The organism is Blautia sp. MSK20_18 (assembly GCF_020553125.1).
Classification (GTDB): domain Bacteria; phylum Bacillota; class Clostridia; order Lachnospirales; family Lachnospiraceae; genus Blautia_A; species Blautia_A fusiformis.
On the sequence record NZ_JAJCGR010000023.1, the window covers coordinates 1 to 57,671 of the forward strand.

The window sequence follows — 57,671 nt, forward strand, 5'->3', positions numbered from 1 at the left end:
CGGTATGCACGGTGGTGTGAGAGGACGGCGGTTAGTCACCGCCTCCTACTCGATCATGAGATTTGTTGTTTTTAATTATTATTTTAATAGATTTGCTATTATGGGATTAAAATTGCAAAAATTTGTTACATCAATTGGGTTTAAAAACTGGTTTATAATTCGCGTTCTGTTACAAAAATCTACCGTAGATCCTTTTTATGGGAGGTTACAGGATCATAGGCTTTTGTGGATAATGTCAAGAACCTGTGCAAGCTCGTTGACATTGATCTGTCCCGGTGCGGAAGCTTTGGTAGCTGCACCGAAGGTAAGGGCGGAACCGAAGGTTTCGCCAGCGAGACGGCTGACAACACCTGTACCTGCCATGGACATGGTAATGATCGGGCGGTCGGCGAACTGCTCGGACATTTCCAGCGTGGCACTTAAGAGTGTAAGCACGTCCTGTTTGTTTCTTGGCATAACAGCCATTTTCGGGATATCTGCGCCATAGTCCTGCATCATGCGAAGACGGCGCACGATCTCATCTTTCTCAGGAGTTGCGTCAAAATCATGGTTGGAAGCGATGACCTTTACGCCATAGCTGTGTGCTTCCTGGATCATGCTTTTTACGATCTCCTCACCTGTGAAGGCTTCTACATCAATGAGATCTACATAGCCGCTTTTTGCGACAGCCATGTTGAGTGCTTTGTAAGCTTCGTTGGAGATCGCTTTTTCTCCGCCTTCTTTTGCAGTACGGAAGGTGAAGAGAATCGGAGTGTCCTTTAAAACGGTCTGGAGATCTTTTGCCACATCCAGAACCTTGTCTGTGTCAAAAACGTCCTCAAACCAGTCAACACGCCATTCCACAACGTCTACGGGGATCCTTGCGAAGGTCCCTGCCTCAAGGAGGATATCATCCTTTGTCTGTCCCACGATCGGGACACAGATCTTCGGTCTTCCCTCTCCGAGTGTGATATTTCTTACCTGAACTGTTTTCATAATGGTCCTTTCTGATACGACAGGAACAGATAGCAGTTTAGTCGTCGTATCTGATGTTAAGAATCTCTTTCATATGTTCGATCGGCATCGGTTCGCCGGTCCACAGTTCAAATGCAGCGGAGCCCTGGAAAAGCATCATGCCAAGGCCGTTCATTGTCTTGCAGCCAACTTCCTTTGCCATAGAACGCATAGCAGTTTCAAGAGGGGAGTAAGGCACGTCAACAACGATAAGCTCCGGGCGGAAGTAAGACTTGTCCGGAACAACGGACTGACCTTCCAGTGGTTTCATTCCAACACCTGTCGCATTTACGAAAATATAACTGTCAGCCATTTCTTTTTTCAGCTGGTCAAGATCTGCCAGATCATAGAGAACAGCATGGCTTGAAGTTCTGGTGTTGATCTTTTCTACCGTAGATACTGCACGGCCCCAGAATTCATCTTTGCGGTTGAAGATCACGATCTCGCCTACACCGTCAAGTGCTGCCTGGATCTCGATAGCAGTTGCGGCACCACCTGCACCTACGATGGTCATTTTCTTTCCGATAGCGTCGATGTTATTGTCTTTCAGTGCTGCCATAAATCCGATACCGTCTGTGATATGGCCTGTAAGATGACCATGATCATTAACGATGGTGTTTACAGCGCCGCACATTTCTGCTGCCGGTGAAAGCTCGTCAAGGTACTGGCCTACCAGAGTTTTGTTCGGCATGGAAACGTTGGAACCTCTCATTTTCAGAGTACGGATTGCTTTTACAGCATCCTCGATCTCGTCTGCACCAACCTCAAATGCAAGATATGCATAATCATAGCCAAGCTTTGCAAAAGCTTCATTCTGCATGGCAGGAGAGCTGGAGTGGCGGATCGGATATGCCATAAGACCAATCAGTTCGGTATGTCCTGTGATTCTTTCTGACATGGTAATAACTCCTCTCATTGGTAAAATCTGGATGAAGATTTGTCTTTTTTAAACCTCCCACCACATAGATCTGAAGAAGTTGCGGACATTCTCCGGACGGCTGCGGGGGAGGAAGACGTGGAAAATCTATGTTACGGATCACCGAGTGAACTGTAACAGATCTATATACACTTTCCGGGAGAAGGATTGAAATGTTCCCAGAAAGGGTATAGCGGAAAAATATTAAAGGTATCCCTTCTGCTCAAGAACGGTAAGGACATTGCGTCCTTCCTGGGTACCGTCAATGATTCGTCTTGCTCTCTGGCTGTCGCCGATGTTTATGATCTCAACATCCTCAGAAGAAAATTCCTCTGTGAGGTTCTGGTAAAGCTGTCCCTGAGCTCTCATTCCGAGACATACGAAGCCGTACTCAAATGGAAGCTCATAAGGCTCACCGTCGCCCCTGACAAGGAAGGAAGAATCCTTAACCTCAAGGAGAGCAGTTTTTGTAAGCTGATGTACATTGTGTTTTTTCATCATGGTCTTTGTGTCATTTTTGCTTACCGGGTCAAGATCACGTCCGATCTGATCCATCATCTCAACGATAGAGATGTCTGCGTTTCTGTCAGCAAAGAATTCCACAACATCAAGACCTACAGCACCGCCGCCTACAACTACAACCTTTTTGCCTTCCAGATCCTTCGGAAAATCATTAATGTGGCTGATCATACCAAGAATAGAATAAATATTATGGTTCTCGTTGTCAATACGATCCTTCAGTCCTGCGATCGGAGGCAGAAGCGGAGCGGAGCCGGTGGAGCTTACGATGATATTCGGATGGAACTTGCGGATGTTTTCCGGTGTTCCTTCTGTGTTTTTGAAGATGTAAAGATTATCAAGCTGTTCTGCACGATGCATGAGATAGTGCGGGAAATCAGCAAGACGGTTCTTTGCAGGGATCTTTGAGATCAGAGATGCAAGTCCGCCAAGCTCATTGCTTTTTTCCAGAAGGAAGGTATTGCATCCAACCTCTGCGGTTGTACAGGCAGCTTCCAGTCCGGCAGTGCCACCGCCGATAACGACCACGTTGCAGTTTTTATTTACATGTTTTTTCTTATATACATCGCCCTCAAGAACCGATGGGTTTACAGTACAGCGGATCGGACGGTTTACACCGATACGGTTTCCGGCACAGCCAACGTTACAGGAGATACATTTGAGGAGGTCACACTCATGACCTGTGGCAACCTTGTTTACCCATGCAGGGTCTGCGATCAGACCACGGCCCATACCGATCAGGTCTGCATCACCGTCAGCCAGGATACGCTCAGCAACCTTCGGGTCACGGACATTACCCATGGAGATACATGGCTTGTTGAATTTTTCTCTTACGGCCTTTGCCATGTAGGAACGCCATCCGTCCGGGAGATAATTTGCATCGATCTGGTACTGGATGGAACCGTTAAGTCCGCAGGAAACATCGAAGATATCAACCTCTTCCTGAAGATAATCCAGGTATTCCAGAGTATCCTCCAGTGTATTTCCGCCTTCCATCAGCTCATCCGCACTGAGACGGAGCATGATCGGGAAGAAAGGTCCTACCTGTTTCCTTACCTCATCGATGACCATACGGCAGAAACGGGTACGGTTCTCAACAGATCCGCCGAACTCATCGGTACGCTTGTTTGTGATCGGGGAGAGGAACTGACTGATCAGATAGGAGTGTCCTGCATGGATCTCTACCGCGTCAAAGCCAGCTGTCTGTGCACGTTTTGCAGCCTCACCGTATTTTTTTACGATGTGAAGGATCTCGTCTTTGGAAAGAGGACGCGGGATCTCGCCGCCTTCTTTGGATGGAACGTCAGATGCGGAAACCGGCTGCATGTTGATCCTGGAAGAAACAGCGGAAGCTCCGGCATGGTTGATCTGGATCGCAATCTTTGTTCCGTATCTATGAATATTTTCACAGAATTTGAAAAGACGTGGCAGATAGTTGTCATGATCGATGCGCAGCTGTGTGGTTCCGTTGGAGCCCTGCGGGGAATCGATGCTTGCGTTCTCTACGATGATGAGACCTGTGCCACCCTTTGCACGCTGCTCATAATAATTGATATGAAGAAAACTCATTTCGCCGTTCTGTTCACCGTAGTTGGTGCCCATCGGCATCATAACAATACGGTTCTTGATAGTCATATTTTTAACGGTTAATGGGGAAAAAATATGCGGATAATCATTCTTCATCTGAAAAAAACCTCCCTGGTTATTTTAAATAGAATCGTTTGTTTGTGTTAATTATATAACAGAATAATCTATAAAACTAATTCATAATACGAGCGATATAATAAAAATAATCTATAGATTTTTGCATATCATCTTTCAGGCTGCAGGTACTTGCATGTTTATAATGTGAAAAAAACAGATGTAGAAGGGTAACTGGTTACTGAGAACGGAGTGAACGGTAACGCTAACTGGAAAATGGTATCGGATCCAGGGGTTTACATATATGATTTTAACGTGTTATCATAACAAATAAAAAAGATACAGAAAACGGAGAAACGGGCAGGCTGAAACGGATCAAATGTAAGACTGTATTTCCGCGTTCTGTAAAAAGACAGGAGATAGATAAAATGGAATTCTGGGATATTTACGATGCAGATAAGAAACCGACAGGACGAACTATGAAGCGCAATGACTGGTGTTTAAAGGATGGAGAGTATCATCTGACAGTTTTGGGCGTGGTAGCAAGACCGGACAAGACCTTTCTTATTACCAAACGTGTGATGACAAAGGCCTGGGCTCCGGGCTGGTGGGAGGTTTCCGGCGGTGCAGCCCAGGCAGGAGAGGCTTCCCGTGATGCAGTACTCCGTGAGGTGAAAGAGGAGACCGGACTGGACGCCAGTGAGGCAGAGGGCGGATACCTTTTTACATATAAAAGAGAGAATCCTGGGGAAGGAGATAATTACTTTGTGGATGTGTACCGTTTTGTCATGGATGTGGAGGATAAGGATCTGAAGCTTCAGATGGAAGAGACAGACGGATATATGTTTGCAACCCTGGAGCAGATCCGGGCGTTTGCCGCAGAGGGAAAATTCCTACATTATGACAGTATTAAGAAGGTGTTTGAGTTTTGAGCAGATTCCTGACTGGTTTTCCGCGAGGATTTGAAAATAAATGTTGTTTTTTGTGGATTTCTATTTTTAAAAACGTTGTTTTTTGACTTGTTTTCGAAGAATTGTCTTGACATTAAAATTGGTAAATAGTAAAATTAAATCAGATGAACTGCCAGACTGTTTTTTGACCATGAGCAGGTAGCAGAGCGGATTTCAAAGATCTGCCTGACTTTAGGAAGCTGTAAGCCGGATGAATGAAATCCGGCTTATAAAATTATCCAATATTATCAGATCGAGAATAATATAAAATTTTGAAAGCGAGGAATCATCAATGGCGGATGAACATAGAGATCAGATCAGAATCGTACAGGAAACCGTAGCCGGTAAGGAGATCACATTTGCCCATATCATGGGTGGTCCGGCACCAATCATATATCAGAAGCTTGGACTGAATCCGCAGGTGGACTATGGATCATCTGCAATTGGTATCATGAACATGACACCTTCCGAGTCTGCTGTGATCGCATCCGATATTGCTGTGAAGAGCGGTAATGTGTATCTTGGATTTGCAGACCGTTTTACAGGAACACTGATCATAACAGGAGAGATTTCCGATGTGCAGACTGCAATGGAGGAGATCGTGGATTATTTCCGTGATACTCTGGGATATGTAGTATGCAATATCACCAAGAGATAAGGAAGTGTACCATGGAAGAACGGATAACAAAGGAAGAACTGCTGGAGAGGCTGTTTCATGATGATTATGAGAACCTTAAGGGAAGAAGACTTCGGCTGACCCGGGTGAGAGTACCTGGAAAGGAGCTTTCCTTTGCACATGTTTTTACACCAAATGACAGATCGATATATGAGAATCTTGCGTTACATATCGGTGTTCATGAAGGTGAAGATCACAGAGGAGATGCCATCGGCATAGTCCGTGTCACACCCTGGGAGGCAATCGTGGTTGCGGCAGATGTTGCAGTGAAGGCAGCTCATGTGGAAGTAGGATTTATGGATCGTTTCTGTGGGACGCTGATCCTGACAGGCGGTTTTACGGAAGTGATGACAGCTGTGGAGGAAGTGGTACGATTTTTCCATGAGACATTGAAATTCGATGTTTGTAAGATCCACAGAAGCTGAGGCAGGACGGGATAAAAAATGAAAAAAATTTTTCTGATGGGTCGAAGTGAAGCCGGCAAAACATCCCTGACACAGGCGCTTAAAGGGGAAGAGCTTCATTATCATAAGACTCAGTATACCAATACAAATGAAGATACTATTGATTCACCGGGAGAATATGCGGAATCCAAGCATTTCAGCGTAGGACTGGCCTGCTTTTCCTTTGAGGCGGATGTGATCGCCATTGTACAGGCAGCCAATGAGCCCTTTAACCTGTTTAGTGACGGCAGCAGGAATTTTCTACTACGGCCGCTGATCGGGATCATCACCAAGGTGGATTCTCCCCATGCCAACATTCCCATGGTCAGACAGTGGATGGAGAACATGGGTTGTGAACGGATCTTCATGGTAAATAACAAGACCAGGGAAGGCATCAGTGAGCTGATGGATTATCTGCAGGATGATCTCCCGAAGCTTACGCTTGAACAGGCGAAATTCAAGCAGAGCCTTGGCCTTAACGAATGGGATTCCATGCCGGAAGGGGTGGAGTATCCGGAATCCATACGGTAAAATAGTAATATTCACGAAAAATGAATAAAAATACAAAATTCAAACAGAAAAAGTAGAAATTCCTCCGGAACTGTGATATACTGTCATTGTTTGGAAGATTCGTGGGCTGAAATGTAAGATCCCCAGAGCATGAAGGATAAAGAGGATAGAAACGGGGCTCGCAGATATATGGCAGAAGAGCTGTATGTCGGGAACACCGGGTATCCGTATCTGCCTTCATGTTCCGGGGATTTTTTATATTCTATACACAGATTTTCCGAATGGATGCAAAAGACAAAAAATAAGAAGGACAGGAGAGGAAAAGATGTTTGAATTATTTGAAAATCTGACCAACTGGCTCTGGGGACTGCCGTTGCTGATCACGATCCTCGCTACAGGCGTATATCTGACAGTACGTTCCGGTTTCTTCCAGTTCCGCCATTTTGGTTGCATTGTGAAAAACATGTTCAGTAAAGAACGTCGCCAGGAAGGCGGAGATGACGGAAAGAGCCTGACACCGTTCCAGGCTATTTCCATTGCGATCGGAGGTACTGTTGGTGTATCCAATATGTCCGGTGTTGCAACGGCTATTGCAACAGGAGGACCTGGGGCATTATTTTGGCTCTGGATCGCAGCGCTTCTTGCCATGGTCATCAAGATGGCAGAGGTAACACTTGCTGTATACTACAGAGAGAAACAGCCAAACGGTGAGTACCAAGGAGGCCCGACCTACTACATGCAGAAGGGTCTTGGCGGAGAGAAAAAGCTTCCCTTCTGGAAACTTTTTGCAGTACTGTTCGGCGGCTGTATTTTCATGACATGGTTCATTACTTTGCAGAATTATACAGTATCAGAGGCTGTCGGAAGTACCTTCCACCTGCCGTACATCGTACCGTCACTTTTGTATGTGGCAGCGATCTATCTGATCATCATCGGCGGTGTAAAGAAAGTCGGCGTGATCTCTTCCTATATGACACCGATCATGTGCATGCTTTACATTGTAGGCTCTCTCGCAATACTGGTAGTGAATTTTGACAAGCTGCCGGAAACCTTTGGACTGATCTTCAAGGGTGCATTTACAACACAGGCGGCAGTCGGCGGATTTATGGGAGCCGGTGTTGCAACAGCAATGCGTCTTGGCTTTGCCCGTTCCGTATACAGCAACGAGGCAGGCTGGGGAACATCTCCTATGATCCATGCTTCTGCAAAGACAGACCATCCTGTAAAACAGGGACTGATGGGAGCATTTGAGGTATTTGCAGACACCATCGTAGTCTGCTCCATGACAGGTCTTGTTGTTATCATCACCGGCTACTGGAATTCAGGACTTCAGGGATCAGAGCTGACACTGACAGCATTTGAGTCTGGAATGGGCTCCATTGCGAGAGCACTGATCGCAATCAGTATTTTTCTTTTTGGATTAACAACATCAACCGGATGGTTCACCTACTACAGCGTGATCCTGAAGCACTGGCTGAAAAATAATCAGAAGGTTCTGAAGATCGCAGAGAAGGTTTTTATCCTTGGAACACCATTATGGGGTCTTCTGGTCACAGTGCTTACTCTTTACGGAAACGGAACACCGGCGCAGCTGTGGGTAATTGCAGACTTTACAACCGTATTCCCTACATTTGTAAATGTTGCCACATTATTTATCTTAAGTGGTACTTTCTTTAAACTGCTGAAGGATTACAAGGCGCGTTACATGGGAATCGGAAAGGTAGACAAGGATATGGCACTTTTCTACGAGGATAAAAAAGAAAAAGAGGAAAAATAAACAGTGGATACAATTTTTTTTAACGGATGTATAAGAACACTGGATGACAGTGAAAAAGTGGCAGAGGCTGTGGGAATCGAAAATGGTCGGATCGTTTTTGTGGGAACTGATAAAGAAGCAGAAGCTTTTTCCTGCAAAAAGCGGATCGACCTAAAGGGAAGGCTGATGCTGCCCGGTTTTGTGGATACACATATGCATATGCTGCATTATGCATTTGTGGAAAGATCTGTAAAACTGTTTGACTGCACAAGTGTTGAGGAAATGCTTGCCGCAGCAAAAAAAAGACTGGAGGAGAGCAAAGGTCAGAAGCTGACCTGGCTCTACTGCAGAGGCTGGAATGAGGAGCATTTTGATAAGCCACGCTATCCGCACAAGGATGAGCTGGATGCGCTCTCAACGGAAATCCCCATCATTATGGTGCGTGTCTGCGGGCATGTGGCTGTGTGCAACAGCTGCGGTCTGGAGCTTCTGAAAAAAATCCCGGAGTTCCCGGAGATTGAGAAGGAGGTTGACCTGGATACCGGACTTCTGAAGGAGAATGCAGTACAGTTTTATTCTTCCGTATTGGAAGCACCATCCCAGGAAGAAGTGGAAGACTACATCAAATACAGTGCGAAGAAGCTGAATGAATGTGGATTTACAGGTGTACAGTCCGATGATCTTGCCTCACTTCCGGGGAAAAACTGGCGTCGGATCATGGCCTCCTATAAGGCACTGGATGCCAGAGGAGAGCTGAGTATCCGCCATTATGAGCAGTGCCTTTTTGAGCGGGCGGAGGATGCGAAGGCTTTTATTGAGGAAGGATATCGTACCGGACAGAGGGGGGATCACTTTACTGTCGGACCGATGAAGCTGATTCAGGATGGTTCCCTTGGTGCAAGAACAGCGGCCATGAATGAGCCTTACGAGGATTCGCCGGGAAATACCGGGATCATCACATTCAGTCAGGAGGAGCTTGACGATCTGTTTGCTTTTTTTGACCGGCATCAGATGCAGGCAGCGGTACACTGTATTGGCGATCGTGCCATGGATATGGTCATTGAGGCAGCTGCGAAATCTCCTTACCGGAAGGATAATAAAAAGGGCAGACATGGTATCGTACATTGCCAGATCACCAATCCGCGTATTTTGCAGGGGATGAAAGACCAGGATCTTCTGGCATATATCCAGCCGGTATTTATCGATCTGGATATGAACACAGTGGAACCTGCCATCGGCGCACACCGTATGGATAAGGTGTATGCATGGAAGAGCATGCTGGATATGGGAATCCATACGTCCGGCGGTTCGGATGCTCCTGTGGTAAGCTTTGATGCCATGGAGAATATTTATTTTGCAGTCACCCGCAAAAATATCAGCGGTCAGCCACAGGAAGGCTGGATCCCATCCGAAAAAATGTCTGTAGATGAGGCGGTGAAGCTTTTTACAAAAAACGCAGCTTACGCTTCCTATACAGAAGACGAGAACGGAACCATCGAAGTGGAAAAAAATGCAGACTTCGTAGTTCTGGAGAAAGATATTTATAAGATTGATCCGGATGAGATCAAGGCCACGAAAGTGGATATGACAGTTCTTGGCGGTGAGATCGTTTATGAGAGAAAAGTAGAAGAATGACGGCAGTATAAAAAGAAAAAAGTGAGAGGCAGAGTCTGAGTGGAGCAGGCTCTGCCTTTTTTGTGTGGTGCGGTAAAAAGTATAGAACAAATATTCGGTTGTCCTATACTTTTTTTACGCTGAATGATATACTGTAAAAGCAACAATAATAAAGATAAAAGCACTCTCTTTACATATAGTAACAGGCAGTATTTACATATCCACAAATTTCAGAACAACAAGGAGAACCGTATGGATCATTTCAAATTACACTCCGAATACCAACCCACAGGAGACCAGCCTCAGGTTATCGAAAAACTGGTCAAGGGTTTTAAGGAAGGCAACCAGTTCGAGACTTTGCTGGGTGTGACAGGCTCCGGTAAGACCTTCACCATGGCGAATGTCATTGCCCAGTTAAACAAGCCAACTTTGGTACTTGCGCACAATAAAACACTTGCGGCTCAGTTATATGGTGAGTTTAAGTAATTCTTCCCTGAGAACGCAGTGGAATACTTTGTCTCTTAGCAGGGAATATTATGGAAGATCAGCAACGACTATTGAAAACAAATGCAAGATAGAGTATGGAACAGAGCACTGATTTATGGAGAAAAAGGGTTAAGCTCGTTGCCAATACAGGATATTGCAGGGGAGCATATAGATACAGATAATGAGTACATGTATTACTATTCGGTTGAATTTATAAAATAGCACTAATAAAAAGAAGAGGATGTCACGTAATCTGATTTGATTCGTTGGCATCCTTTTTTGGCATTTAGGACAATAAGCGGGAATCCTCGGCAATTCAATTACCGAGATGAAAGCGCAAGATTGTGCATATCTGCACATTGAAATAATATAATAATCTCCCAATCCCTTGATATTAATGCCGTAACCGGCATATAATCATTCGAAAATATGTTCGATTTTTGCTGCGCATTTTTATTCGTTATGTTATACTATATGTATGAAAGAAAATCTAATACATTACAGGACTTGTGTGTGTAATATTAATTACCATATGGTGTGGTCGGTGAAATACCGGCGGAAGATATTAAACCCAGAAATTGAGGAATACCTAAAGGAACTGGTGCAGCAGATCGCTGAGGATAAAGGTTTTACCGTTCATTTATTTGAATGTGGTGAAGGTGATCATGTCCACTGTTTTGTATCAGCTCCACCAAAGCTGTCCATAACAGCGATCGTCAAGTATCTGAAGGGGATCACCGGTAGAAAACTGTTCGAACGTTTTCAGGAAATAAGAGACCAGCTATGGAAGGGAGAGCTGTGGAACCATTCCTATTATGTGGAAACGATCGGATCTGTATCTGAGGAGAATATCCGCCGTTATATTGAGCATCAGAGCAAGTCGTATTAAACCAAGGTGGAGTGTAGATTTCTATCTGCATAGCTGTCCAAAGGGGGAAGAGGAATGCTGCTGTCACACAGAACATCTGTAAAGATCCGGCCGGAATATTCCAATATCATAGGGCATATGTGTTATGCAGCTTCCAAACTCTGGAATGTCTGCAACTACGAACGTCATCATTATAAAGAGCTGGGACTGGAAAAGTATCCTGACTGGTATTATCAGAAAAAAGCGCATAAAGGAGATCTGTGGTACAGACAGCTTCCGTCACAGATAGCACAGGAGATCTGCAAACAGCTGGACAAAGCATGGAGATCTTTTTATGTCCTGAAAAAGACCGGAGGGGTCAAAGATCCAAATCCGCCCCGTTTTAAACAGGACAATATCCCGGTCACATACATGCAGATGGGGATCCGGCATGAGAAAGGTTCAGATCGGTTGCGGCTGTCTCTGCCAAAGGATCTGAAAAGCTATATGGAAGAAACCTACGGGATCCATGAAAGATTTCTATATCTTGAAAATAAGATTTTCAGGGACATGGATCATATAAAACAATTGCGGATCTATCCGCCGGAAAACGGAAAATGTGACCTTATCGTTATCTATGAGATCGAAGGGACAGAGCAGCTTTCCCAGAATGGACATTATTTATCTATTGATCCTGGACTTCATAATCTGATGACCTGTTATGATTCCGGAAACGGTCGGACTTTTATCCTTGGAAGGAGATATCTTTCATTGGAAAGATACTTTCATAAAGAGATCGCCAGAGTGCAGTCTGTCTGGTATGCGCAGCAATCGGAAAGAGGGATAAAATATCCAAGATCATCGAAACATATCCAGAGACTTTACAGAAAAAAGCAGAATACAGTGAAGGATTATCTTCATAAAGTGACCAGATGGATTGCAGAATACTGCAGAAAAGAAGATATCCGCTGTGTGGTTGTGGGAGATATCCGAAATATCCGTAAAGAGAAGGATATGGGGCATAAGGTCAACCAGAAGTTTCACGGACTGCCATATAACAAGCTGTATATCATGCTGGGATATAAGCTGAAACTGTATGGGATCCAATTGATAAAACAGGAGGAAAGCTATACCAGCCAGTGCAGTCCGTTATCACCGGAAGTATCAAAAAGATATGCAGAAGCAACAAACCGAAAAGAACGGGGCATGTATATAACTGAAGGAGTAAGCTACAATGCAGATGCAGTAGGCGCATTTAATATCCTGCGGAAATATCTTTCCGCATCCGGAAAAGAGAAGACACTGTCCGTAACCGGACTAAAAAATCCAGAAATAATAAAAGTAGCTGTATAGCCGAAAGGCAAGCAGTATTGGTGTCATGGACGTACCCTGAAAAAAGGCGGTATCCCGCCAGATTTCAGATGCTCTGGTAACTAAGTTGCCGAGTAGTTCACTTTTTATGACATTATAGATTTCATAACCTATTTCTTATTTTTCGGTATTCTCTCGGCGAATATCCTTTCAACTTGTGAAAAAGCCGACTGAAATAAAGCTGGTTATCATATCCGACAATCTTAGAAATCTCATGGATGGAATAAGTTGTTGTTTCAAGTAACATCTGAGCATTGTTGATGCGGATTCCCACAATGAATTGCATTGGTGTAGAACCGGTATATTTTTTGAAATTTCGGATAAACCAGCTGACACTCATGCCTCGTGAGGCAGCATAATCATCAATATTGATATTTTGATTGTAGTTTTCACTGAAAAAGGTAACAGCATTATCCATCTCATGATCAAGGTATTCATTTTTTAATATGTGCTCTCTTGTCAGTTCCCGGTGGAAACTGATCAGAAGATGACGTAGCAAAAGGACAAGCATTTCCTCATAATTGTCTTGACAGCGTTGCAGCTCGATAATGATACGTTTGAAAATTTGTTCATATTCATTAGATGTACCCACTTGAAAGACACGTTCTTTATCCGGAAACCCATATTGACGTAAGATATTTTTTACATTGCTTCCTGTGAAGTGAATCCAGTATACTTCTGTCTTATCTTCTCCGTAATATTCATATTTTTGGAGTTCTTTCGGTCTGTACAGTACAATGTTGCCGGCTGGAACAATCGTTTCATTATTTACATTATCAAAATGAAAATGCCCACAACCAGCAGTGATATATATAATCTGATAATCCAGACGACCCTTTGGACGGTAGGTCGGAAGTTTGGGATGTCTGGAAAGACGGTAAGTACCACAGCTACCTACAATCAGCGGACGACTTTTGTCTTTGAAATCCATATGTGAGTGGTTCAAATAACCGGTGTTCAAATACATAGGACAGCACCTCTTTTCGTACTTTTTATCATTGTATCATTTAGTGCATATTTTGTCTAATCCAATTCATAGACATATTTTGCGAATTAGGATAAGCTATATATATAGCATAACTAAGGAACGTAAACAAAAAGTAAAGTATAAGGTTTTCTTTAGGAAAACAAAGAACAAAAAAGTATATGTATTGGAGGAGAGCTATTTATGATCGTACCACGTTATTATGAAAATCTAAGCGTACTGCACGAAAACACAATGCCAGCCAGAGCCTATTATATTCCGGCATCCAGAAGAATGGATAACTTGGTGGAACACAGAGAAGAGTCAGATCGTATGCAGTTATTGAATGGAACTTGGAAATTCCAGTATTTTAACAGCATCTATGACATTCAGGATTCTTTCTTTGAGAAGAATTATGATACAGAAAATTTTGATGAGATTCAGGTTCCAAGTGTATGGCAGATGGCTGGATATGATACACACCAGTATACAAACATCCGGTATCCATTTCCGTTTGATCCACCATATGTGCCACAGGACATTCCGTGTGGAGTCTATGTACATACTTTTGAGTACAGTAGAGATGAGAAAGCGCCAAAATCTTTTTTGAACTTTGAAGGAGTAGACAGTTGCTTTTACGTATGGATCAATGGCTCTTACATAGGATACAGCCAGGTTTCGCATATGACCAGTGAGTTTGATGTTACCGATGTACTTCAGGATGGAACGAATACGGTGGCAGTGTTGGTAATGAAGTGGTGTGATGGTTCCTATTTGGAAGATCAGGACAAATTCCGTATGAGTGGTATTTTCCGGGATGTGTACATTTTGAAACGCCCAAAACAGGCAATCAGTGATTATCATATTAAAACAAGAATTGAGGATATGCTTGCGAAAGTAGAAATTGAAATGAAATTCTACTCTCCGTTAAATGTAAAAATTTCGATTGAAGATAGAAACGGAGCAGTTGTAGCACTAGGAAGTATTGCTGAAGAAGGAACAGCTGTATTAGAAATCGCAAGTCCGGAACTTTGGAATACAGAAAATCCATATCTATATAAACTGATTCTTGAGACAGAGAATGAAGTAATTGTAGATCACATTGCATTAAGAAAGATAGAGATTAAAGACCAGGTTATTTATTTAAATGGACAGAAGATTAAATTCCGTGGTGTCAATCGACATGATTCTGATCCGGTTACTGGATTTACAATCAATCCGGAACAGATTACAACCGATCTTACGTTAATGAAGCAGCATAATTTTAATGCGATCCGTTCCAGCCACTATCCGAACGCACCATTTTTCTATGAAATGTGTGACAAGTATGGATTCATGGTAATAGATGAAGCAGATATTGAAGCTCATGGTCCATTTATGATCTATAGAAAAGAAGACACTGATTACAATCGGTTTAAACGATGGAATGAGAAGATTGCAGATGATCCGGTATGGGAAGAGGCAATCGTTGATCGCGTAAAACTCATGGTGGAACGTGACAAAAACCGTTTCTGTATTGTTATGTGGTCAATGGGAAATGAGAGTGCTTATGGCTGCAACTTTGAAAAAGCACTGGAATGGACAAAGAATTTTGATCCAGAACGTATCACACAATATGAGAGTGCAAGATACCGTAATTATGATGAAACATATGATTACAGCAATCTGGATGTGTACAGCCGGATGTACCCAGCGCTTTCCGAAATTCAGGAATATCTGGATAAAGATGGAAGCAAACCCTTCCTTTTGGTAGAGTACTGTCACAGCATGGGAAACGGACCTGGAGATTTTGAAGATTACTTCCAGATGATTCAGGATAATGATAAAATGTGCGGCGGCTTTGTCTGGGAATGGTGTGACCATGCGATTGCTCATGGAACTGCTGAGAATGGAAAGACTATATATGCTTATGGGGGCGACCATGGCGAAGAAATTCATGATGGCAACTTCTGTATGGATGGATTAGTATATCCGGACAGAACGGTACATACAGGACTTTTGGAATACAAGAATGTTTATCGCCCGGCAAGAGTTATTTCCTATAACAAAGAAAGCGGAGAACTGGTGCTTCATAACTACATGGATTTTGATGACTTGAAAGATTATGTGAAGATTAGTTATGAGCTGACACAGGATGGTCTTGTGATCAGCAAAGGCATACTTCCGGAGTTTTCTGTGGCACCACATGGGGAAGGAAAAACAAACCTGAAGATCAATGTTCCAGAGAATGGGAAATGTTATTTAAAACTTATTTACCATCTGAAAAAAGAATTGCCACTGTTGGATAAAGACCATATTCTTGGATTTGATGAAATTGAGGTAAGTAAAGAGGATACAAAATGTAAACTTGCAGAGAAATGGATACCAAAAACAGTAGTGGACTCTGAATTACAGGTAAATGAAAATGATACACAGATTCATATCAAGGGGCGTGAATTTGCTTATACCATAGACAAACGTACTGCACTCTTTACAGAGATGAAATTCGCAGGGCGGGAATACTTGAACCATCCGATGGAATTAAATATTTGGAGAGCTCCAACAGATAACGATATGTACATCAAGTCTGAATGGAAGAAAGCCCACTATGATAAGGCTTACACAAGAGCCTATACGACAGAGGTTGTGCAGGGAAAACATGGTGTGAAGATTACAAGCCATGCTTCCGTTGTGGCAGAGACAGTACAGAAGATTCTTGATGTGACGATTACATGGAAAATAGAAGCTGCTGGAAAGATTGATGCAGATATTGCAGTAACAAAAGACGATGAATTCCCGGATCTTCCGAGATTTGGTGTGAGGATGTTCCTGGATAAAAAACTTTCAGCTGCACGATACTTTGGAATGGGACCACAGGAAAGCTATTGTGACAAACATCAGGCTGCGAGCCACGGTTTGTATCAGGCAAATGTAGATGATTTGCATGAGGATTATATTCGCCCACAGGAAAATGGAAGCCATTATGATTGTGAATATGTAGAGCTTAACAACAGCCGATATGGAATTGTGGCATCCGCAGAAAAGGCATTTTCATTCAATGCTTCTTATTATACGCAGGAAGAACTTGAGAAGAAAACGCATAATTATGAACTGACAGAATCAGATAGTGTAGTATTTTGCGTTGACTACGCATTAAATGGCATTGGTTCTAATAGTTGTGGTCCAGTTGTATTGGATCAGTACCGATTTGATGATGTATTATTCCGGTTTCAGTTTACACTGATACCGTATGTAAAGGGATAATAAAGTTTCATGTAACCCGTAAACAAGGAAAGAGAGTCTGATTGTTATGTAAAGTCCGGATATACAGAGCAATCAGACAAAAACAGAGAAAAAACTAGAATTAGACATCATACTCTGTTAGACATCTTGAAATTCTAAGTGCGATGAAGATGAGGAGCAAAGAAATTCGATGGAAGAAAAAAAGTATTTGAAATGGTATAACAAAATTGGATATGGATCAGGTGATATTGCAGGTAATGTAGTCTATGCCTTCCTGACATCTTTCATGATGGTCTATCTGACGGACTCAGTAGGACTTGCTGCAGGTGTCGTAGGTACCCTGATTGCCGTATCAAAACTATTTGATGGTTTTACGGATATATTTTTTGGATCAATGATTGACAAAACACACAGTAAAATGGGAAAAGCGAAACCCTGGATGCTATATGGATATATTGGTTGTGCCATTACGCTGGTCTGCTGTTTTGCAATACCAGTCAGCTTGGGAACAACGGCTAAATATGCATGGTTCTTTATCTCTTATACACTGTTAAATGGTGTGTTTTATACAGCAAACAATATTGCTTATTCAGCACTTACGTCACTGATTACAAAGAACAGCAAAGAGCGTGTACAGATGGGATCTTACCGTTTTATTTTTGCATTTTCAACAAGTCTTCTGATTCAGGCGATTACAGTTGGATTTGTAGATAAATGTGGTGGAGATGCTGCGGCATGGAGAACGGTTGCTATTATCTATGCAATCATTGGTCTGGTCGTAAATACGATTTCAGCACTTTCTGTTAAGGAACTTCCGGAGGAAGAACTTAATGAAGGAGAAGTAAAGAATGATAATGAAAAGTATGGAATGGTACAGGCATTCAAGCTTCTTGTCAAAAACAAATATTACATGATGATTTGTGGAACATATATTTTACAGCAGTTATATGGTGCCATGATTGGAGCTGGCATTTATTACATGACATGGGTACTGAAAAATAAGAATTTGTTTGGACAATTTGCATGGGCAGTAAATATTCCACTGATCATTGCCCTGATTTTCACACCAACCTTAGTTGGTAAGTGGAAAGGTATGTATAAACTGAACTTAAGAGGTTATGTCTTAGCAGTCATCGGTAGAGCACTTGTTGTTGTTGCAGGATATATGGGCAGTGTTCCGCTGATGATGGCATTTACAGCTCTTGCAGCCTTAGGTCAGGGACCATGGCAGGGAGATATGAATGCAGTTATCGCATCCTGCTCTGAGTACACTTATCTTACACAGGGAAAGAGAATTGACGGAACGATGTACTCTTGTACTTCTCTTGGCGTAAAAATCGGTGGAGGTATTGGAACCGCTGTTGTTGGATGGCTGCTTGAGTTCAGTGGATATATCGGAACAAATGCAACTCAGCCGCAGTCTGCACTTGATATGATGCAGTTTATGTATCTTTGGCTTCCGTTAATCTTTGATGTATTGATTATGTTTGTACTTTCAAGAATGAATGTAGAAGATGCAAATAAAAAACTGAAAGCAGAAAAAGAAATTGCTGCAGATGAAGTAACAGATGCATCAGACATAAATTAGAATTGACAGGAGAAAGCGTTGTCTGGTCATTGCTCGATGAGACAGTGCTTTTTTCTATATATAAAGTGATTGAACTGTATTTTGAAAATAAAAAAGGACCACTTCATTTTTGTGAAATGGCCTTAAGAAAATATTCAGTTTTCACAAAATAGTCCTTTTAGTATTTATACATGGTAAGGATGCTCAAAATATTCAGTGTAGAATACTAAAAGGTCATTCAGATATTTTTTTAGGTTGCTCATTTGCAATTCCTCCTTTCCTTATTTACAAGTTGATTATAAGATAGGTGTAAAAGGATTGCTTGCCAAATCGAAAGAAGATATAGACAAATGTTGCAAAGGGGAGTATTTCATGCAGTTAAAATATGTCGACACAAAAGAGGAGATCATAGCAATAAATAGGAAGTCAAAACATATTGAACCACATCTTCATAATGCACTGGAGATCGTTTGTGTAACAAGTGGAGCATTAGAACTTGGTGTCGGACAGGAACTATACCATATGGAAAAAGGAGATATAGGCTTTGCATTTCCAGATGTTATTCATCACTATCAGGTACTGACACCCGGTGTAAATAAAGCGACTTATCTGATTGCATCGCCATTTACGATAGTCAAATTTGCAGATATCATGCAATCCATGGCTCCTGAATACCCAATCATCAAAGCGGAAAAGGTTGAACCGGAGGTATATAGGGTTATAAATGCAATTTTAGAGACAGAACAGTCGGATATTACTGTTGCACAGGCATATCTTCAAATTGTGTTGGCACGCTGCATAGGAAAATTAAATTTGGTAGAAAAGAGCAGTGTGGGGAGCAACGATCTTATTTACCAGACAGTTTCCTATATATCAGCAAATTTCAAGAAGAAGTTTTCGTTGGAAGAGATGGCAAAAGACCTGGGCGTGAGTAAATATGTTTTATCCAGACTCTTTTCCAAGACATTCCATAGAAACTTTAATCAATATCTTAACGATGCAAGGCTGAACTATGCATGCCATCGTTTGGAAAATACGAGTGATTCTATTACAAATATTTGTCTAGATAGTGGATTTGAAAGTCAGAGAACGTTTAACCGAGTATTTAAAGAAAGATATAAAATATCACCAAGTGATTATCGAAGTACTTGTGTGAAAGAGATGTTGTCATAAAAGGTTCTGTTGATCGAAATATTTACTTTGATTTTACAGTGCTATGTATTTGATTTCATGTGTGGATGATATAATATAAAAATATTTGTAGAAAATAGCGCTTTATTTTATTATGAAAAGAGTAAGGTGTATTCTAAAGAAACAAGAAAGGCAGGGCGCATATGAACATGATAAAATCCATAATCGATTTTAATGAAAAAAAAGGATTCATCTGTGATATGGATGGTGTGATCTATCATGGCAATCAGATATTGCCAGGTGTTCCAGAATTCATCCAGTGGTTGCATGATGAAAAGAAAGAATATTTGTTTTTGACAAATAATAGTGGATATACACCACGAGAATTAAATCAGAAATTGGCTAGGATGGGACTTGATGTGCCAGAAGAACATTTTTATACCAGTGCATTGGCAACAGCCGCATTTTTAAAAGAACAGGCGGCAGGCTGTTCGGCATTTGTGATAGGAGAAGCCGGCCTGTTAAATGCACTTTATGATGTAGGTATCACAATGAATGATGTAAATCCGGATTATGTTGTTGTGGGAGAGGGACGCTCCTATTCATTGGATACATTAACAAAAGCAACGAATTTAGTTCTGAAAGGTGCAAAGCTGATCGGAGCAAACTCAGATGTTTCCGGACCGATTGAGAACGGCATTGCTCCTGCTTGTCGTGCATTGATTGCACCTATAGAAATGGCAACAGGTACACAGGCATATTTCTGTGGGAAACCGAATCCACTGATGATGAGAACAGGATTGAATATGCTTGGATGTCATTCAGCAGAAGCTGTAATGGTTGGGGATCGTATGGATACAGATGTGATTTCAGGAATGGAAAGTGGTATGTCTACTGTATTGGTTCTCTCTGGATGTTCAACGAAGGATACACTCAAAACTTATGCTTATCTTCCGACAATGGTATTGAATGGAGTGGGAGATATCGCCAGTATGGCAAAAGCAAAAGAGGAATAGTGTGATTAGGCAAATACCAGGAGGTAAAGTATATGATGAAACTTGATAATTTTGTAGGAATGATGACAGGACATTTTGATAATAAGGATCAATTTAATAAGATGCAGGCAGAAGGGAAAACATATCCATATGCGGAACATGTAAATACAATCTGTAATGACAAAATAAATAACCTTCCTGAAGATTTCAAAGGAAAATTTGTTGTTGAAGAGAGTTATTATGAAATTAATGGAAAACGTCATGCATCTCCACATCTTTTCCTTATCACGGAAATAGAACAGGGAATTTTACTTTCTTCTTATGAAATTCCAAAAGGAGAAGATAAAAATACATTTTCATATGATTCTATGAAGAATGTTGATTACTCTAAACTAGAAAAATCTGAAAAATTTAATCCGGCACTTTATCATGAAAAGAACGGAATCTGGGAGGGAGGCAGCACAAGCCAGTTCTCTCCGGTAATGACATTCAAACTTTGGGAAAAGTTTTCCAACAATTTTCTGGAAGTATCGGAAAGCATGGAAGTTAATGGAAAGAGAACTTTTGGATATGATGAACCAATAATTTATAAGCGTGTATAATCAAAGGTCTGCATATTGGGATGAACTTCAGTTTGTAGAGGACTCGATGAATTTGCGTAATATTGGGCGTTACATGAATGTTAATTTAAGGAAATAATATGGTAAGCAAAAGCGGGATAACTTTTCAAAGTCGCTGTTTCTTTGCGTTTACGCAAACTTATCATATTGAGTGAAGTATCGAAAGTGATTGAAATAGACTTAATCCTGGAGGAATATTTCAACGCAGCATGATAAAAAATAGAATAGTAGTGATAGAAAAAAGTACAAATAAGAATCGAACATTTGTACTTTTTTCTTGCGTTAATCTATATACTTTCAAAAATTTATTTGATATAATAGGGACTGTTACAAGAACAAACAGTAAAAATATGACAGGACCGGAGGTTAGTATTTTCAGGTATTTCCGAGTGCTGTTTTATCCGCAAATATTAGTTTTGTGACTTTTATTCGTAACGAGGTGAGAAACACATCTATTCACTATAAAAATGAGCTTTTCGTTACGAATCTGGGTACGAATTTTTAGCTGATAATGATCATAGTAAAAGTCACAAATGGAGGGATTTACCATGAATGAGTTCAAATTAAAAGCCCCATACAAGCCAACCGGCGATCAGCCCCAGGCCATCGAGAAATTGGTCGAGGGATTTAAAGAAGGCAACCAGTTTGAGACTTTGCTTGGTGTCACCGGCTCCGGTAAGACCTTCACCATGGCGAATGTCATTGCCCAGTTAAACAAGCCAACTCTGGTACTTGCCCATAATAAAACACTGGCGGCACAGCTTTACGGCGAGATGAAAGAATTCTTCCCGGAAAACGCAGTAGAATATTTTGTCTCCTACTACGACTACTACCAGCCTGAGGCCTACGTTCCTTCCACAGACACCTACATCGCCAAGGATGCATCCACCAACGACGAGATCGATAAACTCCGTCTCTCCGCCACAGCGGCTTTATGTGAGCGGAAAGACGTGATCGTGGTTTCATCCGTATCCTGTATTTACGGCCTGGGTGCGCCCCAGGAATTTTTTGATATGATGATCTCGCTTCGTCCGGGGATGGAGAAGGATCGTGACGAGGTTATCAAACAGCTGATCGATATCCAGTATACAAGAAATGAGATGGATTTTCATAGAGGAACTTTTCGGGTGCGTGGCGATGTGCTGGAAATCTTTCCAGCTAACTCTACAGACCGGGCAGTGCGTGTGGAATTTTTTGGCGATGAGATCGAGCGGATCACAGATATCGATGTGCTTACCGGTGAGATCAAAAGTGTGGAAAGCCATGCGGCGATTTTCCCTGCATCTCATTACGTTGTGCCTCAGGAGCAGATCCGTCGTGCAGCAGATGCCATTTTGGAAGAGATGAAGCAGCAGGTGGAATACTTTAAAAGTGAGGATAAGCTGATCGAGGCTCAGCGAATTGCGGAGCGTACCAACTTTGATGTGGAAATGATGAAGGAAACAGGATTCTGTTCCGGAATCGAGAATTATTCCAGACATCTGACCGGGCTTGCACCGGGGCAGCCGCCGTATACACTGATGGATTACTTCGGAGATGATTTTTTACTTATTATAGATGAGTCCCATAAGACAGTTCCCCAGGTTGGCGGTATGTATGCCGGTGATCAGAGCCGTAAACAGACACTGGTGGATTACGGCTTCCGACTTCCATCTGCCAAGGATAACCGTCCATTGAGCTTTGATGAATTCGAGAACAAGCTTGACCAGGTAATGTTTGTATCTGCGACACCGGGAGAATATGAATATGACCATGAGTTTCTCCGCGCAGAGCAGATCATCCGTCCTACAGGGCTTCTTGATCCGAAGGTGGAGGTGCGTCCGATCGAAGGACAGATCGATGATCTTGTAGCAGAAGTAAATAAGGAAATTGAAAAGAAAAATAAAGTCCTGATCACGACCCTGACCAAACGTATGGCAGAGGACCTTACCGATTATATGAAGGATCTGGGAATCCGTGTCCGATACCTCCATTCAGATATTGACACTCTGGAGCGTGCAGAGATCATCCGCGATATGCGACTGGATGTGTTTGATGTGCTGGTTGGAATTAACCTTCTGCGAGAAGGTCTGGATATTCCGGAGATTACACTGGTAGCGATCTTGGATGCAGATAAGGAAGGCTTCCTTCGTTCGGAAACATCCCTGGTACAGACTATCGGCCGTGCTGCCCGGAACAGCGAAGGCCATGTGATCATGTATGCGGATAACATGACAGAATCCATGGAAAAAGCAATCTCGGAGACAGAAAGAAGGAGAGCGATACAGGAGGCTTACAACAGGGAGCATGGCATCACTCCAACCACGATCAAGAAGGCGGTCCGTGATCTGATCGCTGTTTCGAAGAAGGTGGCAGAGACAGAAGTGAAGCTTAAAAAGGATCCGGAATCCATGAACCGAAAAGAACTGACGAAGGTAATCGCTCAGGTAGAGAAGCAGATGCGTGCTGCGGCAGCAGACCTGAATTTCGAGCAGGCTGCTGAGCTGAGAGACAAGATGCTCGAATTAAAAAAGAATTTGGAAGAACTAACGGAATAGGCTGCAAAGCAGCTGACAGTACAACACCCCTGGCTGTAATAGCCAGGGGTGTTGTCGGGTATGCTCGATCTGTTTTTGGGAAAAGCTTATTTTGTAGTTGAAAAGCCCAGGGAGCGCAGGGTGATGCCGGAGCCCTTGAGAAGATCAGTCCAATATGGAACAGCCATATCCAGAGTGTCGTTGGCAAGCTCGGAAGCATCTTTTTGTGTCAGGATCTGCCTTAGCCTGGAAGAACTGATCCTGGGAGCGGCCTCTGTAACACAGACTGTGCCAGGCAGAATTGCCGATTCTGCCGGAAGCATGGCCAGTACAAAGACTGTTATCAGAGATATCAGGATTTTTTTCCATTTTTTCATAGCGATCCCTCCTTCGAAAAAATATGATGGTTCTCTTTATTGATTGATTATAAGTAAAATTCCGGAGAAGGGCACTGGCATTTGTGCCAGTAACTTTGTTATAAAGAAGAGAAGAAGTTATGTATGCTGTTCCCGGTAGGCGGAAGGTGTGATCCCCATTTTCTTTTTGAAGCTGGTGCTGAAATAATATTGATTGGCATAACCACATTTCAGGCTGATCTCCTTCAGACTCATAGTAGTCGTAGTCAGGTAACGGGCGGCTGCGGAAATACGCTGAGATGTGATAAAGTCGCTGATACTGATCCCCTGATTTTTTTTGAAAAGAGCACTTAAATAAGCAGGGCTTACATTGGCAGAGGCAGCAATATCATTGAGGCAGAGCGTATTGTCAGTGTAGTGTTCGTTGATATAGGAAATCACCAGTTCACAGAGCTTCTGGTGATAATCATTCATGGAGGAATCAAGCTTCCGGCATAAAAGATGGCACAGATCCTTCAGCCATTGACATAGCTCTTCCGTATTATGAAACTCATTTATGTGGTTGTAAACATACAAAATTTTAGCTTCAAGGTCATGCGTATCCAGATTTAATTCATAGAAAAATTTCAGGATCCGGCCAAGAAGAGAATAAATCTGTATGAAAGCGAAATTCTTTGTGCGAAATTTCTGAGTGAGCCAGTCGGAAAAATTCTGAAACCAGAGATCTATGGCAGCGGTATCCTTTTTGCAGAGAAGCCGGATCAGTTCATCCTCCTTTGTATCTGAAAAATCTGCAACAGACAGATCGGAACCCAGAGCCTCTCTTCCGTCAAAGATATTCTGATGCGGGAAAAAGAATCTGTATTCCAGTGCATGTACGGCGCTTTTATAAGAATGGTTCAGGTTCCAAAAATCTTGGACAATTGTTCCAATGCCTGCGTTGAGAGAAAGTCCCAGTGGCTGGCAGGCATCTGCGATTGAGGAAATAAGTCCGCTGGTAAGCTGGCGGAAGCTGTTGGACTGACAGCCGCTGTGTCCCAGAATGCACAGATAGCCATCCATATCCGGGAGAAGATACACAAAATCAAGAGAAGCGGTTTCCTCAGTTATCAGATCCTGAAGGTTGAAAAGCTCCATCTGAAACTTTTCAATCCCGTAAACAGCTTTTAGATCCGGAGCATTTTCAAGCTCCAGAATAACAACTGTATAAAAATCATAATTCAGCTCCAGGTTCAGATACTTAAGATAAGGCTTCAGTCGGTAGGCTGCTTCAGAAGACGGAAGGTGTGTGATCTCGCGGAAAAATTTTTCCGTAAGAAGAGGCCTGCTTTGTTTCAGAAGCTGGAGATTTTTCTGTTCCTTTTCCATCAGTGCAAAAGCGTTTTTTACCTTCTGGATAAGATAGGCATAATCCAGAGGCTTTTCGATATAATCCAGAGCACCGAGGAGCAGAGCACGTCTTGCATATTCAAATTTATCATAGGCACTGATCAGGATGATCTTCACCATAGGATTGATCTCAAGAGCTTGACGGCTCATGGAAATGCCGTCAAGATCAGGCATTTCAATGTCAGAAATGATCAGATCTGCCGGTTCTTTTTTCATGGCTTCGATAGCAGAGGTTCCATTGTAGCAGACATGGATGATCTCTGCATTCAGCGTTTCCCAGTCTATGTTTTTTTCGATACCTTCTGCAGATAAGTAATTATCATCTACGATCATTATTTTTTTCATCGATATCTTCCTCCATCTGTTCGAATTCAATGGTGACGTATGTGCCGTTTCCGGGGTTGCTGCGGATCCTTACGGAACCGTTTCCGTATAATGGGTTGGAAATACGGGAACTTACGTTGGAAATTCCAAAATGCTTCTCATAATCAATAACATTATGCTCAATAGCATGGCGCAGCTGTGCAAGGGTTTCGGAGTCCATGCCGGCACCGTTGTCCTCAATGGAGATCACAACCGTATCATCGCCATAAAGAACATGGATCGAAATGAAAACAGCTGGTGTGCCCGAAGAAATCCCGTGCAGAATGGAATTTTCGAGAAATGGCTGAAGTGTAAACTTGCAGATCAGGAAATTTTCGATTCCATCTTCTGCTTCGATCTCCCAGTCCAGATTATCTTTATGACAGAGCTTTTCCATTTCCAGATAAAGCCGGGCAATTTCCAATTCATCTTTAATAGGAATAAGTTCCTTTGATTTACGCAGGGTAAGACGGTAAAAGGCAGTCAGATTTGCAATCATCTGATCAGCAATGTCAAGCTTTCCAAGGGACTGGCAGGTACGGATCGATCCCAGGATATTGTAAAGAAAATGCGGATTGATCTGTGACTGGAGCAGCTGGTATTTCAGACGTTCTTCGTTTACGGAAAGATTTACAATGGACTTCAGGTTTCCGGCTATTGTGTGCTGCATATCTTCAAAGGTGATGCCCAGTCTGTCAATCTCATCATACCTGGAAGGATCATCCGGGTGGGGAACAGTAACGATAGATAGATGTTCCGGGTCATATCCCAGCTGAAAGGCTTCCATTGCATAGGAAAGTGCAGTGATCTTCCGGGTAAGATTTTCGGAAAACAGGATAACGATGATAACAGTAAGGAGCAAGAAAATAAGGACAGTGATCAGTAAGGCACGGATCAGGATGTGCGTGTTGCCCTGAATATAGCTTTCCGGGATTTCGGTAACATGAAGCCAGCCATTGCTTAAGGTGCAGCAGTTATAATATTTGTCGCCGCTGTGAAAAGAAGAATCTGCATTTCCTTTGAGTTTCTGAAACTGTGCTTTGGAAATTCCGGATAAATTCAGTGAGGATGTATTTTTTGCTGCAATCTCTCCGTGATCTGTGAGAATGTAGCTGTATATGCGGGAATCCAAAGCAGCAGGCTGCAGATAAGTGGTAAGCTCTGAGGTGTCCAGAGCAATGCCGTAGGCGTATTCCAGAATACCGGTGGCCTGATTTTTCAGTGCCCGGACGCAGAGGATCACATCGGCAGATGATTTTTTTGTGGACAGTATTTTAGGCAGAGGCATATTGGAAACCGGTATCCAGACAGAGGAAAAGCCTGAACCGGAAACAATATTTTTATCCAGACCATATGCAGAAAGCTCATCTGTGGAAAAGAAGTACAGGCTTTCTTTTGAACCGAGCTGATCGGGCTGCAGAAAAACATATATATGGAAGAAATCGAATGTGGATTTATACAGCGAAATATTGTTTTTTACAGTGGTGAATTTTTTCAGTGCATCTACCTTATTAGAGGAAGGCTGATTTAGGGAGTACATTTGAAACTGTATGGTATCTGCTACATTTTCAACCTGACCGAGGCGGTCGTTCAGCTGAGAGACCAGCTGCTTGTCAGTCATTACGGCAGAATCGATGATACGATCTCTGGCAATGTTATAGGAAATGTGATAGCTGATGAAGGTCAGGGAAATCAGAGGTACCATAGTTGCGATCAGAAATGCGAGCAGGAGCTTATAGCGAAATGAGGAAAAAATGGGTGGGATACATTTGTGGAATTTCATAGTACATACTCTCCTTTATGTCGAAAACAAATTAATGAAACCGAATCCAGCTGTGAAAAAAAGCCGTTACAAATATAGATTATATAAAAGGATTATAAAAAATTAACAACAAAAATACAAGAGAACGAAAAATAATATAAAGAAATCATAAAATATTGTATTTAGAATGAGGGGGCTCTCTGGTATCCTTAAACCATCAAAAACAGGTGTGGACAAACACGAAAATGTCCAGAAAGGAAGAAAGATATGAAGAAAAAAGTAATGAGTGCAGTTTTGGCAGCAGCGATGGTTGTGGGTATGGCAGGTAACGTGGTTACTGTTTCCGCAGAGGAGAAATATGATCTTACCTTATACAGCATCGACACCACAGACCCGGATTTTGAGGACTGGCTTGCAAATGTGGAAGATGCCACGGGCCTGAACATTAATGTAATTGCGGCACCTACAGATACAGATACCCGTCAGCAGAAGATCACCACAATGCTTTCCACAGGAGATGCTTCCGTGGATGTCATTCAGATCAACGATGAGATGAGTGCGGCATTTAAAAATTCCGGATGGCTGGAAGGACTGAATGATACAGTAATGACAGATGATATCGCTGATCAGTTTGCCCAGGGATATGTAAAGAATATGATCACAGATAAGGACGGAAACATTATCGGTGTTCCAGGCTATACAGGATATTTTGCATTCTGGGTAAATCAGGAGATCATGGATGAGGTCGGAATCAAATCCATTGATACAAAAGAGGATTTCATGAAGTATATGAAGGCTGTTTCCAAGGACGGAAGATTCGGCTACGGCGGTTCCTGGGAGAAAACTTATGCATTTAACGAGCTTGCACAGTTTGTAAACATGTTCGGCGGCGATTATTTTGACTGGACCAAAGAGGAAAACAAGGAAGCAGTTCAGTTCCTCCACGATCTGGTTGCTGATAAAGAAACATCCATCGAGCAGATCGCTGATAAATATGAGCAGATGAATCCGAAGATCAATGACGGAAAATACGGATGCTGGTTCATGTGGGGCCTTGGAACAGATTATGCAAAGGCAGATATGCTTGGCGCAGATAAGATCCACATGGAAATGGTACCGGATTTCAGCGGCAAGGGAGAGCGTGCGATCTTTACAGATTCCTGGAGCTATGTTCTCAACAAAGCATCCAAGAATAAAGATGCAGCTGTGAAATTCCTCCAGTATATGGCTGATGAAGGCGGAATGGAAGCTTCCTATAAAGCATTTGACAGATATCCTGCAAGAAAGGATGTTGCAGAGAAGGTAGTTCCGGATTCTGACCCGGCAAAAGAAATGTACAGCAGATATGCAAATGAATGCAATGTACAGGGACGTCCGATGGTGGCACAGACAATGGAATTTATCAGCGATATGGGAACAATCTTCCAGTCCTGTATGAAAGACGAGATTACAGTTGATGAGTTCTGCAAGAAGGCTCAGGATGTGGTAGATATGTATAAGTAAAAGATATAAAAAAACAGCAATGTAAAGCAGAGGTAAAAGTCTGCTTTACATTGCTTGATGAACAGGGAGGAAAGTTCCATGACAATAAGCAAAAAAAATATGAAGTGGATACCATGGCTTTTGATCCTGCCGGTTGTACTGATTCGAGGTTTTACAACAGTATATCCCATTCTGATGACTGTGAAAAACAGCTTCTTTAATATCAGTATCCTTGCAGGTATCAATGAATTTATAGGCTTCAAGAATTACCTGAAGGTATTTTCTGATCCTAAAGTGCTCACATCGATCAGCTTTACGGCAATATTTGTGGTTGCTTCCATGATCTTTCATGTGATCCTCGGAGTTATCCTGGCACTGATCCTGAATATGAAATTCAAAGGCCGCCGTTTTCTGAGGACCATCGTGCTGATCCCGTGGGCTATGCCTGCAGTAGTAGCCGGTATGGCTGCAAAATGGGCATTTAACAATGATTATGGTCTGATCAATGATTTTATCCGCTGGTTTGTACCGGGTTACCAGAACAGCTGGCTGATCAATACAGGTACTGCAAGAGCAGCGGTAATTGCAATGGACCTGTGGAAGGACCTTCCGTTCTTTGCAATTCTTGTACTTTCCGGACTTCAGTTTATTTCCGGCGATATCTATGAGGCAGCAAAGGTAGACGGTGCAAACGGGATCCAGAGCTTTTTCCGGATCACACTTCCGCTGATCGCAAAAAATGTCCTGACTTTATGTATTCCGTTCACACTCTGGAGACTGACAACCTTCGATCTGGTTTATTCCATGACATCTGGAGGCCCTGGAGAGGATACTGCGCTGATCGCATACAGAATCACAACAGAAGCATTTACAAATCTAAACGTAGGATATGCTTCGGCGCTGGCTATGCTGCTGTTTGTTGTAATGGCGATCTTCAGCTGGCTGAATATACGTGTTATGAATAAGTTTGACAGTTAGGGGGAATTATCGTGAAGAATACAGGAAAATATAATGTTTATCATGGAGTGGTAGCCGTTGGAAGATGGGTTCTGTTTGCAGTTGTGGCTTTTCTGATCCTGTTCCCGGTTTACTGGATCTTTATTTCTTCGATCACACCGTCAGGAGAACTGTTTAAAACACCGATCGATTATCTTCCGGATCATCCCACACTGGAAAGCTATAAATTTCTGATACAGAATGTAGGACTGCTTTCAAAGATCGGAAATACAGTTCTGATCGTAGGCATTACACTTGTGATCAGTACCGTGCTGTGTGCAATGGCTGCCTATGGCTTCTCAAGATTTAACTCAAAGGGAGTTTCTGTTGCATTTGCGTTTGTTCTGGCTACCATGCTGATCCCTGAGGTTGTCACAGCCCGCCCGCTGTATGAGTTTATGCAGAAGGTAAAGCTGTATGATACATATCCGGGACTTATCCTTCTTTATATCAGTACCGTTATACCGTTTACGGTTCTGATCCTCAGAAACTTTGTCGGTGAGATCCCGATCTCACTGGAGGAGGCAGCTGCTATTGACGGCGCATCTTTTTCACAGAGACTGTTTACGATCGTTCTGCCGCTGATGAAGCCGGCAATCGCTACGGTTTGCATTATCAACTTTATTACCTGTCTGAATAACTTTTTCACACCGTTGTTTTATTCAAATGGTATTCAGGTACTTTCTGTTTCCATCGTACAGCTTCCGTTACGTGACAACATGTATGGAGTTCCGTGGGATCTGGTCAGCGCCATGGGATGGATCATCCTTCTTCCGATCATTATCTTTGTAGCTGTTTTTGAGAAACAGATCATGGATGGTATCATGGCAGGTGGAGTAAAAGCGTAAATATAATATTTTTAATTTCCAAAAGAGAGGAGAAAACAGATATGTATCAGGCATTTACAGGCGGACTGGGAGGGATCGCACTTGCAAAGCATGGAAAAAGCCGTGCGATCAACGCAGAAAATCCTCATGGAGAAAAAGGCAGAGGCGGTATGGCTGCAAGTCATCTGGGACCGTCCAGAAAAGGAAGCCCGTGTCTCAGGGATATTGAGCCGGGAACTGTGGTAACTCTGGCAGAAATGGAAGGACCGGGACAGATCAATCATATCTGGATCACCGTTGATAACAAGACTACAGAGGCAGATTGCTTTGTACTGAGAGATCTTGTAATCCGTATGTACTGGGATGACGAGGAAACTCCTTCCGTGGAAAGTCCTCTGGGTGATTTCTTCTGCTGCGGATTCGGAAGGGAATGTTTTGTAAATTCTGTTCCGGTGGCTGTTGTTCCAAACAGGGGCTTTAACTGCTATTTCCCGATGCCGTTTAAGAAGAAAGCAAAGATCACACTGGAAAACCAGCATGCAAATAAAATCCCGGCTTTCTTTTATCAGGTAGATTACTGTCTCTATGATGAGCTTCCGGACGATATTGCTTATTTCCATGCGCAGTGGAGAAGGGAACGGTTGACAGAAAAAACAAAAGATTATACAATTTTGGATGGAGTAAAAGGAAAAGGCCATTATATAGGAACCTACATGGCACTTACCACACTGGAACGTTACTGGTGGGGCGAGGGAGAAATGAAGTTTTATATTGACGGAGATGAGGAGTATCCGACCATCTGTGGAACAGGAACGGAAGATTACTTTGGTGGTTCCTGGAGCTTTGCCAAACAGGTGGATGGAAAAACCGTGGAACAGAATTATAACACGCCGTATCTGGGATATCCGTATTATTCTGCCCATGACGAGCTGATCCACAATTTTTATCATAATGATGACTGCCCGCCAATGAGAGGCTTTTACAGATGGCATTTACAGGATCCAATCTGCTTTGAAGAGGATCTTCGCGTTACGATTCAGCAGATAGGCGTCGGATACCGTGGCCTGTTTGAACGACAGGATGATGTGGCAAGTGTAGCGTACTGGTATCAGACACTTCCTCATGCACCGTTCCAGCCGTTGATGTCAAAAGAGGATAGATGGCCCAGATAAAAAGGGTGGTAGAGATTGAAAAAACAGGTATTTTGCGGGGTATTTGCCCTGGCTCTGGCAGTGACAGGATGTGGAGTCCAGAAGAAGGAGGCTGCATCTGATATTGTGCCGGAGAACAGACAGGAACTGACGATCCTTCATGTGGATGCAGGCACAGAAGGCTTTGATTCTTTTATCAGCCAGGCGGAAAAAGATCTTGGAATAAAGATCCATATTGAAAAATGTCCGGCCAATGCGGACAATCGCCAGGCCAAAATAGCAACTCTTCTGACATCAGGAGATGATTCTGTTGATCTGATCACAGTAAATGATGAGATGATATCCGAATTTAAACATAAGGGATTTCTTCTTCCGTTGGAAGATACGATTATGACAGAGGAGACAGCGGCGAATTTTCTGCAGGAATACCTGAAAGAAATATGCATGTCAGACGGACATATTTTTTCGGTACCGTTCAGGATGGATATCATGGCATTCTGGGTGAACCAGGAATTGCTGGATCAGGCTGGTCTGGACAGACTCTCCTGTCTCAGTGATCTTGAGATCCTTCAGAAAAAGCTTCAGAATACGGGAAAATATGCATATGGGGATGCATGGGAGATTTCTTACATATATAATAGTATCAGCGAGTATGTCGATTTTTTCGGAGGAGATTATACAGACTGGACGGATCCGAAAACAAGAGAAGCGGCAGAATATATGAAGCGAATGCTGGATACAGGGATGATATCAGAGGAGAATCTGATCGACCAGCATGACCAGCTGAATGAAAAATTTATAAACGGCCAGTATGGATGTATGTTTATGTATACCGGTGTGTTGAGTACTTTTCAGAATGCAGGCGTGTATGGAAAAGATAAGATCCATATGGCACCATTTCCGGAATTTGACGAGAAGGTGACCAATATCGCAACCTGGCAGTATGTACTGAATAAAAATTCTGATCATAAAGAAGCAGCTCTGAAGTTCCTTCAGTATGTGTCCGGATATGAGGCCAGTAAAAATTACGGACAGCTGACAAAAATGTGTCCGGCAAGACTGGATGTGATCGAGGATAAGAATTTTGATCTGGATGGCATTGAAATGATCCGGCAATATCTGAAAGATTATAAGCTGAAAGCAAGACCACTGTGTGCCGATTCCATAGAAGCCGTTTCGTCCATGGGAACGGAATTTCAGAAATATATGCTGGGACAGAAAACAGAAGCGGAATTTTTTGCCGGGGCACAGAACTGCATAGACCAGTATTACAAAAAAGCATCGTACTGATGCTTTTTTTGTTTTGAAAAAATAAGAACTTTTTTTCAAAACATATTGACAAATATTTTACATGGTGATATCTTAAAGACTGTAGATGTTAGCACTCCACTAAAATGAGTGCTAACAGATGTAAAAAAAGAATCAACATCCGTCAGGAAAGAATAAAAAGGAAAGGAGATGGATTCATGGAAGAGGTGTTGAATGAGCGCAAGCAAAAAATCTTAAAAGCAATCATCAAGACCTATATGGAAACCGGAGAACCGGTTGGTTCCAGGACCATTTCCAAGTATGCGGATCTCAATGTCAGTTCCGCAACGATCCGAAATGAAATGTCAGACCTGACAGATATGGGCTATATCGTCCAGCCTCATACCTCAGCAGGAAGGATTCCTTCAGATAAGGGCTACAGACTTTACGTCAATGAGTTGATGAAGGAGAAGGAAGCGGAGGTCGCAGAGCTGCGAGATCTGATCATTGAGAAGACAGATAAGATGGATAAGGTGCTTAAGAAGGTTGCGAAGGTTCTTGCTTCCAATACCAACTATGCTACCATGGTTTCCGTTCCGCAGTACAGCGGCAACAAGGTCAAGTTCATCCAGCTGTCGAGGATGAGCGAGCTTCAGCTTGTGGCAGTGGTTGTCAGTGACAACAACACAGTCCGGAACCAGATCATCAATCTGGATGAGGAAATGGACGACCAGACGATCCTGAAACTGAATCTTCTTCTTAACACCAATCTCAATGGGATCCCGATCCAGGATATCAATCTTGGGATGATCGCCAGACTGAAGGAACAGGCAGGCAGCCACAGCGGTGTGGTGGCAACGGTTCTGGATGCAGTGGCAGCCACCATTCATGTGGAAGAGGAAGATATGGAGATCTATACTTCAGGTGCAACTAACATCTTCAAGTATCCGGAGCTTGCCGATAAAGAGAAGGCAACGGAGCTGATCTCCGCATTTGAGGAGAAGCATGAACTTGCCGATCTTGTAAAAGAACAGATGTCAGATGGAGAGAATACAGGAATCCAGGTTTACATCGGTGATGAGATGCCAATCCAGACCATGAAGGACTGCAGCATTGTAACTGCCAGATATGAACTGGGAGACGGAATGTACGGAACCATCGGGATCATCGGTCCCAAACGAATGGATTATGAGAATGTAGTGGACAGTCTGAAGGAACTGAAGAATCATCTGGATGACGTTTTGAAAAAGAAGAAAACTTAGAAAGGCGGTAGAAAAAAAGTGTCGGAGGAAACAAAGAAAACATCCGAAGAGCAGGAAGCGGAGAAGGAAATCCCCGTAACTGACGGAGATCAGGAAGAAGAAAACCTGACACCGGAGGGAGAAGATCTGCCGGAGGAAGAAAACAATACTCCAGGCGAAGAAGCTGCCTCAGAGGATAAAAAAGAAGAAAAATCAAAAACTTCCTTCTTCGGAAAGAAGAAAAAAGATAAATCTGAGCAGAAGGTGGAGGAACTTACCGATCGCCTGAAGCGTACCATGGCTGAATTTGATAATTTCCGTAAAAGAACGGAAAAAGAAAAATCCAGCATGTACATCATCGGAGCAAAAGAAATCGTTGAAAAGATCCTGCCGGTTGTGGATAACTTCGAAAGAGGTCTTGCACAGGCACAGGAAGGCGATGCTTTTGCAGATGGAATGAAAATGATCTACAAGCAGCTTACCACAACACTGGATGAGCTTGGTGTGAAGCCGATCGAAGCAGTGGGAAAGGAATTCAACCCGGATTTCCATAATGCAGTGATGCATGTGGAGGATGAAGAGGTTGGAGAGAACATCGTGGTGGAAGAATTCCAGAAGGGTTACACTTACAAGGATTTCGTAGTACGCCACAGTATGGTGAAGGTTGCGAACTAACTGACAACAAACTTTATTTTAACAGATACAGACTAAAACAGGAGGAAAAAATCATGGGAAAGATTATTGGTATTGACTTAGGTACAACAAACAGCTGTGTAGCCGTAATGGAAGGTGGACAGCCGACAGTTATCGCAAATACAGAAGGCGCAAGAACAACACCATCCGTTGTAGCATTCACAAAAACAGGAGAGCGTCTGGTAGGTGAGCCTGCAAAACGTCAGGCAGTTACAAATGCAGACAGAACGATCTCCTCTATCAAAAGAGAGATGGGTACCGATTACCGTGTAACCATCGATGACAAGAAATATTCTCCACAGGAGATCTCCGCAATGATCCTTCAGAAACTGAAAAAGGATGCAGAGGCATATCTTGGTGAGAAAGTAACAGAGGCAGTTATCACAGTTCCGGCTTACTTCAACGATGCTCAGCGTCAGGCTACCAAAGATGCAGGTAAGATCGCAGGTCTTGATGTAAAACGTATCATCAACGAGCCTACAGCAGCAGCTCTTGCATATGGTCTTGACAATGAGAAAGAGCAGAAGATCATGGTATACGACCTTGGCGGCGGTACATTCGATGTATCCGTGATCGAGATCGGTGATGGTGTTATCGAGGTTCTTTCCACAGCTGGTAACAACCGTCTTGGTGGAGATGACTTTGATAAGAAGGTCACAGATTACATGCTTTCCGAGTTCAAGAGAACAGAGGGCGTAGACTTAAGCAACGATAAGATGGCTCTTCAGAGACTGAAAGAGGCAGCTGAGAAAGCTAAGAAAGAGCTTTCTTCCGCAACAACAACAAACATCAACCTTCCGTTCATCACAGCTACAGCTGAGGGACCGAAGCATTTCGATATGAACCTTACAAGAGCTAAATTTGATGAGCTGACACATGATCTTGTAGAGATGACTGCAGAGCCGGTTCGCCGTGCACTGTCTGATGCAGGTATCACAGCTTCCGAGCTTGGCCAGGTACTTCTGGTTGGTGGTTCTTCCCGTATCCCGGCTGTACAGGATAAGGTAAGACAGTTAACTGGCAAAGAGCCAAGCAAGAACCTGAACCCGGATGAGTGTGTTGCACTTGGTGCTTCCGTACAGGGTGGTAAACTTGCAGGTGATGCAGGTGCCGGTGATATCCTTCTTCTGGATGTTACCCCACTGTCACTGTCCATCGAGACAATGGGTGGTATCGCAACTCGTCTGATCGAGAGAAATACTACAATTCCTACAAAGAAGAGCCAGATCTTCTCCACAGCAGCAGACAACCAGACAGCTGTAGATATCAACGTTGTACAGGGTGAGCGTCAGTTCGCAAAGGACAACAAATCCCTCGGCCAGTTCCGTCTGGATGGAATCCCGCCAGCACGTCGTGGAGTTCCGCAGATTGAGGTAACATTTGATATTGATGCCAACGGTATCGTTAATGTATCCGCTAAAGACCTTGGAACAGGTAAAGAGCAGCACATCACAATCACAGCTGGTTCCAATATGTCCGATTCCGATATCGACAAAGCTGTCAAAGAAGCAGCTGAGTTCGAGGCTCAGGATAAGAAACGTAAAGAGGCGATCGACACAAGAAACAATGCAGACTCCATGGTATTCCAGGTTGAGAACGCACTGAAAGAAGCTGGCGACAAGCTTGACGCAAACGATAAAGCAAGTGTTGAGGCTGACCTCAATGCACTGAAAGATCTTCTTGCACAGACAGCAAATGCTCAGGAGCTTACTGATTCTCAGGTTGCAGATATCAAAGCTGCACAGGAGAAGATGATGGAGAGCGCTCAGAAACTGTTCTCCAAGATGTATGAGCAGACTCAGGGAGCTCAGGGTCAGGCTGGTCCTGGACCGGATATGGGCAACATGGGCGGAAACGCTGGTGCTCAGGGCGGAAATGAAGCAGGATACGGCGATGATGTTGTAGATGCTGATTACAAGGAAGTCTAAGACAAGTAGGAAATAATTACAATGGCTGATAAAAGAGATTATTATGAAGTCTTAGGTGTGGATAAAAACGCCGACGACGCAACATTAAAAAAAGCATATCGTAAGCTGGCCAAGAAATATCACCCGGATGTAAATCCGGGTGATAAAGAGGCTGAAGCGAAATTCAAAGAGGCGACAGAGGCTTACTCCGTTTTAAGTGATGCCGACAAGAGAAGACAGTATGATCAGTTTGGTCATGCAGCATTCGAAAACGGCGGCGGAGGCGGTGCCGGCGGCTTTGGTGGATTTGACTTCAACGGTGCGGATATGGGAGACATCTTCGGAGATATCTTCGGAGACCTGTTCGGCGGCGGAGGCAGAACCAGACGGGCCAACAATGGACCGATGAAGGGTGCCAACCTTCGTGCACGTGTGAACATTACTTTTGAGGAAGCGGTTTTCGGATGCGAGAAAGAGCTGGAAATCGTTCTCAAAGATGAGTGTACCACATGTCACGGAACCGGAGCGAAACCGGGAACATCACCGATCACCTGTCCGAAATGTAAAGGCCAGGGCCAGATCGTTTACACCCAGCAGTCCATGTTTGGTATGGTACGTAATGTTCAGACCTGTCCGGATTGTAACGGAACCGGTAAGGTGATCAAGGACAAATGCAGTGCCTGCCGTGGAACCGGATATACCTCTTCCAGAAAGAAGATCCAGGTATCTGTACCGGCCGGTATCGACAATGGCCAGTGCATCCGTATCCGTGAAAAAGGTGAGCCGGGAACCAACGGCGGTCCGAGAGGAGATCTGCTGGTTGAGGTAAATGTAGCCCGTCATCCGATCTTCCAGAGACAGGATATGAATATCTTTTCAACAGCTCCGATCACATTTGCACAGGCTGCACTTGGCGGTGAGATGCGTATTAATACCGTTGACGGTGAGGTTTCCTATGAGGTGAAACCGGGAACACAGACGGATACAAGAATCCGCCTGAAGGGCAAAGGTGTTCCGTCATTACGTAACAAGAACGTTCGTGGTGACCACTATGTAACACTGGTAGTCCAGACTCCGACAAATCTCAATGAGGAAGCAAAGAAAGCTCTGGAAGCTTTTGATGCGGCATGTGGAAACCGTCCGTCAGAGGACAGCACATCCGAGACTTCCGAAAAAACCGAAAAGAAGAAAAAAGGTTTCCGTGAGAAAGTAAAGGAAATGTTTGAGGAATAAATAAAGTGAAAACAGGAAAGAGGCACAAAATGCCTCTTTCTTTTTTTTCTGTATTCGTGTATATTAAAAGAAGTGCCCGTTTTCGGGACAATAGAAAACAGGCGACAGACTGGAATGAAAATCCATAAATGTGTATACAGCATAAGGAGATATAAAAGATGAAATGGAACCGTTTTACACTTAAGACAAAAACAGAGGCAGAGGATATTGTGATCTGTACACTTGCCGAGGTGGGAATTGAAGGTGTGGAAATCCAGGATAAGCAGCCACTGACCGATGAGGATAAGGCACAGATGTTTGTGGATATCATGCCGGAGGGACCAGCAGATGACGGGATCGCATATCTGAACTTCTATCTGGAAGAGGATGCGGATACCGAGGCAATCCTGAAAGATGTGAAGGCTGCACTGGAGGATCTGAGAAGCTTTGTGGATATCGGAGAGGCAACCATCACAGAATCCCAGACAGAGGACAAGGACTGGATCAATAACTGGAAACAGTACTTCCATCAGTTCTATGTAGACGACATTCTGATCGTACCGTCCTGGGAAGAAGTGAAGGCAGAAGATAAGGACAAGATGATCCTCCACATTGATCCGGGAACTGCCTTTGGTACAGGAATGCATGAGACCACACAGCTTGTGATCCGTCAGCTGAAGAAATTTGTGAAGCCGGGAATGGAGATCCTTGATGTGGGAACCGGAAGTGGAATCCTGGGGATCGTTGCACTGAAGCTTGGTGCAGGTCATGTGGTTGGTACAGACCTTGATCCCTGTGCAGTTCCGGCAGTATCTGAGAACAAGGAGGCCAACCAGATCGAGGAGAAATCCTTTGACATGATGATCGGAAACATCATCGATGACAAAGAAGTTCAGGAACAGGTCGGATATGAGAAATATGATATCGTAACTGCAAATATCCTGGCAGATGTTCTGGTACCGTTGACTCCGGTGATCGTTGCACAGATGAAAAAAGGCGCTTACTACATTACATCAGGCATTCTGGATGTAAAGGAGGATGTCGTGGTGAAGGCTGTAAAAGACGCCGGTCTGACTCTTGTTGAGGTGACTCATCAGGGCGAGTGGGTATCTGTGACAGCAAGAAAGGACTGATCTCATGCAGCGATTTTTTGTGGAACCTCATCAGATCGACAGGGACAGACATGAGATCCGTATCACAGGAAATGATGTCAATCATATTGTCAATGTACTCCGTATGAAAAAAGGCGAGGAGCTCTGGATCAGCGACAAGGAAAAAGAATATCACTGTGTGATCGAAAATGCAGGGGAAGATGAAGTGCTGCTTCATATCCTCTATGTCCAGGAACCGGATTATGAGTTGAAAAACCGCATTTATCTTTTCCAGGGTCTGCCGAAAGTAGACAAGATGGAACTGATCATCCAGAAAGCTGTGGAGCTTGGGGCATATTCCGTAGTTCCGGTTTCAACCAGACGATGTGTGGTAAAACTGGATAACAAAAAAGCAGAGAAAAAAGTATCCCGCTGGCAGCAGATTGCGGAAAGTGCGGCAAAACAGTCCAAGCGTATGCTTGTTCCGGAAGTCCATTCTGTGATGACATTTAAAGAAGCTCTTGCTTACGCAAAAGAACTGGATGTTCTACTGATCCCTTATGAACTTGCAAAGGGAATGAAAGAGACGAAAGAACTGATCCGGTCGATCGAACCGGGAAAAAGCATCGGTGTCTTTATCGGCCCTGAGGGTGGTTTTGAAGAGCAGGAAGTGGCAGATGCCATGGAAGCCGGTGCGAAACCGATCACCCTGGGACACCGGATCTTACGGACAGAAACCGCGGGACTCGCAGTACTTTCTGTTCTGATGTTTCAACTGGAGGATGAATAGATTATGGAAGCATATTTTGACAATTCCGCGACAACGAGATGCTTCGATGAAGTAAAGGATATTGTCTGCAAAACCATGACAGGAGATTTCGGAAATCCTTCTGCCATGCATAAAAAGGGAGTGGAAGCGGAGAATTATGTCCGCAGAAGTGCCCAGACCCTTGCAAAATTACTGAAAGTGAATGAAAAAGAGATTCTTTTTACCTCCGGTGGAACAGAATCGGATAACCTTGCTATCATTGGTGGTGTGGAAGCCAATAAGCGAATGGGAAACCATATCATCACAACTGCAGTAGAGCATGCAGCAGTGGCCCAGCCTTTTGCTTATCTGAAGGAACAGGGCTATGAGGTGACCACTCTTCCTGTTGATCATCAGGGCGTTGTAAAGCTGGATGCACTGGAAACGGCTCTTCGTCCGGATACCATTCTGGTGTCTGTGATGTACGTGAACAATGAGGTGGGAGCCGTGATGCCGGTAGAAGAGATCGGAAAGCTCGTCCACGAAAAAAGCCCGAAAGCACTTTTTCATGTAGATGCCATCCAGGCATTCGGAAAGTACCGTATTTACCCGAAAAAACTGGGGATCGATCTTCTTTCCGTGAGCAGCCACAAGATCCATGGACCAAAGGGCGTAGGCTTTCTCTATATTAACGAAAAAGTAAGAGTACAGCCGCAGATCCTTGGAGGTGGACAGCAGAACAGCATGCGTTCCGGAACGGACAATGTACCGGGAATCGCAGGCCTTGGCGTTGCTGCAGAGATGGTATATACGGATTTTGATAAAAAAATACAGCACCTTTATGACCTGAAAGAACGGATGGCAGAGGGACTTTCAAAGCTTGGAGACATCACCATCAACGGAATGCCTTTAAGAGAAGGGGCACCGCACATCATGAGCGTGACTTTTCATGGAGTCCGAAGCGAAGTCCTGCTCCATACACTGGAAGAATTCGGAGTATATATTTCCGCAGGAAGTGCATGCTCCAGTCATAAGAGAAAACCAAGTGCAACACTGACAGCTATAGGCTTGAGCAGAGCCGATGTGGAAAGTACCGTCCGCATCAGCTTCTGTGAGGAAAATACCTTTGAAGAGGTAGATTACTGCCTGGAAGCACTGGGAAAAACAATTCCGATGCTGCGCAGGTATGCACGTCGATAGAGAATACAGAAGAAAGGGATTTTTATGTTAGTACATGCATTTCTGATCAAATATGCGGAAATTGCCCTTAAGGGAAAAAACCGCTATCGTTTTGAAGATGCTCTCGTACATCAGATGGAGATCGCACTCTCCAAGATCGAGGGAGATTTTGAAGTAAAAAAAGAGCAGGGAAGAGTTTATGTATTCTGCCCGGAGAATTATGATTACGATGAGGCTGTAGATGCGCTGCAGCATGTATTCGGTATTGTAGGCATCTGCCCGGTTATGATCTATGAAGAACAGGGCTTTGAGAAGCTTGCCGAAGATGTTGTGGGTTATATGAAGCAGTGGCATCCGGACTTTAACGGAAGCTTCAAGGTCTGGACACGCCGCGCAAAGAAATCCTATCCGATCAGCTCCATGGAAGTCAGCGCTGAGCTTGGCGGACGTATCCTGGATGCGTTCCCGGAGGCAAGTGTAGATGTTCATCATCCGGAGCTGGATCTTTCTGTTGAGATCCGTGACAAGATTTACGTATATTCCCAGACCATTCCGGGCGCAGGCGGAATGCCCATCGGAACAAACGGAAAAGCCATGCTTCTTCTTTCCGGTGGGATCGACAGTCCGGTTGCCGGCTATATGATCGCAAAACGTGGTGTTAAGATCGATGCGGTATATTTCCATGCACCGCCCTACACCAGTGAGCGCGCAAAACAGAAGGTAGTGGATCTTGCCCGCCTGGTAGCCAAATACAGCGGACCGATCCGTCTCCATGTAGTTAACTTTACAGATATACAGCTTTATATTTATGATCAGTGTCCTCATGATGAGCTTACTATTATCATGAGAAGATATATGATGCGTATTGCCGAGCATTTCGCTAAAAAAGACCGTTGTCTCGGACTTATCACAGGTGAGAGCATCGGACAGGTTGCAAGCCAGACCTTACAGAGCCTTGCTTCTACAAATGAAGTCTGCACACTTCCGGTATATCGTCCGGTGATCGGCTTTGATAAAGAGGAGATCGTCCGTATTTCCAGAAAGATCGATACCTTTGAGACTTCTATTCAGCCGTTTGAGGATTGCTGTACCATCTTTGTAGCGAAACATCCTGTAACAAAGCCGAATCTTAAGGTGATCCGCCGTTCTGAGCAGAAGCTTTCTGAGAAGATCGATGAGCTTATGGAAACGGCTCTGAATACCACAGAGATCATTGAAATTCAGTGATCCGTTTTTAGATAAGAAAAAACAAACAGGGAACCTCGCTGCAGAGGTTCCCTGGAATTACCGATATATCAGGAAAAGGGAGTTCATTGAGAACAGAAGGATTCTGAAAGCATGAAAAAAGAGGAACTGTATCCGATACAGTTCCTCTCAAATATACAGTATAGATTAGTCGATTGTATATTTGGAAATAATCTGCATTACGTTATCCAGAGCAGCGCCATCTGCATGGATGTTGAGGTCGATCGGCTTGGAAAGATCCAGGCTGAAGATACCCATGATGGATTTTGCATCAATCACATATCTTCCGGATACTAAATCAAAATCGCAGTCGAATTTGCTGATCTCGTTTACGAATGCTTTCACCTTATCGATGGAATTCAGTGAGATTTTAGCTGTTTTCATTATAATAACCTCCCTTGATAAATTTTTGTTGTTTTACAGCTTTCATCTTACCTGTCAGTACCCAAAAAGTCAAGGTGAAAAGAGATAAAAATTGTTTTAATAATTAGTTAAAGTGTAAAAAAAGTGAGGAAAAATGGGAAATAAAGTTGCATTACACAACCTTGGCTGCAAAGTAAATGCCTATGAGATCGAGGCCATGCAGCAGCTTCTGGAGGAGGCGGGATATGAGATCGTGCCTTTTGAGCCGGGAGCGGATATTTATGTGATCAATACCTGCACAGTAACCAATATTGCAGACAGAAAATCAAGACAGATGCTCCACAAAGCAAAAAAAATGAATCCGGAAGCGATCGTGGTGGCAACGGGCTGTTATGTACAGACCGGTGGCGAGAAACTGGAAAAAGACGAAGCCATTGATCTTGTTCTGGGAAATAACCAGAAGATCAATATTGTGGAGGCACTGGCCGAATATGCGGAAAACAAACCGGGCCATGGTTCCCATGTGATCAAGATCAATCAGACAAAAGAGTATGAGGAACTTTCCATTGATCATACAGCAGAACATGTAAGGGCATATATCAAGGTTCAGGACGGATGCAATCAGTTCTGTACGTACTGTATCATTCCCTATGCAAGAGGCCGTGTCAGAAGCCGAAATATTGAAAGTGTGCTGAAGGAGGTCCGTGCACTTGCGGAAAAAGGGTATAAGGAAGTGGTCCTTACAGGAATCCATTTAAGCTCCTATGGAGTGGATTTCCCGGAGGAGAAAAAAGAGACACTGCTTTCTCTGATCCGTGCTGTGCATGAGATCGAAGGGATCAGGCGTATCCGTCTGGGATCGCTGGAACCGGGAATCGTTACAAGAGAATTTGCGGAAGGGATCGCGGCGCTGCCGAAGGTATGCCCGCATTTCCATCTTTCCCTGCAGAGTGGCTGTGATGAGACCCTGGAGAGGATGAACCGCAGATACAGAAGCGGGGAATACAGAGAGCGCTGTGAGCTTTTAAGAGAAGTGTATGGAAATCCGGCACTGACAACGGATGTGATCGTAGGCTTTCCGCAGGAATCGGAGGAAGAATTCCGGAAATCCTATGATTTTGTGGACAGCATCCGTTTTTATGAGACTCATATCTTCAAATATTCCAGAAGACAGGGAACAAAGGCAGCTGCCATGGACGGACAGCTGACAGAGGCGGAGAAATCCTTCCGCAGTGAGAAGATGATCGAGCTGCATCATCGTCATGCAGGGGATTATGAGAAATCCATGCTTGGCAAAAACCTGGAGGTACTGATCGAGGAAGAGTATACAAAGGATGGACGGACCTGGTATCTGGGACACAGCCGGGAGTATATAAAAACTGCTGTACCGAAATCGGAAGCTTATGGTGTAAATGATATCGTAATCGTAAAGGCAGAAGGCTTTCTTGAAGAGCATATCATGACCGGTGAAGCCGTGGAGTGAAGAACGGGATCGTATGTTGAAAGGTTGTTTGTTCACTGGTAATATTTTGCGAAGCGTGTTACTGAGAACGGAGTGAACAGTAACGTTGACAGTTTGTATTCGCAATCCTCGTTAAATTTAAGATTGTAATTTATGTAAATTTATATTAAAATAAAAAAGAATATATTTTAAGGACGTGAGAGACAATGGCAGAGAATAATCTGGGAAATACACAGTATTTCAGAACAAAACCGGATCAGGAGCTTCAGGTAAAAGAAGTCCTGGATCTGGTGTACAATGCAATGGATGAGAAGGGCTACAATCCGGTGAATCAGATCGTAGGATATATTATGTCCGGAGACCCGACCTACATCACAAGCCACAAGGGTGCGAGAAGCATGATCATGAAGGTGGAGCGTGATGAGCTGGTAGAGGAGCTTCTCACCGAGTATATCAAGAATAAGTCCTGGGAACGGTAATATGAGAGTACTGGGACTGGACTATGGCTCGAAGACCGTTGGGGTTGCAGTGAGCGATCCCCTTGGCCTGACAGCCCAAGGTGTGGAAACCGTATGGCGCAAGCAGGAAAACAAGCTTCGTCGTACTCTGGCACGTATTGAAGAGATTATTTCGGAGTATCAGGTTACGGAGATCGTTCTGGGATACCCGAAAAACATGAACAATACAGTAGGAGAGCGGGCCGAGAAATCTCTGGAGTTTAAGGAAATGCTGGAGAAACGTACGGGTCTGCCTGTTGTTATGTGGGATGAGAGACTGACTACCATGGCGGCAGACCGTACTCTGGAGGAGACCGGTGTGCATAAGGAAGACCGTAAACAGTATCTGGATCAGGTAGCAGCAGTCTTTATCCTGCAGGGATATCTGGATGCTGCCGCACACAGAAGAGAGCAGCAGGAAGGCGTGGAAGAATGATCGGAAACGCAAATAGATATTTTGAGCGGATCAGGTAGCAAATGCGGATTGTGAATATCCGCTTGACAAGAACGGATAAGGAAGAATTAAATATGGAAAAAATAATATTTCAGTCAGACGACGGCACAGCTGCTGAGTTTTACGTAGAGGAGCAGACCAATATTGCGGGTGTGACTTATCTTTTGGTGTCCGATTCACAGGATGAGGAAGCAGACGCATATATTCTGAAGGATATTTCAGCTCCGGGAAGCACAGAAGCCTGTTATGAGATGGTCGAGGATGATGACGAACTTCAGGCTGTATATGCAGTTTTTCAGCAGATGCTGGATGACGTGAATTTTGAATGGAGGAGCGATTTTTGAAAAGCGAGAACAACGATGACAACAAAAATGCGGAGAGCAGAGTACAAGTTTCCGCAGGCGGTGCCAGAAGAACCGCAGCAAGACAAAAGAATGCCGGATCAAGAACAAGACAGTATCGTGGTGGCAGCAAAAACCGTCAGGATAAGCCTTTCCGGCCAACAGCAAAGAAAACAGCAGCCGGTGGCGCTGTAAAAAACAGCAGAAACACACAGAAACCGGCAAAGACCGGCGGCAGGCCATCCGGTCGGAAAACCGGCCGCAGAACAACATCCAAGCTTAAGATCATACCACTTGGCGGTCTGGAGCAGATCGGAATGAACATTACCGCTTTTGAGTATGGCGACAGTATTGTAGTTGTAGACTGTGGTCTTTCTTTCCCTGAGGACGATATGTTGGGAATCGATCTGGTCATTCCGGATGTAACATACCTTAAGGAAAATATTTCCAAGGTGAAGGGATTTGTGATCACTCATGGACATGAGGATCATATCGGAGCTCTTCCGTATGTGTTGAAAGAGATCAATGTTCCGATCTATGCTACCAAGCTGACACTGGGACTGATCCGCAACAAACTGAAAGAGCATAACCTTATGCGTTCTACCAAATTGAAAGAGGTAAAACACGGGCAGGTGATCAATCTTGGGGATTTCGCTGTGGAATTTATCAAAACGAATCACAGTATCCAGGATGCATCCGCACTTGCTATTTATTCACCGGTGGGAATCGTGATACACACAGGAGACTTTAAAGTTGATTATACACCGGTATTTGGAGATGCCATAGATCTGCAGCGTTTTGCAGAGATCGGCAAGAAGGGTGTGCTTGCACTGATGTGTGAGAGTACCAATGCAGAGAGACCGGGATTTACAATGTCCGAGCGTACAGTGGGACATGTATTTGATAATCTTTTTAATGAGTACCGGACATCCAGGATCATCATTGCAACCTTTGCATCCAACGTGGATCGTGTGCAGCAGATCATTAATACTGCATACCGGTTCGGAAGAAAGGTTGCTGTGGAAGGCCGCAGTATGGTCAATGTTATTTCCGTAGCGTCAGAGCTTGGCTATCTGCAGATCCCGGAGAACACACTGATCGAGATCGATCAGGTGAAGAATTATCCGGACGACAAGGTGGTTCTGATCACAACCGGAAGCCAGGGTGAGTCCATGGCGGCACTTTCCCGTATGGCAGCCAATATCCATAAGAAGATCACGATCAAGCCTAACGATACCATCATTTTCAGCTCCAATCCGATCCCCGGAAATGAAAAGGCAGTTTCCAAGGTCATCAACGAACTGTCTATGAAGGGAGCCAAGGTTATTTTCCAGGATGTCCATGTTTCCGGACATGCCTGCCAGGAGGAGATCAAGCTGATCTACTCCCTCGTAAAACCGAAATATGCCATTCCGATCCATGGTGAGTACCGTCATCTGACTGCACAGAAACACATTGTGGAAGATCTGGGAATCCCGAAGGAGAATATTTTTATCCTTTCTTCCGGAAATGTTCTGGAGTTGGACGGACAGGATGCCAAGGTGACAGGAAGCGTTCATACAGGTGCGATCTTCGTAGACGGACTTGGCGTTGGCGATGTGGGAAATATCGTACTCCGTGACCGTCAGCACCTGTCTGAAGATGGAATCATGATCGTAGTTATGACACTGGAGCGCCACAGTAATGTAGTTCTCGCAGGTCCGGATATCGTTTCCAGAGGTTTTGTGTATGTAAGAGAATCTGAGGATCTTATGGAGCATGCCAGACAGGTTGTGGAAACTGCACTGGATTCCTGCCTGGAGAACAATATCACGGACTGGGGCAAGATCAAAACCGAGGTCAAGGATGCCCTTGGAGAGTATCTGTGGAAACGGACCAAGAGAAATCCTATGATCCTGCCTATCATTATGGAGGCGTAGGTTCATGGATGAGATCAGCATGGAGATCGAGAAGCTTCTCGATGCTGTGCACAGAAGCGATGAATATCAGGAATATCAGAAACAGGCAGCCCAGCTTGAAGCGGATCCTGAGCTGAAAGCCAGAGTGATGAGATTCCGTGGAGATAATTTCAGACTGCAGAATCATTCAGACAAGGATGAGCTGTTCCATATTGCGGAACAGCTCAATCAGGAGTCTGCAAGTCTGAGACAGAACCTGAAAGTAAATGCCTATCTCGACGCAGAGCTTGCGCTGTGCAGACTGATGCAGAGGATATGCAGGACGCTGGTGGACGGGATCGACATACAGATTCCTGACTTATAGGAGGAAAGACTATGGCAGACACAAGAGACAAGGTTGGCAGGGCCGGCGTTTTTCTGGCTGGAGGGGTATTTAAAACCGCTGTATATATCTTTATTATCGTATTTCTGATCTGGGTTGGAAAATCAGCATATCAGTTTGGCTACGATGTGTTTAACCAGCAGGCTATGAGCCCGGGAGAGGGACAGCAGGTCACGGTAGTCATAAAAGAAGGTGCTTCTGCATATAAAGTAGGCAAGACACTGGAGCAGAAGGGTCTTATCAAGGATGCGCTTGCATTTACCATACAGGAAAGAATGTCCGCATATCACGGACAGATCAAAGCAGGTACATACCTTCTCAGTACAGCTTATACACCGACCAGGATCATTGCAGTGCTGTCAGGAGAAGAGAGCAAGGAAGGATCGAACAGCCAGTGATCGTAGAAGAACGCATGCAGACCTATATCAATTCACTGGATATGGGGAATACTCCATTTCTGCAGGAGTTGGAGACAAAGGCACTTGCAGACCGGGTGCCGATCATCCGGAGAGATATGCAGAGCTTTATGAGGATGCTTCTGGCACTGAAACAACCGAAGCGCATTTTGGAGGTGGGGACTGCCGTAGGCTTCTCCACACTTCTTATGTGTGAGTATGGGCCGGAAGATATGGAAATTGTTACCATAGAGAATTATGAAAAAAGAATTCCTGTCGCAAAGGATAATTTCAGGCGCGCAGGAAGAGAGTCACAGATCACGCTTCTGGAGGGAGATGCCGGAGAGATCCTGAAGAATCTTACCGGAACCTTTGATATGATCTTCATGGACGCAGCCAAGGGCCAGTATATCCACTGGCTTCCTGACGTGCTGAGACTGATGAAAGAGGGAAGCGTGCTGGTATCTGACAACGTGCTGCAGGAAGGGGATATTATTGAATCTCATTATCTTGTGGAACGGCGTAACCGTACAATCTATAAAAGAATGAGAGAATATCTCTGGCAGCTGACTCACAGTCCGGTGCTTCGTACATCGGTGCTTCCTCTTGGAGACGGAGCGGCTGTAAGTGTAAAAACAGGAGAACAGGTTTATGAAACGACCAGAACTATTGGTTCCGGCGAGCAGCCTTGAGGTTTTAAAGGTTGCCGTCATATATGGTGCAGATGCTGTTTACATCGGCGGAGAAGCTTTTGGACTTCGTGCAAAGGCTAAGAATTTTTCAAAAGAAGATATGTGTGAGGGAATCGCATTTGCCCATTCCCATGGTGTAAAGGTTTATGTGACAGTAAACATCCTGGCGCATAACCGTGATCTTGAGGGTGTAAGGGAATATCTTCAGGAACTGAAGGAGATCGGACCGGACGCAATGATCATCGCAGATCCGGGAATCTTTATGTATGCAAAGGAAATCTGCCCGGAGATCGAGCGTCACATCAGTACACAGGCAAATAATACCAATTATGAGACTTACCGTTTCTGGTATAACCTTGGTGCCAAACGTGTGGTAAGTGCAAGAGAGCTTTCTCTGGAAGAGATCCGGGAGATCCGGGCACATATTCCGGAGGATATGGAGATTGAAACGTTTATTCACGGTGCCATGTGCATTTCCTATTCCGGAAGATGTCTTCTCAGTAACTTTATGGCAGGAAGAGATGCCAATCAGGGAGCCTGTACCCATCCTTGCAGATGGAAATATTCTGTTGTGGAGGAGAAGCGTCCGGGAGAATATATGCCGGTATTTGAAAATGAGAGAGGAACTTTTATTTTTAATTCCAAGGATCTTTGTATGGTAGAACATATGGAAGATATCCTTACAAGCGGTATTGACAGCCTGAAGATCGAAGGACGTATGAAAACAGCTCTTTATGTGGCAACAGTGGCAAGAACCTACCGCAAAGCCATTGACGACTGTATGGAAAGTCCGGAAAAATATCATGCAAATATGCCGTGGTATCAGGAGCAGATCTCAAATTGTACCTACCGTCAGTTTACCACCGGATTTTTCTACGGAAAGCCGGATGAGAATACCCAGATCTATGACAGCAACACATATGTAAGAGAATACACATATCTTGGATTTGCAGAAGAGATCGATGAGAGAGGTCTGGCAAGACTGACACAGAGAAACAAGTTTTCTGTAGGAGAGACCATCGAGATCATGAAACCGGACGGAAGGAATATTCCGGTCACAGTGGAAGCCATTTATAATGAAGAGGGCGAAGCTATGGAGAGTGCACCACATGCTCAGCAGAGGATCTATGTGAAACTGACTGAGATGCCGGAGGTATTTGATATTCTCCGAAGAGGTGAATGATCCGAAAGGGTGGATAAGAGAGTAAAGGGGAGAACGAAAAGAACGTTCTCCCCTTTACTGATTTTCAGGAAAAAGAGTACGGAGTTTTCGAAGAGCGTTCTTTTCGATACGGGATACATAGGAGCGGCTGATGGAGAGATTTTCAGCAATCTCTCGCTGGGTCAGTGGCTCCTGGCCATTCAAACCGTAGCGGCAGCAGATTACCTGGTATTCCTTTGGGGAGAGTACTGTCCGGATATAACGGAGAAGATAGGAAATGCTGTCCCTTTTGAAACAATCATCCACAACATCAACGGGTGGACTTTCAATGATATCGAGAAGGCTGATCTCGTTGCCTTCCCGGTCTGTGCCGATGGGTTCATAGAGAGAAACTTCTCTGGAACGTTTCCTGCGGGCACGGAACATCATGAGAAGCTCATTGTCAATGCACCGTGCAGCATAAGTGGAAAGCTTGGAAGTCCGGCTGGGATCAAAGGTGGAAATGGCTTTGATCAGACCTATGGTGCCTATGGAGATCAGATCATCCGGATCCTCGTCACATCCCTGATATTTTTTTGCAACATGTGCTACGAGGCGGAGATTGTGTTCGATAAGGATATTTTTTGCTTCCGGATCGCCCCTTTGGAGCTGCAGAAGATAGAACTGCTCTTCCGCAAAAGAAAGCGGTTTCAGAAAGGTTTTCAAGGGTTCACCTCAAAGGGGATTTCCTTATAGCTTATGAGCCGGACGTGCTTTTCGTGCTTTTCCAACAGAAACTTTATAAAAAGGACAGAGGCGAACACCTGTTGCGCCACATTCTGATCTGGTGTATAATCATAAAATACGAGTGACAACAATCAGTGTATATTGATGAGGAGTATATATTTTGAAAAAGAGGATAGAACAGCTTCTTAACGGAAAATTTATTTATGAACAGCCTGGGCTTCTGTTTTCACAGGACCGTATTTTCGCTACGCTGAAGGCAGGAGAGACTACAAAGGATGAGATTTATTTCGGTACCGATGACAACCGCAGGATCAGTGGCTTTGTGACTTCATCTGATCGGAGACTGGTGCCGGGATTTGACCGCTTTTCCGGAACCACAGTGCGCATGCCTTATGGGGTAGATGCAGAGGGAATGAAGCCGGGAGAGAGCTTTGAAGGCTGGCTGTGTTTTACTACCAGTATCGGAGAATATAAGCTGCCGTTCACTGTACAGGTACAGACGGAAGAGGTGAAGAGTGCAGGCAGAAAGGTATCTTCTCTGGAAGAATTTCTGCACATTGCAAAGGAAGATTTCCATGAGGCTTACCGGATCTTTACAGAACGACATTTTTCCCTGATCCTGAGTGATCAGAGTGAGAAGATCCGTTCTCTTTATGCAGGAATGTCACAGCAGCCGGTGACCTATCAGCATCTGGAGGAATTTCTGATCGCAGCCGGTGCCAAGGAAAAGGTGACATTGAGTCTGAACAGAGAAGAGGCCGGTTTTTATGATGTCAGTGAATCTGTTCAGGAATCCCTTTATATCCACAGGAGCGGATGGGGACACCTGCGGGCAGATATTGAGGTAAACGGGGATTTTCTGGAGGCAGGCAAGCATGTGGTCACAGAAGAGGATTTTATCGGAAGTACCTGTGAAATAAACTATGTGATCCGCCAGGAAAAACTGGGAAAAGGAAATCAGTACGGCGAGATCATTGTAAAAACCCCATACCAGAAACTGGTATATCACGTTCTTGCATCCAGAGGAACTGAGAGTGCCGTGAACCTGGATCTTCTGGAAAAACAGTACCGGATATCTCTGATGAAGGAATACCTGGGATATCTCTGTAAAAGAACAGATTTTCAGGCCTGGACAGCCTCTACTCATGAGAAGCTTGACCGTATGGGCGAAAACGGACTGAAATATCCGGAATATCAGCTTCTGGAAGCCTATCTTCTTCATCTGGAAGGAGAAGATGACCAGGCTTCAGAAATCCTTGAGCGTTATCAGAATAAATCCTTTCATCACAATGAACTGGAACTGGCAGGGATTTATCTGTATCTGTGTACACAGACCGGGCTGTACCGGGATAAGGAACAGGCCCTCCGCAAGGTACAGAATTTCCAGATGCAGAAGGAAGACAGCTTTATCCTTCTGAAACTGGTATTTGAAATGGATCATACGCTTTCTCCGTCAAAAAAGATCTTTCTGATGGAGGAACTTTTTGAGCGGGGATGTACAAGTCCTTTTCTGTATCTGGAAGCATGGAACAGTATTTGTGCAGATATGTCTCTGCTGCATCGAATCAATGGGTTCTGGGCCCAGGTATTCCTTTTTGCAGGAAAAGAACAGATGCTGACGGAAGAGCTGGTCATGCGCCTGGCATATCTTTCCGGTTATGAGAAAGCTTTTAACGAAAGTCTGTACCGTGCTATGGCCATGGGATGTGAAGCCTTTCCGTCGGATGATACCGTGGAAGCTATCTGTAAATATATTATGAAGGGAAATCCAAGAAAACCGGAATATTTTCAGTGGTTTTCCGCTGCCGTGGACCGCGGGATTCGGATCACACGGCTGTATGAATATTATGTGGAAACACTGGATACTTCTTATCGGAGAGTCCTGCCGAAACCGCTTTTGATGTATTTTACCTATAACAACAATACTCTCGGTGATTCCAAGCGTGCCTATCTGTATGCATGCATCATTGCAGGGAAGGAACGTGATCCACAGACATACGAAAGTTATCGTGAAAGCATGGAAGAATTTGCTTTCCGTAAGTTACGGGAAGGCCGGATGAATGAAAATTATGCCGCTGTTTATCAGGAATTCATGCGGGAACCATCGGACAGCGAAAAAGCGCAGGTGATCGCCTCCAGAATGTTTACCTGCCGGCTGTATACGGATGATCCGAAGGTCCGCAGTGTGATCGTCCGTCACAGACAGATGAAACAGGAAGAAATCTATCCGTGTATCCATGGGATCGCTTACCCAAGGATCTGCAGCGAAGATGCGGCCGTTGTATTTCAGGATGAAAAACAGAGACGTTATGCTGCTACGGTAGATTATAATCTGACACCACTTTTTGATGATCGTGAGATGGTTCCGGCAGTGCTGGAAAAAGGGGCGGATGAACCGGCTGTGCTTTTGTATTACTGTCAGGGTCAGGAGATCAGTCGTAAGAATCTGGGAATTTTTCAGAAACTGGTCCTTTCACCGGCGTTTACCGATGAATATAAGAGGCTGATCCGCAAAAAGATCCTGGATTATTATCGGGATCACGTGCAGGGAGAAGATCTGGATGCCTGTCTGGAGATGATGGATTATCGGGAATATGCCATGGTCGACCGGAAAACCCTTCTGGAGATCCTGATCCAGCGGGGACTGTTTCCGCAGGCTATGAGCGTGGTGGAAGCATTTGGATTTGAAGGAGTAGAGGAGCGTGCGCTTCTGAAGCTGGTAAGCCGTATGATCATCCGCTGTGACTGTGCGGAAGACGAAGAGCTGATCGCACTTTCCTCTCATGTATACCGACAGGGAATCTATGATGAAGTGATCCTCATGTATCTGATGAAATTCCGGTTTGGACCTGTGGATGAACTTCTGGATATCTGGAAAAGTGCCTGTGGGTTTGAGATGGATACCTATAATCTGGAGGAGAGGATCCTTTCTCTTCTGATGTTTAACTGGGATTACCGGCCAGAGGGTGCGGATATCCTGAAAGCATATATCCGTCATTCCGGAAAAGAGAGTGTGATTGGTGCGTATCTGACTCTGATGTCTTACGGAATGTTTGTAAAAGAAATGCCGGAGATGCCTGGACTTAAGGAGTATCTGAAAAATCGCAGAGAAAAGGAGTGGCCCGGAGACCGGATCTGTGACCTGACCCTTCTGAAACTGCTTTCCGAAGAAAAAACTGCTGATGAAGAAAATCTGGAAATGGAGGAAAAAATCCTCTCCTCCTGTGTAAAGGAAGGAATGCTATTTGAGTTTTTCCGGAATCTGGATCAGAGTATCCTGCGACCGTATCAGCTGGATGATAAGACTTTTGTAGAGTATCATACTTCACCGGAGACTTTGGTCACACTGTATTATTCCCTGGATACAGGACTTGGAACTGTACCGGACTATAAAAGTGAACCGCTCAAAAATGTCTATGAGGGAATTTTTGCCAGAGCATTTACATTGTTTTATGGAGAGACCCTGCGATATTATTTCCAGACAGAAGATGAAACCGGTGTACACAAAACGGAAGAAAAAATACTGACCATGAGCCAGAGTAATGACCAGGCATCCAGCAAATATCAGCTGATCAATCAAATACTCTGTGCAAGGAAACTGGAGAAAGATACGGAAGTGAAGGAGAAGCTGGCACAGTATCTCCGGCAGGAACAGTACGTTAATGAAATGTTTGTCATAGAGAAGGAACCGGAAAGATGAATGAAATTCGTGACTTGATCATAGGAATTGATATTGGAAAAGAATACACACAGATCTGTTATTATGACAGAAAAGCAGAAGAAGCCCGTTCTCTTTCCATGAAGGTAGGAGCCAGTCAGTACGAAGCTCCGGGCTGTATCTGCTATCGTACCGATCACGGTGATTACTGCGTAGGCCTGGAAGCAGAGTATTTTGCCAGGGAAAAGGGCGGGATCATGATCGGAAATATCTATGATATCTGTCAGAAGGAAGAAAAGATCCAGGTGGCAGGAGAGGAAAAAGAGCCGGCAGAGCTTCTGGCACATTTTCTAAGGGGAATCCTGAAATTTCTGGGAATCCAGGATATCGTAAAGAATACCCGGTGCCTTTGTATCACATCGCCGGAGCTTAGTACACTTCAGGTACGGAATTATCAGAAGGCCTGCAGCCTTGCAGGTTTTTCCCGTGAGAAATATATGCTTATGGACTATGGCGAGAGCTTTTATTATTATGCACTGGGACAGAAACGGGAAACCTGGAATCGAAGTGTAGGATGGTATGCCTTTGCAGGCGATACGGTAACTTTCCGGAAGCTGAACATCAACGGCTCTTCCAGACCGGTGCTTGTAAAACTGGAGGATCCGGTCAGTACAAAGCTTGAACCGGAAGAAGAGATCCGTGATGTGGAATTTTACCGTTTTATCAGTAAGACTCTCGGCAAAGAGCTCTTCTCCAGTGTGCAGATCACGGGAGAAGGATTTGACCAGCAGTGGGCACAGCAGTCTGTAAAGCTCCTGTGTCATCAGGGACGGAAGGTTTTTTACGGAAACAATCTTTTTGCAAAGGGAGCCTGCATAGCCGGTAAGGACAGGCTGGAGGATAAAAAACTCAAAGGTTACCGCTATTTAAGTGATTCGCTGGTGACTGCGGACGTAGGAATGGATATGCGGGTGATGGGCTCTCCGGCTTACTATCCGCTGATCGAAAGCGGCAGCAACTGGTATGAATGCAGTGCATCCTGCGAGCTGATCCTGGATGATACCAGTGAACTGGTATTTGTAGTAAGTATTCCGGAAGAAACCGAGAAGAAACGTGTGGCCATGGCACTTGAGGGTCTGCCAAAGCGGCCTAATCGGACTTCAAGGCTTTCCCTCACGCTGAAATACGTATCGCCGAGAGACTGTGAGATCACAGTAGAGGATCTGGGCTTTGGCGAAATGTATCCTTCCAGTGGGAAGATCTGGAGGGAACTGGTACGATGGGATGAGCAGGAAGAAAGGAAGCAGGCATGAGCGGATATATTTTATGTCAGGTAAAAAAGGCAGAGAAGCCGTTTTATATCGAAAATATCAGTACCAATATCTATTCTATAGAAGAACTCTGCTATTATCTTTATAACAATCTTTATCTTGTGGACAGCTCATTGATCAGCAGTAAGCTCTGTACCTGGCTGGAGGAAGAACTGGAGCTTCCGAAGCTTGCGGCCAAGCTGAAACCTTATATTGGAAGAGAGGCCGGACTTGAAGAAGTACTGTATCCGATATTTAAAGAGATCAATTATCTGGCTTATGAAGAGCTTAAGACCTTAAACGGGCGCATTGAAGCCAGAAAACGTGAACCTGAAGAAATACGGGAGAAACGCAAAGGTGATGCGCTGATGGAGAATCGGATGTATGTGAATGCACTCCGTGTTTATCAGAAGCTTCTGGAGCATGGCGGGAAAGAAATCACCGGAGAGATGCGTGAAAGGATCCTGCATAATCAGGGATGCGCATACAGTTACCTGTTCCAGATGGATAAAGCGCTGGATTGCTTTTGGAAAGCATGGAAGGAGAATCATTCAGAGAAAGCGCTGAAGGTTTATCTTCTGGCCTACCGCAGTGTTCACAGTGAAGAAGAATACAGGAAACGACAGGAAGATCTGAAGACAGATGAAATGGTAAGGCAGGAAACAGACCAGGCTCTGAAAAGCTTTGCCGGTCTCCCGGAGCAGCATATCGCATCCGGAGAAACCGACAGGATCCTGGAGGATCTCACAAGAGAATATCACAGAAGTACCGGCTCTTAAAGCTGTTCAAGAAGTCCCAGCAGGATCTGCCGGGCTTCTTTTTTTGTATATACGGATTCTTCCTCAGACAGGGAACAGAGGTAATCATTCAGGGCCTGTCCGATACTGGTCTCTTTCAGATAGATACAGAGAAAAGTATCTTTTTCGGAAAGAAAGCAGAGAAAAACGGAATAGTCAGACAGAACTTCCAGATGGATCCCGGTTTCAGGAAGTACGGAAGGCTTCAGGATCCTGCATTTTTCATGTCCCATATCTGTGTCAAGAAGATGCTTGAGGGCTTTTTTTCGTTCTTCTTTCGGAAGAGGGGTCTGATGGTAGGAATAAGGTCCGTCAAGGAGTCCGGTACGGGCAAATTTCCGGATCCCGCTCAGTGTAAAATAATTGCAGGAAAAGGCAGATTCTGTAAAAGAAAAGGAAGTCTGGTTCAGAACCGCTGCCAGCTGGGTATAGACCGGATTGGAAAGATCGATATCCCTGTTATCAAACAATGACTGAATAAAGCCCGGACCATAGGACATCAGTGCAAGGCAGGGATGAGATTCCAGTGCAAAATTTGTTGAGATCTTTGTCTGCATGATAGAACCAAAGATATTAAGGATCTTGTCCGGAGAATCCGACTGCAGGAAGAATTGGCTGGAATTCTCAAGAGCCCGCCGGAATTCCTGTTGATATGCGTGGATCGCTTCCGGATTTTCAGTAAAAATACAGGTCATCATATCCGAGGATAACAGCAGCAGCTTTTTTTCAGTGAGTAAGAAAAAAGGAAACAGTTCATAGCTGGAAAACTCTCGGCCTGTCTGAGTATAGTAATAATATGGCTGGTAGCCCACAAAACCTGACAGGATCGGAAGGAGTGTGCAGAGAAAGGTTTCCAGATTCATGTTGTAATCCGGTGAGGCGGACGGGTTCTGGTGAAGCGGCAGGA

Annotated in this window: 50 protein-coding genes and 1 pseudogene (1 of these 51 running past the window's edge); 41 read left to right on the top strand and 10 right to left on the bottom strand. The window is 44.1% G+C overall.

What is annotated here, in order from left to right; genetic code table 11:
* Positions 1–213: 213 nt before the first annotated feature.
* The 3 genes from aroD to LI091_RS12545 all read right to left on the bottom strand — a co-directional run bounded on the left by aroD (position 214) and on the right by LI091_RS12545 (position 4,111).
* Positions 214–975, bottom strand: coding sequence for a type I 3-dehydroquinate dehydratase (gene aroD, locus LI091_RS12535; RefSeq protein WP_015527030.1), 762 nt, complete (start codon positions 973–975; stop codon positions 214–216).
* Between the two features lie 37 nt (positions 976–1,012).
* A complete protein-coding gene (locus LI091_RS12540; RefSeq protein ID WP_161208694.1) occupies positions 1,013–1,891 on the bottom strand; it encodes a shikimate dehydrogenase in 879 nt (292 codons plus the stop codon).
* Positions 1,892–2,113: 222 nt separating this feature from the next.
* Positions 2,114–4,111, bottom strand: a complete 1,998-nt coding sequence (locus tag LI091_RS12545; RefSeq protein ID WP_265191205.1) for an oxidoreductase — start codon at positions 4,109–4,111, stop codon at positions 2,114–2,116.
* Positions 4,112–4,497: 386 nt separating this feature from the next.
* Here LI091_RS12545 and LI091_RS12550 point away from each other — a divergent pair, with 386 nt between their 5' ends.
* The 10 genes and pseudogenes from LI091_RS12550 to LI091_RS12595 all read left to right on the top strand — a co-directional run bounded on the left by LI091_RS12550 (position 4,498) and on the right by LI091_RS12595 (position 12,704).
* Positions 4,498–5,001, top strand: a complete 504-nt coding sequence (locus LI091_RS12550) for an NUDIX hydrolase (protein ID WP_059086843.1) — start codon at positions 4,498–4,500, stop codon at positions 4,999–5,001.
* Positions 5,002–5,311: 310 nt separating this feature from the next.
* Positions 5,312–5,677: a BMC domain-containing protein gene (locus LI091_RS12555; RefSeq protein WP_015527035.1), complete on the top strand. Its 366-nt coding sequence runs from the start codon at positions 5,312–5,314 to the stop codon at positions 5,675–5,677.
* A gap of 11 nt (positions 5,678–5,688) precedes the next feature.
* Positions 5,689–6,120, top strand: coding sequence for a BMC domain-containing protein (locus tag LI091_RS12560; protein WP_265191207.1), 432 nt, complete (start codon positions 5,689–5,691; stop codon positions 6,118–6,120).
* 18 nt (positions 6,121–6,138) lie between these two features.
* Entirely contained in the window at positions 6,139–6,669 is a 531-nt protein-coding gene (locus LI091_RS12565; RefSeq protein ID WP_021652307.1) for a EutP/PduV family microcompartment system protein, read from the top strand.
* Between the two features lie 129 nt (positions 6,670–6,798).
* Positions 6,799–6,981: a hypothetical protein gene (locus LI091_RS12570; protein ID WP_015527038.1), complete on the top strand. Its 183-nt coding sequence runs from the start codon at positions 6,799–6,801 to the stop codon at positions 6,979–6,981.
* Positions 6,974–8,425, top strand: coding sequence for an alanine/glycine:cation symporter family protein (locus tag LI091_RS12575; protein WP_265191208.1), 1,452 nt, complete (start codon positions 6,974–6,976; stop codon positions 8,423–8,425). The genes LI091_RS12570 and LI091_RS12575 overlap by 8 nt, the downstream gene beginning before the upstream one ends.
* Before the next feature lie 3 nt (positions 8,426–8,428).
* Positions 8,429–10,039 (top strand): amidohydrolase, encoded by a 1,611-nt coding sequence (locus tag LI091_RS12580; RefSeq protein WP_265191209.1) that lies wholly within the window; start codon positions 8,429–8,431, stop codon positions 10,037–10,039.
* Between the two features lie 231 nt (positions 10,040–10,270).
* A pseudogene (locus LI091_RS12585) lies at positions 10,271–10,501 on the top strand (DEAD/DEAH box helicase family protein); the annotation flags it as partial.
* Positions 10,502–10,982: 481 nt separating this feature from the next.
* Complete coding sequence (tnpA, locus tag LI091_RS12590; protein WP_180211315.1) at positions 10,983–11,393, top strand: IS200/IS605 family transposase; 411 nt, start codon at positions 10,983–10,985, stop codon at positions 11,391–11,393.
* 54 nt (positions 11,394–11,447) lie between these two features.
* Positions 11,448–12,704, top strand: coding sequence for an RNA-guided endonuclease InsQ/TnpB family protein (locus LI091_RS12595; RefSeq protein WP_227573684.1), 1,257 nt, complete (start codon positions 11,448–11,450; stop codon positions 12,702–12,704).
* A gap of 121 nt (positions 12,705–12,825) precedes the next feature.
* On the opposite strand, the gene LI091_RS12600 is transcribed toward LI091_RS12595, so the two are convergent.
* Positions 12,826–13,689 (bottom strand): AraC family transcriptional regulator, encoded by an 864-nt coding sequence (locus LI091_RS12600; RefSeq protein WP_044961974.1) that lies wholly within the window; start codon positions 13,687–13,689, stop codon positions 12,826–12,828.
* A 201-nt stretch (positions 13,690–13,890) separates the two neighbouring features.
* Here LI091_RS12600 and LI091_RS12605 point away from each other — a divergent pair, with 201 nt between their 5' ends.
* The 6 genes from LI091_RS12605 to uvrB all read left to right on the top strand — a co-directional run bounded on the left by LI091_RS12605 (position 13,891) and on the right by uvrB (position 23,758).
* Positions 13,891–16,929 (top strand): glycoside hydrolase family 2 TIM barrel-domain containing protein, encoded by a 3,039-nt coding sequence (locus LI091_RS12605; RefSeq protein ID WP_265191210.1) that lies wholly within the window; start codon positions 13,891–13,893, stop codon positions 16,927–16,929.
* Positions 16,930–17,098: 169 nt separating this feature from the next.
* Positions 17,099–18,496, top strand: coding sequence for an MFS transporter (locus LI091_RS12610; RefSeq protein ID WP_118508484.1), 1,398 nt, complete (start codon positions 17,099–17,101; stop codon positions 18,494–18,496).
* A gap of 351 nt (positions 18,497–18,847) precedes the next feature.
* Positions 18,848–19,648, top strand: coding sequence for a helix-turn-helix transcriptional regulator (locus tag LI091_RS12615; protein ID WP_265191211.1), 801 nt, complete (start codon positions 18,848–18,850; stop codon positions 19,646–19,648).
* Positions 19,649–19,809: 161 nt separating this feature from the next.
* The gene (locus LI091_RS12620) at positions 19,810–20,622 is read left to right on the top strand and encodes an HAD-IIA family hydrolase (RefSeq protein WP_021652318.1); all 813 of its coding nucleotides are present in this window, start codon (positions 19,810–19,812) and stop codon (positions 20,620–20,622) included.
* Between the two features lie 32 nt (positions 20,623–20,654).
* On the top strand, positions 20,655–21,203 hold the full coding sequence (locus LI091_RS12625; RefSeq protein ID WP_256164088.1) for a hypothetical protein: 549 nt from the start codon (positions 20,655–20,657) through the stop codon (positions 21,201–21,203).
* 566 nt (positions 21,204–21,769) lie between these two features.
* On the top strand, positions 21,770–23,758 hold the full coding sequence (gene uvrB / locus LI091_RS12630) for an excinuclease ABC subunit UvrB (RefSeq protein WP_265191212.1): 1,989 nt from the start codon (positions 21,770–21,772) through the stop codon (positions 23,756–23,758).
* An 86-nt stretch (positions 23,759–23,844) separates the two neighbouring features.
* Here the strand turns inward: uvrB and LI091_RS12635 are convergent, their stop codons facing one another.
* The 3 genes from LI091_RS12635 to LI091_RS12645 form a co-directional block, all read right to left on the bottom strand.
* Positions 23,845–24,114, bottom strand: a complete 270-nt coding sequence (locus tag LI091_RS12635; protein WP_021652320.1) for a hypothetical protein — start codon at positions 24,112–24,114, stop codon at positions 23,845–23,847.
* A gap of 117 nt (positions 24,115–24,231) precedes the next feature.
* On the bottom strand, positions 24,232–25,827 hold the full coding sequence (locus tag LI091_RS12640; RefSeq protein WP_243269388.1) for a response regulator: 1,596 nt from the start codon (positions 25,825–25,827) through the stop codon (positions 24,232–24,234).
* Positions 25,802–27,628, bottom strand: a complete 1,827-nt coding sequence (locus LI091_RS12645) for a sensor histidine kinase (protein ID WP_059085385.1) — start codon at positions 27,626–27,628, stop codon at positions 25,802–25,804. Before LI091_RS12645 ends, LI091_RS12640 begins: the two co-directional genes overlap by 26 nt.
* 246 nt (positions 27,629–27,874) lie before the next feature.
* Here LI091_RS12645 and LI091_RS12650 point away from each other — a divergent pair, with 246 nt between their 5' ends.
* The 13 genes from LI091_RS12650 (at position 27,875) to thiI (ending at position 42,609) form a co-directional block, all read left to right on the top strand.
* Complete coding sequence (locus tag LI091_RS12650; protein WP_015527072.1) at positions 27,875–29,110, top strand: ABC transporter substrate-binding protein; 1,236 nt, start codon at positions 27,875–27,877, stop codon at positions 29,108–29,110.
* Positions 29,111–29,188: 78 nt separating this feature from the next.
* Positions 29,189–30,067, top strand: coding sequence for a carbohydrate ABC transporter permease (locus LI091_RS12655; protein ID WP_044961978.1), 879 nt, complete (start codon positions 29,189–29,191; stop codon positions 30,065–30,067).
* An 11-nt stretch (positions 30,068–30,078) separates the two neighbouring features.
* Positions 30,079–30,933, top strand: a complete 855-nt coding sequence (locus LI091_RS12660) for a carbohydrate ABC transporter permease (protein WP_021652326.1) — start codon at positions 30,079–30,081, stop codon at positions 30,931–30,933.
* Positions 30,934–30,974: 41 nt separating this feature from the next.
* Positions 30,975–32,084: a glycoside hydrolase family 172 protein gene (locus LI091_RS12665; RefSeq protein ID WP_021652327.1), complete on the top strand. Its 1,110-nt coding sequence runs from the start codon at positions 30,975–30,977 to the stop codon at positions 32,082–32,084.
* 15 nt (positions 32,085–32,099) lie between these two features.
* Positions 32,100–33,353, top strand: coding sequence for an ABC transporter substrate-binding protein (locus LI091_RS12670; RefSeq protein ID WP_265191213.1), 1,254 nt, complete (start codon positions 32,100–32,102; stop codon positions 33,351–33,353).
* 176 nt (positions 33,354–33,529) lie between these two features.
* Positions 33,530–34,573: a heat-inducible transcriptional repressor HrcA gene (gene hrcA, locus LI091_RS12675; protein ID WP_059085387.1), complete on the top strand. Its 1,044-nt coding sequence runs from the start codon at positions 33,530–33,532 to the stop codon at positions 34,571–34,573.
* Between the two features lie 18 nt (positions 34,574–34,591).
* Positions 34,592–35,227 carry a nucleotide exchange factor GrpE gene (gene grpE, locus LI091_RS12680; protein WP_059085388.1) on the top strand — a complete coding sequence of 212 codons (636 nt, stop codon included), beginning with the start codon at positions 34,592–34,594 and terminating at the stop codon, positions 35,225–35,227.
* Positions 35,228–35,280: 53 nt separating this feature from the next.
* Positions 35,281–37,173: a molecular chaperone DnaK gene (dnaK, locus tag LI091_RS12685; RefSeq protein ID WP_015527076.1), complete on the top strand. Its 1,893-nt coding sequence runs from the start codon at positions 35,281–35,283 to the stop codon at positions 37,171–37,173.
* 21 nt (positions 37,174–37,194) lie between these two features.
* Positions 37,195–38,385 (top strand): molecular chaperone DnaJ, encoded by a 1,191-nt coding sequence (gene dnaJ, locus LI091_RS12690; RefSeq protein ID WP_110102501.1) that lies wholly within the window; start codon positions 37,195–37,197, stop codon positions 38,383–38,385.
* A gap of 158 nt (positions 38,386–38,543) precedes the next feature.
* Positions 38,544–39,497: a 50S ribosomal protein L11 methyltransferase gene (prmA, locus tag LI091_RS12695; protein ID WP_015527080.1), complete on the top strand. Its 954-nt coding sequence runs from the start codon at positions 38,544–38,546 to the stop codon at positions 39,495–39,497.
* A 4-nt stretch (positions 39,498–39,501) separates the two neighbouring features.
* Positions 39,502–40,245 carry a 16S rRNA (uracil(1498)-N(3))-methyltransferase gene (locus tag LI091_RS12700; RefSeq protein WP_265191214.1) on the top strand — a complete coding sequence of 248 codons (744 nt, stop codon included), beginning with the start codon at positions 39,502–39,504 and terminating at the stop codon, positions 40,243–40,245.
* 3 nt (positions 40,246–40,248) lie between these two features.
* Positions 40,249–41,403, top strand: a complete 1,155-nt coding sequence (locus LI091_RS12705) for a cysteine desulfurase family protein (RefSeq protein ID WP_265191215.1) — start codon at positions 40,249–40,251, stop codon at positions 41,401–41,403.
* A gap of 24 nt (positions 41,404–41,427) precedes the next feature.
* Complete coding sequence (thiI, locus tag LI091_RS12710) at positions 41,428–42,609, top strand: tRNA uracil 4-sulfurtransferase ThiI (protein ID WP_015527083.1); 1,182 nt, start codon at positions 41,428–41,430, stop codon at positions 42,607–42,609.
* A 165-nt stretch (positions 42,610–42,774) separates the two neighbouring features.
* On the opposite strand, the gene LI091_RS12715 is transcribed toward thiI, so the two are convergent.
* The gene (locus LI091_RS12715; RefSeq protein ID WP_015527084.1) at positions 42,775–43,011 is read right to left on the bottom strand and encodes an HPr family phosphocarrier protein; all 237 of its coding nucleotides are present in this window, start codon (positions 43,009–43,011) and stop codon (positions 42,775–42,777) included.
* Between the two features lie 133 nt (positions 43,012–43,144).
* Between LI091_RS12715 and mtaB the strand changes: the two genes are divergently transcribed.
* The 9 genes from mtaB to LI091_RS12760 all read left to right on the top strand — a co-directional run bounded on the left by mtaB (position 43,145) and on the right by LI091_RS12760 (position 50,294).
* Positions 43,145–44,473, top strand: coding sequence for a tRNA (N(6)-L-threonylcarbamoyladenosine(37)-C(2))-methylthiotransferase MtaB (gene mtaB, locus LI091_RS12720; protein ID WP_021652336.1), 1,329 nt, complete (start codon positions 43,145–43,147; stop codon positions 44,471–44,473).
* Positions 44,474–44,658: 185 nt separating this feature from the next.
* Entirely contained in the window at positions 44,659–44,931 is a 273-nt protein-coding gene (locus LI091_RS12725) for an IreB family regulatory phosphoprotein (protein ID WP_015527087.1), read from the top strand.
* Position 44,932: 1 nt separating this feature from the next.
* Positions 44,933–45,385, top strand: coding sequence for a Holliday junction resolvase RuvX (gene ruvX, locus LI091_RS12730; protein WP_092071282.1), 453 nt, complete (start codon positions 44,933–44,935; stop codon positions 45,383–45,385).
* 92 nt (positions 45,386–45,477) lie between these two features.
* Positions 45,478–45,747 carry a DUF1292 domain-containing protein gene (locus LI091_RS12735; RefSeq protein ID WP_059086846.1) on the top strand — a complete coding sequence of 90 codons (270 nt, stop codon included), beginning with the start codon at positions 45,478–45,480 and terminating at the stop codon, positions 45,745–45,747.
* A 281-nt stretch (positions 45,748–46,028) separates the two neighbouring features.
* Entirely contained in the window at positions 46,029–47,663 is a 1,635-nt protein-coding gene (locus LI091_RS12740; protein ID WP_044962008.1) for a ribonuclease J, read from the top strand.
* Positions 47,664–47,667: 4 nt separating this feature from the next.
* Complete coding sequence (locus LI091_RS12745; protein WP_015527090.1) at positions 47,668–48,006, top strand: YlbF family regulator; 339 nt, start codon at positions 47,668–47,670, stop codon at positions 48,004–48,006.
* 11 nt (positions 48,007–48,017) lie between these two features.
* Complete coding sequence (locus LI091_RS12750) at positions 48,018–48,422, top strand: endolytic transglycosylase MltG (RefSeq protein WP_015527091.1); 405 nt, start codon at positions 48,018–48,020, stop codon at positions 48,420–48,422.
* Positions 48,419–49,111, top strand: a complete 693-nt coding sequence (locus LI091_RS12755; protein WP_021652340.1) for an O-methyltransferase — start codon at positions 48,419–48,421, stop codon at positions 49,109–49,111. Before LI091_RS12750 ends, LI091_RS12755 begins: the two co-directional genes overlap by 4 nt.
* On the top strand, positions 49,071–50,294 hold the full coding sequence (locus LI091_RS12760) for a peptidase U32 family protein (RefSeq protein WP_265191217.1): 1,224 nt from the start codon (positions 49,071–49,073) through the stop codon (positions 50,292–50,294). Before LI091_RS12755 ends, LI091_RS12760 begins: the two co-directional genes overlap by 41 nt.
* Before the next feature lie 54 nt (positions 50,295–50,348).
* On the opposite strand, the gene sigK is transcribed toward LI091_RS12760, so the two are convergent.
* Positions 50,349–50,978, bottom strand: coding sequence for an RNA polymerase sporulation sigma factor SigK (gene sigK, locus LI091_RS12765; RefSeq protein ID WP_144094545.1), 630 nt, complete (start codon positions 50,976–50,978; stop codon positions 50,349–50,351).
* Positions 50,979–51,159: 181 nt separating this feature from the next.
* Between sigK and LI091_RS12770 the strand changes: the two genes are divergently transcribed.
* The 3 genes from LI091_RS12770 to LI091_RS12780 are packed head-to-tail and all read left to right on the top strand — an operon-like array spanning position 51,160 to position 56,746.
* A complete protein-coding gene (locus LI091_RS12770) occupies positions 51,160–54,699 on the top strand; it encodes a DUF5717 family protein (protein WP_265191218.1) in 3,540 nt (1,179 codons plus the stop codon).
* Entirely contained in the window at positions 54,696–55,970 is a 1,275-nt protein-coding gene (locus LI091_RS12775) for a DUF5716 family protein (protein WP_265191219.1), read from the top strand. The genes LI091_RS12770 and LI091_RS12775 overlap by 4 nt, the downstream gene beginning before the upstream one ends.
* On the top strand, positions 55,967–56,746 hold the full coding sequence (locus LI091_RS12780; protein ID WP_015527094.1) for a hypothetical protein: 780 nt from the start codon (positions 55,967–55,969) through the stop codon (positions 56,744–56,746). Before LI091_RS12775 ends, LI091_RS12780 begins: the two co-directional genes overlap by 4 nt.
* Here LI091_RS12780 and LI091_RS12785 read toward each other — a convergent pair.
* On the bottom strand, positions 56,743–57,671 hold the 3' portion of the coding sequence (locus LI091_RS12785) for a hypothetical protein (protein ID WP_173734126.1). It continues 511 nt past the right edge of the window; the window shows 929 of its 1,440 coding nt (coding positions 512–1,440); its start codon lies beyond the right edge, outside the window; its stop codon occupies positions 56,743–56,745. The two genes, LI091_RS12780 and LI091_RS12785, sit on opposite strands and share 4 nt — an antisense overlap.

Bases quoted from the DNA above. Each gene is read 5' to 3' on its own strand.
- aroD (WP_015527030.1), bottom strand. From the start codon at position 975: ATGAAAACAGTTCAGGTAAGAAATATCACACTCGGAGAGGGAAGACCG.
- LI091_RS12540 (WP_161208694.1), bottom strand. From the start codon at position 1,891: ATGTCAGAAAGAATCACAGGACATACCGAACTGATTGGTCTTATGGCA.
- LI091_RS12545 (WP_265191205.1), bottom strand. From the start codon at position 4,111: ATGAAGAATGATTATCCGCATATTTTTTCCCCATTAACCGTTAAAAAT.
- LI091_RS12550 (WP_059086843.1), top strand. From the start codon at position 4,498: ATGGAATTCTGGGATATTTACGATGCAGATAAGAAACCGACAGGACGA.
- LI091_RS12555 (WP_015527035.1), top strand. From the start codon at position 5,312: ATGGCGGATGAACATAGAGATCAGATCAGAATCGTACAGGAAACCGTA.
- LI091_RS12560 (WP_265191207.1), top strand. From the start codon at position 5,689: ATGGAAGAACGGATAACAAAGGAAGAACTGCTGGAGAGGCTGTTTCAT.
- LI091_RS12565 (WP_021652307.1), top strand. From the start codon at position 6,139: ATGAAAAAAATTTTTCTGATGGGTCGAAGTGAAGCCGGCAAAACATCC.
- LI091_RS12570 (WP_015527038.1), top strand. From the start codon at position 6,799: ATGAAGGATAAAGAGGATAGAAACGGGGCTCGCAGATATATGGCAGAA.
- LI091_RS12575 (WP_265191208.1), top strand. From the start codon at position 6,974: ATGTTTGAATTATTTGAAAATCTGACCAACTGGCTCTGGGGACTGCCG.
- tnpA (WP_180211315.1), top strand. From the start codon at position 10,983: ATGAAAGAAAATCTAATACATTACAGGACTTGTGTGTGTAATATTAAT.
- LI091_RS12595 (WP_227573684.1), top strand. From the start codon at position 11,448: ATGCTGCTGTCACACAGAACATCTGTAAAGATCCGGCCGGAATATTCC.
- LI091_RS12600 (WP_044961974.1), bottom strand. From the start codon at position 13,689: ATGTATTTGAACACCGGTTATTTGAACCACTCACATATGGATTTCAAA.
- LI091_RS12605 (WP_265191210.1), top strand. From the start codon at position 13,891: ATGATCGTACCACGTTATTATGAAAATCTAAGCGTACTGCACGAAAAC.
- LI091_RS12610 (WP_118508484.1), top strand. From the start codon at position 17,099: ATGGAAGAAAAAAAGTATTTGAAATGGTATAACAAAATTGGATATGGA.
- LI091_RS12615 (WP_265191211.1), top strand. From the start codon at position 18,848: ATGCAGTTAAAATATGTCGACACAAAAGAGGAGATCATAGCAATAAAT.
- LI091_RS12620 (WP_021652318.1), top strand. From the start codon at position 19,810: ATGAACATGATAAAATCCATAATCGATTTTAATGAAAAAAAAGGATTC.
- LI091_RS12625 (WP_256164088.1), top strand. From the start codon at position 20,655: ATGATGAAACTTGATAATTTTGTAGGAATGATGACAGGACATTTTGAT.
- uvrB (WP_265191212.1), top strand. From the start codon at position 21,770: ATGAATGAGTTCAAATTAAAAGCCCCATACAAGCCAACCGGCGATCAG.
- LI091_RS12635 (WP_021652320.1), bottom strand. From the start codon at position 24,114: ATGAAAAAATGGAAAAAAATCCTGATATCTCTGATAACAGTCTTTGTA.
- LI091_RS12640 (WP_243269388.1), bottom strand. From the start codon at position 25,827: ATGAAAAAAATAATGATCGTAGATGATAATTACTTATCTGCAGAAGGT.
- LI091_RS12645 (WP_059085385.1), bottom strand. From the start codon at position 27,628: ATGAAATTCCACAAATGTATCCCACCCATTTTTTCCTCATTTCGCTAT.
- LI091_RS12650 (WP_015527072.1), top strand. From the start codon at position 27,875: ATGAAGAAAAAAGTAATGAGTGCAGTTTTGGCAGCAGCGATGGTTGTG.
- LI091_RS12655 (WP_044961978.1), top strand. From the start codon at position 29,189: ATGACAATAAGCAAAAAAAATATGAAGTGGATACCATGGCTTTTGATC.
- LI091_RS12665 (WP_021652327.1), top strand. From the start codon at position 30,975: ATGTATCAGGCATTTACAGGCGGACTGGGAGGGATCGCACTTGCAAAG.
- hrcA (WP_059085387.1), top strand. From the start codon at position 33,530: ATGGAAGAGGTGTTGAATGAGCGCAAGCAAAAAATCTTAAAAGCAATC.
- dnaK (WP_015527076.1), top strand. From the start codon at position 35,281: ATGGGAAAGATTATTGGTATTGACTTAGGTACAACAAACAGCTGTGTA.
- dnaJ (WP_110102501.1), top strand. From the start codon at position 37,195: ATGGCTGATAAAAGAGATTATTATGAAGTCTTAGGTGTGGATAAAAAC.
- prmA (WP_015527080.1), top strand. From the start codon at position 38,544: ATGAAATGGAACCGTTTTACACTTAAGACAAAAACAGAGGCAGAGGAT.
- LI091_RS12700 (WP_265191214.1), top strand. From the start codon at position 39,502: ATGCAGCGATTTTTTGTGGAACCTCATCAGATCGACAGGGACAGACAT.
- LI091_RS12705 (WP_265191215.1), top strand. From the start codon at position 40,249: ATGGAAGCATATTTTGACAATTCCGCGACAACGAGATGCTTCGATGAA.
- thiI (WP_015527083.1), top strand. From the start codon at position 41,428: ATGTTAGTACATGCATTTCTGATCAAATATGCGGAAATTGCCCTTAAG.
- LI091_RS12715 (WP_015527084.1), bottom strand. From the start codon at position 43,011: ATGAAAACAGCTAAAATCTCACTGAATTCCATCGATAAGGTGAAAGCA.
- mtaB (WP_021652336.1), top strand. From the start codon at position 43,145: ATGGGAAATAAAGTTGCATTACACAACCTTGGCTGCAAAGTAAATGCC.
- LI091_RS12725 (WP_015527087.1), top strand. From the start codon at position 44,659: ATGGCAGAGAATAATCTGGGAAATACACAGTATTTCAGAACAAAACCG.
- ruvX (WP_092071282.1), top strand. From the start codon at position 44,933: ATGAGAGTACTGGGACTGGACTATGGCTCGAAGACCGTTGGGGTTGCA.
- LI091_RS12735 (WP_059086846.1), top strand. From the start codon at position 45,478: ATGGAAAAAATAATATTTCAGTCAGACGACGGCACAGCTGCTGAGTTT.
- LI091_RS12745 (WP_015527090.1), top strand. From the start codon at position 47,668: ATGGATGAGATCAGCATGGAGATCGAGAAGCTTCTCGATGCTGTGCAC.
- LI091_RS12750 (WP_015527091.1), top strand. From the start codon at position 48,018: ATGGCAGACACAAGAGACAAGGTTGGCAGGGCCGGCGTTTTTCTGGCT.
- LI091_RS12760 (WP_265191217.1), top strand. From the start codon at position 49,071: ATGAAACGACCAGAACTATTGGTTCCGGCGAGCAGCCTTGAGGTTTTA.
- LI091_RS12775 (WP_265191219.1), top strand. From the start codon at position 54,696: ATGAATGAAATTCGTGACTTGATCATAGGAATTGATATTGGAAAAGAA.
- LI091_RS12780 (WP_015527094.1), top strand. From the start codon at position 55,967: ATGAGCGGATATATTTTATGTCAGGTAAAAAAGGCAGAGAAGCCGTTT.